The 56,327-nt window shown below is 67.2% G+C and carries 53 protein-coding genes (2 of these 53 cut by a window edge); 36 read left to right on the forward strand and 17 right to left on the reverse strand.

Annotated elements, in window-relative coordinates:
* The 21 genes from rplP to AC6CH2_RS11245 all read left to right on the forward strand — a co-directional run.
* Window positions 1-345: the 3' portion of a 50S ribosomal protein L16 gene (rplP, locus tag AC6CH2_RS11145; protein WP_031373829.1), read on the forward strand. The gene continues 69 nt to the left of window position 1, outside the view; only the last 345 of its 414 coding nucleotides appear in the window; its start codon lies beyond the left edge, outside the window; it ends in the stop codon at window positions 343-345.
* Window positions 345-530: a 50S ribosomal protein L29 gene (gene rpmC, locus AC6CH2_RS11150; RefSeq protein ID WP_435395120.1), complete on the forward strand. Its 186-nt coding sequence runs from the start codon at window positions 345-347 to the stop codon at window positions 528-530. Before rplP ends, rpmC begins: the two co-directional genes overlap by 1 nt.
* A 9-nt stretch (window positions 531-539) precedes the next feature.
* Window positions 540-809 (forward strand): 30S ribosomal protein S17, encoded by a 270-nt coding sequence (rpsQ, locus tag AC6CH2_RS11155; protein ID WP_031373827.1) that lies wholly within the window; start codon window positions 540-542, stop codon window positions 807-809.
* Between the two features lie 14 nt (window positions 810-823).
* On the forward strand, window positions 824-1,192 hold the full coding sequence (rplN, locus tag AC6CH2_RS11160) for a 50S ribosomal protein L14 (protein ID WP_031373826.1): 369 nt from the start codon (window positions 824-826) through the stop codon (window positions 1,190-1,192).
* 15 nt (window positions 1,193-1,207) lie between these two features.
* Window positions 1,208-1,522: a 50S ribosomal protein L24 gene (rplX, locus tag AC6CH2_RS11165; RefSeq protein WP_031373825.1), complete on the forward strand. Its 315-nt coding sequence runs from the start codon at window positions 1,208-1,210 to the stop codon at window positions 1,520-1,522.
* Window positions 1,523-1,533: 11 nt separating this feature from the next.
* Window positions 1,534-2,076 carry a 50S ribosomal protein L5 gene (gene rplE, locus AC6CH2_RS11170; RefSeq protein ID WP_031373824.1) on the forward strand — a complete coding sequence of 181 codons (543 nt, stop codon included), beginning with the start codon at window positions 1,534-1,536 and terminating at the stop codon, window positions 2,074-2,076.
* A gap of 17 nt (window positions 2,077-2,093) precedes the next feature.
* Complete coding sequence (gene rpsN, locus AC6CH2_RS11175) at window positions 2,094-2,399, forward strand: 30S ribosomal protein S14 (protein ID WP_435395119.1); 306 nt, start codon at window positions 2,094-2,096, stop codon at window positions 2,397-2,399.
* A 136-nt stretch (window positions 2,400-2,535) separates the two neighbouring features.
* Complete coding sequence (gene rpsH / locus AC6CH2_RS11180; protein ID WP_435395118.1) at window positions 2,536-2,934, forward strand: 30S ribosomal protein S8; 399 nt, start codon at window positions 2,536-2,538, stop codon at window positions 2,932-2,934.
* 14 nt (window positions 2,935-2,948) lie between these two features.
* Complete coding sequence (gene rplF, locus AC6CH2_RS11185) at window positions 2,949-3,476, forward strand: 50S ribosomal protein L6 (protein ID WP_031373821.1); 528 nt, start codon at window positions 2,949-2,951, stop codon at window positions 3,474-3,476.
* A 65-nt stretch (window positions 3,477-3,541) separates the two neighbouring features.
* Window positions 3,542-3,895: a 50S ribosomal protein L18 gene (rplR, locus tag AC6CH2_RS11190; protein ID WP_031373820.1), complete on the forward strand. Its 354-nt coding sequence runs from the start codon at window positions 3,542-3,544 to the stop codon at window positions 3,893-3,895.
* Window positions 3,896-4,085: 190 nt separating this feature from the next.
* Window positions 4,086-4,625, forward strand: a complete 540-nt coding sequence (rpsE, locus tag AC6CH2_RS11195) for a 30S ribosomal protein S5 (RefSeq protein ID WP_435395117.1) — start codon at window positions 4,086-4,088, stop codon at window positions 4,623-4,625.
* Window positions 4,618-4,824 carry a 50S ribosomal protein L30 gene (gene rpmD, locus AC6CH2_RS11200; protein ID WP_498269293.1) on the forward strand — a complete coding sequence of 69 codons (207 nt, stop codon included), beginning with the start codon at window positions 4,618-4,620 and terminating at the stop codon, window positions 4,822-4,824. The genes rpsE and rpmD overlap by 8 nt, the downstream gene beginning before the upstream one ends.
* A gap of 10 nt (window positions 4,825-4,834) precedes the next feature.
* Entirely contained in the window at window positions 4,835-5,272 is a 438-nt protein-coding gene (gene rplO, locus AC6CH2_RS11205; protein WP_031373817.1) for a 50S ribosomal protein L15, read from the forward strand.
* A gap of 7 nt (window positions 5,273-5,279) precedes the next feature.
* On the forward strand, window positions 5,280-6,653 hold the full coding sequence (gene secY, locus AC6CH2_RS11210; protein WP_031373816.1) for a preprotein translocase subunit SecY: 1,374 nt from the start codon (window positions 5,280-5,282) through the stop codon (window positions 6,651-6,653).
* Between the two features lie 232 nt (window positions 6,654-6,885).
* The gene (rpsM, locus tag AC6CH2_RS11215; RefSeq protein ID WP_031373815.1) at window positions 6,886-7,242 is read left to right on the forward strand and encodes a 30S ribosomal protein S13; all 357 of its coding nucleotides are present in this window, start codon (window positions 6,886-6,888) and stop codon (window positions 7,240-7,242) included.
* 12 nt (window positions 7,243-7,254) lie between these two features.
* A complete protein-coding gene (rpsK, locus tag AC6CH2_RS11220; RefSeq protein ID WP_031373814.1) occupies window positions 7,255-7,647 on the forward strand; it encodes a 30S ribosomal protein S11 in 393 nt (130 codons plus the stop codon).
* A gap of 14 nt (window positions 7,648-7,661) precedes the next feature.
* Window positions 7,662-8,291 carry a 30S ribosomal protein S4 gene (gene rpsD / locus AC6CH2_RS11225; protein ID WP_031373813.1) on the forward strand — a complete coding sequence of 210 codons (630 nt, stop codon included), beginning with the start codon at window positions 7,662-7,664 and terminating at the stop codon, window positions 8,289-8,291.
* 152 nt (window positions 8,292-8,443) lie between these two features.
* On the forward strand, window positions 8,444-9,442 hold the full coding sequence (locus AC6CH2_RS11230; protein ID WP_031373812.1) for a DNA-directed RNA polymerase subunit alpha: 999 nt from the start codon (window positions 8,444-8,446) through the stop codon (window positions 9,440-9,442).
* A gap of 273 nt (window positions 9,443-9,715) precedes the next feature.
* Window positions 9,716-10,090, forward strand: a complete 375-nt coding sequence (gene rplQ / locus AC6CH2_RS11235) for a 50S ribosomal protein L17 (protein WP_031373811.1) — start codon at window positions 9,716-9,718, stop codon at window positions 10,088-10,090.
* A gap of 322 nt (window positions 10,091-10,412) precedes the next feature.
* On the forward strand, window positions 10,413-10,913 hold the full coding sequence (locus AC6CH2_RS11240; RefSeq protein ID WP_435395116.1) for a disulfide bond formation protein B: 501 nt from the start codon (window positions 10,413-10,415) through the stop codon (window positions 10,911-10,913).
* Between the two features lie 78 nt (window positions 10,914-10,991).
* Window positions 10,992-12,380, forward strand: a complete 1,389-nt coding sequence (locus AC6CH2_RS11245; protein WP_435395115.1) for a class II 3-deoxy-7-phosphoheptulonate synthase — start codon at window positions 10,992-10,994, stop codon at window positions 12,378-12,380.
* A gap of 1,035 nt (window positions 12,381-13,415) precedes the next feature.
* Here AC6CH2_RS11245 and AC6CH2_RS11250 read toward each other — a convergent pair.
* The 8 genes from AC6CH2_RS11250 to typA form a co-directional block, all read right to left on the reverse strand.
* The gene (locus tag AC6CH2_RS11250; RefSeq protein ID WP_498269294.1) at window positions 13,416-15,050 is read right to left on the reverse strand and encodes an amidase; all 1,635 of its coding nucleotides are present in this window, start codon (window positions 15,048-15,050) and stop codon (window positions 13,416-13,418) included.
* 182 nt (window positions 15,051-15,232) lie between these two features.
* Window positions 15,233-16,381, reverse strand: a complete 1,149-nt coding sequence (pqqE, locus tag AC6CH2_RS11255; RefSeq protein ID WP_498269295.1) for a pyrroloquinoline quinone biosynthesis protein PqqE — start codon at window positions 16,379-16,381, stop codon at window positions 15,233-15,235.
* Window positions 16,378-16,674, reverse strand: coding sequence for a pyrroloquinoline quinone biosynthesis peptide chaperone PqqD (gene pqqD, locus AC6CH2_RS11260; protein ID WP_498269296.1), 297 nt, complete (start codon window positions 16,672-16,674; stop codon window positions 16,378-16,380). Before pqqD ends, pqqE begins: the two co-directional genes overlap by 4 nt.
* On the reverse strand, window positions 16,671-17,489 hold the full coding sequence (pqqC, locus tag AC6CH2_RS11265) for a pyrroloquinoline-quinone synthase PqqC (protein ID WP_498269531.1): 819 nt from the start codon (window positions 17,487-17,489) through the stop codon (window positions 16,671-16,673). Before pqqC ends, pqqD begins: the two co-directional genes overlap by 4 nt.
* Window positions 17,490-17,517: 28 nt before the next feature.
* Window positions 17,518-18,444, reverse strand: a complete 927-nt coding sequence (gene pqqB / locus AC6CH2_RS11270; protein WP_498269532.1) for a pyrroloquinoline quinone biosynthesis protein PqqB — start codon at window positions 18,442-18,444, stop codon at window positions 17,518-17,520.
* Window positions 18,445-18,509: 65 nt separating this feature from the next.
* Entirely contained in the window at window positions 18,510-18,593 is an 84-nt protein-coding gene (gene pqqA / locus AC6CH2_RS11275; RefSeq protein WP_036111709.1) for a pyrroloquinoline quinone precursor peptide PqqA, read from the reverse strand.
* 254 nt (window positions 18,594-18,847) lie between these two features.
* The gene (locus AC6CH2_RS11280) at window positions 18,848-19,321 is read right to left on the reverse strand and encodes a DUF2127 domain-containing protein (protein ID WP_498269533.1); all 474 of its coding nucleotides are present in this window, start codon (window positions 19,319-19,321) and stop codon (window positions 18,848-18,850) included.
* Window positions 19,322-19,690: 369 nt separating this feature from the next.
* The gene (gene typA, locus AC6CH2_RS11285; RefSeq protein WP_498269297.1) at window positions 19,691-21,520 is read right to left on the reverse strand and encodes a translational GTPase TypA; all 1,830 of its coding nucleotides are present in this window, start codon (window positions 21,518-21,520) and stop codon (window positions 19,691-19,693) included.
* A gap of 362 nt (window positions 21,521-21,882) precedes the next feature.
* Here typA and AC6CH2_RS11290 point away from each other — a divergent pair, with 362 nt between their 5' ends.
* The 5 genes from AC6CH2_RS11290 (at window position 21,883) to AC6CH2_RS11310 (ending at window position 26,354) form a co-directional block, all read left to right on the forward strand.
* Window positions 21,883-22,389: a peptidylprolyl isomerase gene (locus AC6CH2_RS11290; protein WP_031373212.1), complete on the forward strand. Its 507-nt coding sequence runs from the start codon at window positions 21,883-21,885 to the stop codon at window positions 22,387-22,389.
* Between the two features lie 394 nt (window positions 22,390-22,783).
* On the forward strand, window positions 22,784-23,989 hold the full coding sequence (locus tag AC6CH2_RS11295; protein WP_435394686.1) for a pyridoxal phosphate-dependent aminotransferase: 1,206 nt from the start codon (window positions 22,784-22,786) through the stop codon (window positions 23,987-23,989).
* A gap of 44 nt (window positions 23,990-24,033) precedes the next feature.
* Window positions 24,034-24,411: a glutaredoxin family protein gene (locus AC6CH2_RS11300; protein ID WP_441330716.1), complete on the forward strand. Its 378-nt coding sequence runs from the start codon at window positions 24,034-24,036 to the stop codon at window positions 24,409-24,411.
* A gap of 88 nt (window positions 24,412-24,499) precedes the next feature.
* A complete protein-coding gene (locus AC6CH2_RS11305; RefSeq protein WP_498269298.1) occupies window positions 24,500-25,486 on the forward strand; it encodes a malate dehydrogenase in 987 nt (328 codons plus the stop codon).
* A gap of 199 nt (window positions 25,487-25,685) precedes the next feature.
* A complete protein-coding gene (locus AC6CH2_RS11310; protein ID WP_498269299.1) occupies window positions 25,686-26,354 on the forward strand; it encodes a LuxR C-terminal-related transcriptional regulator in 669 nt (222 codons plus the stop codon).
* 145 nt (window positions 26,355-26,499) lie between these two features.
* Here the strand turns inward: AC6CH2_RS11310 and AC6CH2_RS11315 are convergent, their stop codons facing one another.
* The 4 genes from AC6CH2_RS11315 to AC6CH2_RS11330 form a co-directional block, all read right to left on the reverse strand.
* Entirely contained in the window at window positions 26,500-29,163 is a 2,664-nt protein-coding gene (locus tag AC6CH2_RS11315) for a hybrid sensor histidine kinase/response regulator (RefSeq protein WP_498269534.1), read from the reverse strand.
* Between the two features lie 197 nt (window positions 29,164-29,360).
* Window positions 29,361-30,563, reverse strand: a complete 1,203-nt coding sequence (locus AC6CH2_RS11320; RefSeq protein ID WP_498269300.1) for an OprO/OprP family phosphate-selective porin — start codon at window positions 30,561-30,563, stop codon at window positions 29,361-29,363.
* 116 nt (window positions 30,564-30,679) lie between these two features.
* Complete coding sequence (locus tag AC6CH2_RS11325) at window positions 30,680-32,002, reverse strand: dicarboxylate/amino acid:cation symporter (RefSeq protein WP_498269301.1); 1,323 nt, start codon at window positions 32,000-32,002, stop codon at window positions 30,680-30,682.
* A 59-nt stretch (window positions 32,003-32,061) separates the two neighbouring features.
* Complete coding sequence (locus AC6CH2_RS11330; RefSeq protein ID WP_498269302.1) at window positions 32,062-33,390, reverse strand: MFS transporter; 1,329 nt, start codon at window positions 33,388-33,390, stop codon at window positions 32,062-32,064.
* A 413-nt stretch (window positions 33,391-33,803) separates the two neighbouring features.
* On the opposite strand from AC6CH2_RS11330, the gene AC6CH2_RS11335 reads away from it, so the two are divergent.
* Complete coding sequence (locus AC6CH2_RS11335; protein ID WP_498269303.1) at window positions 33,804-36,167, forward strand: TonB-dependent receptor; 2,364 nt, start codon at window positions 33,804-33,806, stop codon at window positions 36,165-36,167.
* A gap of 380 nt (window positions 36,168-36,547) precedes the next feature.
* Here the strand turns inward: AC6CH2_RS11335 and AC6CH2_RS11340 are convergent, their stop codons facing one another.
* Entirely contained in the window at window positions 36,548-36,688 is a 141-nt protein-coding gene (locus AC6CH2_RS11340) for a hypothetical protein (protein WP_498269304.1), read from the reverse strand.
* A gap of 444 nt (window positions 36,689-37,132) precedes the next feature.
* Here AC6CH2_RS11340 and prpE point away from each other — a divergent pair, with 444 nt between their 5' ends.
* The 5 genes from prpE (at window position 37,133) to AC6CH2_RS11365 (ending at window position 43,323) form a co-directional block, all read left to right on the forward strand.
* The gene (prpE, locus tag AC6CH2_RS11345) at window positions 37,133-39,046 is read left to right on the forward strand and encodes a propionate--CoA ligase (protein WP_498269305.1); all 1,914 of its coding nucleotides are present in this window, start codon (window positions 37,133-37,135) and stop codon (window positions 39,044-39,046) included.
* A gap of 114 nt (window positions 39,047-39,160) precedes the next feature.
* Complete coding sequence (locus tag AC6CH2_RS11350) at window positions 39,161-40,207, forward strand: suppressor of fused domain protein (RefSeq protein ID WP_498269306.1); 1,047 nt, start codon at window positions 39,161-39,163, stop codon at window positions 40,205-40,207.
* Window positions 40,208-40,345: 138 nt separating this feature from the next.
* Entirely contained in the window at window positions 40,346-41,233 is an 888-nt protein-coding gene (prpB, locus tag AC6CH2_RS11355) for a methylisocitrate lyase (RefSeq protein WP_435394696.1), read from the forward strand.
* Between the two features lie 135 nt (window positions 41,234-41,368).
* On the forward strand, window positions 41,369-42,520 hold the full coding sequence (gene prpC, locus AC6CH2_RS11360; RefSeq protein WP_498269307.1) for a bifunctional 2-methylcitrate synthase/citrate synthase: 1,152 nt from the start codon (window positions 41,369-41,371) through the stop codon (window positions 42,518-42,520).
* A 290-nt stretch (window positions 42,521-42,810) separates the two neighbouring features.
* On the forward strand, window positions 42,811-43,323 hold the full coding sequence (locus AC6CH2_RS11365; RefSeq protein ID WP_498269308.1) for a hypothetical protein: 513 nt from the start codon (window positions 42,811-42,813) through the stop codon (window positions 43,321-43,323).
* 234 nt (window positions 43,324-43,557) lie between these two features.
* Here the strand turns inward: AC6CH2_RS11365 and AC6CH2_RS11370 are convergent, their stop codons facing one another.
* From AC6CH2_RS11370 to AC6CH2_RS11380, 3 genes are all read right to left on the reverse strand, one after another.
* Window positions 43,558-44,169 carry a glutathione S-transferase N-terminal domain-containing protein gene (locus tag AC6CH2_RS11370; protein WP_498269309.1) on the reverse strand — a complete coding sequence of 204 codons (612 nt, stop codon included), beginning with the start codon at window positions 44,167-44,169 and terminating at the stop codon, window positions 43,558-43,560.
* Window positions 44,170-44,331: 162 nt separating this feature from the next.
* A complete protein-coding gene (locus AC6CH2_RS11375; protein ID WP_498269310.1) occupies window positions 44,332-44,829 on the reverse strand; it encodes a cell wall hydrolase in 498 nt (165 codons plus the stop codon).
* Window positions 44,830-45,513: 684 nt separating this feature from the next.
* Window positions 45,514-47,562: an FAD-dependent oxidoreductase gene (locus AC6CH2_RS11380; protein WP_498269311.1), complete on the reverse strand. Its 2,049-nt coding sequence runs from the start codon at window positions 47,560-47,562 to the stop codon at window positions 45,514-45,516.
* A 171-nt stretch (window positions 47,563-47,733) separates the two neighbouring features.
* Between AC6CH2_RS11380 and AC6CH2_RS11385 the strand changes: the two genes are divergently transcribed.
* The 4 genes from AC6CH2_RS11385 (at window position 47,734) to fusA (ending at window position 55,768) form a co-directional block, all read left to right on the forward strand.
* On the forward strand, window positions 47,734-49,191 hold the full coding sequence (locus AC6CH2_RS11385; RefSeq protein WP_498269312.1) for a hypothetical protein: 1,458 nt from the start codon (window positions 47,734-47,736) through the stop codon (window positions 49,189-49,191).
* Window positions 49,188-50,159: a hypothetical protein gene (locus tag AC6CH2_RS11390; RefSeq protein WP_498269313.1), complete on the forward strand. Its 972-nt coding sequence runs from the start codon at window positions 49,188-49,190 to the stop codon at window positions 50,157-50,159. The genes AC6CH2_RS11385 and AC6CH2_RS11390 overlap by 4 nt, the downstream gene beginning before the upstream one ends.
* Complete coding sequence (locus AC6CH2_RS11395; RefSeq protein ID WP_498269314.1) at window positions 50,152-52,953, forward strand: AAA family ATPase; 2,802 nt, start codon at window positions 50,152-50,154, stop codon at window positions 52,951-52,953. The genes AC6CH2_RS11390 and AC6CH2_RS11395 overlap by 8 nt, the downstream gene beginning before the upstream one ends.
* Window positions 52,954-53,704: 751 nt before the next feature.
* Window positions 53,705-55,768 (forward strand): elongation factor G, encoded by a 2,064-nt coding sequence (gene fusA / locus AC6CH2_RS11400; RefSeq protein WP_498269315.1) that lies wholly within the window; start codon window positions 53,705-53,707, stop codon window positions 55,766-55,768.
* Window positions 55,769-56,057: 289 nt separating this feature from the next.
* On the opposite strand, the gene AC6CH2_RS11405 is transcribed toward fusA, so the two are convergent.
* On the reverse strand, window positions 56,058-56,327 hold the 3' portion of the coding sequence (locus AC6CH2_RS11405; protein WP_498269316.1) for a zinc-binding alcohol dehydrogenase family protein. Its footprint extends 747 nt past the window's final position; 270 of the gene's 1,017 nt are visible here — the last part of the coding sequence; its start codon lies off the right edge, out of view; the stop codon is at window positions 56,058-56,060.

Here is a 56,327-nt window from a genome sequence, read left to right on the forward strand (position 1 = left end):
GGCAACGCCGTCAGCTTCGGCGAGTACGGCCTCAAGGCCACTGCTCACGGCCAGCTCACTGCGCGTCAGATCGAAGCGGCCCGCCGCTCGATCAGCCGTTACGTCAAGCGTGGCGGCAAGATGTGGATCCGCGTGTTCCCGGACAAGCCGATCACCAAGAAGCCGATCGAGGTCCGCATGGGCTCCGGTAAGGGCAACGTCGAGTACTGGGTCGCTCAGATCCAGCCCGGTCGCATGATTTACGAGATCGAAGGCGTGGGCGAGGACGTGGCGCGCGAAGCGTTCCGTCTGGCCGCCGCCAAGCTCTCGGTGACCACCACTTTCGTTACCCGGACGGTGCGCTAATGGAACTCAAGCAACTGCGCGAGAAGTCGGCCGACCAACTGAAGGCCCACCTGGTGGAACTGCACAAGGAGAGCTTCTCTCTCCGCATGCAGAAGGCCACCGGCCAGCTCGCCAAGACTCATGAAGCCCGCCGTGTGAAGCGCGAGATTGCTCGCGTCAACATGCTGCTGGGTGAGAAGAAGTAAGGACCCGCCATGACCGACAACAATACAGACAAGGCGCTGCGCACGGTTGAAGGCCGGGTCGTCAGCAACAAGATGGACAAAACCGTCACCGTGCTGGTCGAGCGCCAGGTCAAGCACGCGCTGTACGGCAAGTACATCCGTCGCTCGTCCAAGCTCCACGCTCACGATGCCGAGAACGCCTGCAAAGAAGGCGATATCGTCCGCGTGAAGGAGATTGCTCCGATGTCCAAGACCAAGAACTGGAGCGTGGTTGAAATCGTCAGCCGCGCGGCCGAATAAGAGGAGGCTGAACCATGATCCAGATGCAAAGCTACCTCGGCGTGGCCGACAACTCCGGTGCTAAGGAAGTGATGTGCATCAAGGTGCTCGGCGGCTCCAAGCGCCGTTACGCGCACATTGGCGACATCATCAAGGTCACCGTGAAGGACGCGATCCCGCGCGGCAAGGTCAAGAAGGGCGACGTTTACGACGCCGTCGTGGTCCGCACCCGCAAGGGCGTGCGCCGTCCGGACGGCTCGCTGATCCGCTTCGATGGCAACGCTGCGGTGTTGCTCAACAATAAGCATGAGCCGATCGGCACCCGTATCTTCGGGCCCGTGACTCGCGAGCTTCGCTCCGAGAAGTTCATGAAGATCGTCTCGCTCGCGCCTGAAGTGCTCTGAGCGGAGGAACTAGACATGAACCGTATCAAGAAGGGCGATCAAGTCATCGTCACCGCCGGCAAGGACAAGGGCAAGAAGGGTGATGTGGTGCGCGTGCTCGGCGACAAGGTCGTCGTGGCGAACATCAACATCATCAAGCGCCACACCAAGCCGAATCCGCAGGCCAACCAGCCGGGCGGCGTGATCGAGCGCGAAGCGCCGATTCACATTTCCAACGTCATGCTGTTCAACCCGGCCACCGGCAAGGGCGAACGCATCGGTTTCAAGATGCTGGAGGATGGACGCAAACTGCGTGTGTTCCGCTCCAGTGGTGAGGCGGTTGACGCCTGAGGAATGCTGAAATGACCACCCGGCTCGAAGAGTTTTACAAGAAAGAAGTGGTTCCGGCGCTGACCGAAAAGTTCGGCTACAAGAACCCGATGGAAGTGCCGCGCCTCGTCAAGATCACGCTGAACATGGGCGTGGGCGAAGCCGCCACCAACAAGAAGATCCTGGAAAATGCCGTCGCCGACATGACCAAGATCGCCGGCCAGAAGCCGATCGTGACCAAGTCCCGCGTGTCGGTGGCTTCGTTCAAGATCCGCGACGGCTGGCCGATCGGCGCCAAGGTCACCCTGCGCCGCGCCAAGATGTACGAGTTCCTCGACCGCCTGGTCAACATCTCGTTGCCGCGCGTGCGCGACTTCCGTGGCGTGTCCGGCCGTTCGTTCGACGGCCGCGGCAACTACAACATGGGCGTCAAGGAACAGATCATCTTCCCGGAAATCGATTTCGACCAGGTCGACGCGCTGCGCGGCATGGACATCGCGATCACCACGACCGCGAAGACCGATGCCGAGGCCAAGGCCCTGCTCGAAGCCTTCCGCTTCCCGTTCCGCAACTGATACTTAAGGATTGAACAATGGCTAAGACTTCCATGGTCAACCGCGAGGTCAAGCGGGCCAAGCTGGCGAAGAAGTACGCCGGCAAGCGCGAAGAGCTGAAGAAGATCATCTCCAGCGACGCGTCCTCCTACGAGGACAAGGCCGAGGCGGTGATCAAGCTGTCCAAGCTGCCCCGCGACTCCTCGCCGAGCCGTCAGCGCAACCGTTGCGCCCTGACCGGCCGCTCGCGCGGCGTATACAGCAAGTTCGGCCTCGGCCGCAACAAGCTGCGCGAAGCCACCATGCGCGGCGACGTGCCTGGTCTTCGCAAGGCAAGCTGGTAAGATAGTCGGCTTTCCCGGATCCACCGCCGCGGCCCTCGGGTCGCGGCGGCGCTTCTGGGACCGTCGCAGCAAAGCGTTACTACAACTGAAATTCGCAATTCCGCGGATATCGGTGCTACTCATAAGGTGAATCTCAATGAGCATGACTGATCCCATCGCCGACATGCTGGTCCGCATCAAGAATGCGGCGGCTGTGCGCAAGCCGACGGTGAAAATGCCGTCGTCCAAGGTCAAGGTGGCCATCGCGGCCGTGTTGAAGGACGAGGGTTACATCCTGGATTCCCGCGTGACGGAAGTCGCCCCGGGCAAGTCCGAACTCGAAATTTCGCTGAAGTACTACGAAGGCAAGCCGGTGATCGAGCGCCTCCAGCGCTACTCCCGCTCGGGCCTGCGCCAGTACCGCGGCAAGGAAGAGCTGCCCAAGGTCCTCGGCGGCCTGGGCATCGCCATCATCTCCACCTCGAAAGGCATCATGACCGATGCGCAGGCGCGCCAGCAGGGCGTCGGCGGTGAAGTCCTGTGCTTCGTGGCCTAAGGGAGTAAACGACCATGTCCCGAGTTGCCAAGAAGCCGATCGCCCTGCCGAAGGGTGTTGAGCTGAACGTCCAGTCCGATTCGATCGTCGCCAAGGGCCCGAAGGGCTCGCTGTCGATCGCCAAGCCGGCCGCCATCAACCTGAAGATCGAGAACGGCGAAGCGCTGTTCGCGACCGAAGACGCGGCGCTGATCCCGCTGACCGGCACCCTGCGCGCCATCCTCGCCAACATGGTGAAGGGCGTGTCGGAAGGCTTCGAGCGCAAGCTCGAGCTGGTCGGCGTCGGTTACCGCGCCTCGATGGCCGGTTCCGACCTGAACCTGTCGCTGGGTTTCTCGCACCCGGTCCTGTTCAAGGCCCCGGAAGGCATCACCATCGCCACGCCGACCCAGACCGAGATCCTGGTCTCGGGTGCGGATAAGCAGCGCGTCGGCGAAGTCGCCGCCAAGATTCGCGGTTTCCGTCCGCCGGAGCCCTACAAGGGCAAGGGTGTGAAGTACGCCGGCGAAGTCATCATCCGTAAGGAAGCCAAGAAGGCCTAACGGGTAGGGCGCCGGTCCAGTACCGGCCCCAGAACACCAAGCTTTCAGCTTTCGGAGATCAGAACATGAACAAGAACATCGCTCGTCTGCGTCGCGCCAAGTCGACCCGTTCGCACATCCGCAACCTCGGCGTCGCCCGCCTGACCGTGCTCCGCACCGGCCAGCACCTGTACGCCCAGGTCTTCACCGCCGACGGCTCCAAGGTCCTGGCCACGGCTTCGACCGTCCAGGCCGACGTCAAGGAAGGCCTGAAGAACGGCAAGAACGCCGAAGCCGCCGTCAAGGTCGGCAAGATGATCGCCGAGCGCGCCAAGGCGGCCGGTATCGAGAAGGTCGCTTTCGACCGCTCGGGCTACCGCTACCACGGCCGCATCAAGGCGCTGGCCGATGCCGCGCGTGAAGGCGGTCTGCAGTTCTAAGCATCCGGGCCTTCGCAGGCTTGAAAGCGTGGAGATTCGTCTCCACGCCTGATGCAACGAATCGTTTCAACCCGCCGACGCGGGCTGCGTCGGGCGCGATGACGGGTTCCCGCCATCGCCGCAACACCCGAACCACTTCACAATCATAAGCGGCGACGCCGCAAATCCCTTCAATAAACGAGACATCGAAATGGCAGACGATAGAGCACCGCGGGGCCGCGACCGTGATCGCAACCGCGAAGAAATCGACGACGGCATGATCGAGAAGCTGATCGCGGTCAACCGCGTCAGCAAGACGGTCAAGGGCGGTCGCCAGTTCACCTTCACCGCTCTGACGGTGGTGGGCGACGGCAACGGCAAGGTCGGCTTCGGCTACGGCAAGGCGCGCGAAGTGCCGGTCGCGATCCAGAAGTCGATGGAATACGCCCGCAAGGCGATGAACAACGTGGACCTCAACGGCGGCACCTTGTGGCACGCGGTCAAGTCGGGCCACGGCGCGGCGCATGTGTACATGCAGCCGGCGTCGGAAGGTACCGGCGTGATCGCCGGCGGCGCGATGCGCGCCGTGCTCGAAGCGGTCGGCGTCAAGAACGTGTTGGCCAAGGCCACCGGTTCGCGTAACCCGATCAACCTGGTTCGCGCCACGCTGAAGGGTCTGACCGGCATGCACTCGCCGGCCAAGATCGCTGCCAAGCGCGGCAAGAAGGTGGAGGATCTGCACCATGGCTAAGGCCGAAAACAAGGCCGTCGAAGGCGGCACCGTCACCGTGCGCCTGGTCAAGGGCATGCGCGGTTGCCAGGCCCGTCACCGCCTGTCGGTGAGGGCGCTCGGCCTGAACAAGCTCAACGACGTGCGCGTGCTGAAAGACAGCCCGCAGGTTCGTGGTCTGATCAACACGGTCCACTACCTGGTTCAGGTCGAGGGCTAAGGAGAACATCATGCGTCTCAACACACTCAAGCCGGCTGACGGCGCCCGCGAAGACCGCAAGCGCGTCGGTCGCGGTATCGGTTCCGGCCTCGGCAAGACCGCCGGCCGCGGCCACAAGGGTTCGTTCGCCCGTTCGGGCAAGGGCAAGATCAAGGCCGGTTTCGAAGGCGGCCAGATGCCCATGCAGCGTCGCCTGCCGAAGATCGGCTTCCGCTCCAAGCTGAAGAACGACACGGCCGAAGTGCTGCTGTACCAGCTGGACAAGCTGGATGCCGGCGACGTCGATTTTGCCGCCCTCAAGGCCGCCAAGCTCGTTCCGAGCTCGGCCAAGCAGGCCAAGATCGTCAAGAAGGGCGAGCTGACCAAGAAGTTCGTACTCAAGGGCGTGCTGGCCACGGCCGGCGCCAAGGCCGCCGTCGAAGCGGCCGGCGGCAAGGTCGAGGAGTAAACGACGCATGGCGCGGAGCGGCAACGCGATGGCTGGCCTCGGTGGCGGGCTCGGTAAGTTCACCGAGCTCCGTCAGCGTTTGCTGTTCGTGATCGGCGCTTTGATCGTCTATCGCATCGGTAGCTACATCCCGGTGCCCGGCGTCAACCCGCAGGCGATGGTCGAGTTCATGTCGACCAAGCAGGGCACGATCGTGGACATGTTCAACATGTTCTCGGGCGGCGCCCTGCATCGTTTCAGCTTGTTCGCACTGAACGTGATGCCGTACATCTCGGCCTCGATCATCGTGCAGCTGCTGGTGCAGATCGTGCCCAGCCTGAAAGCCATCCAGAAGGAAGGCGAATCGGGCCGGCGCAAGATCAACCAGTGGTCGCGCATGGGTGCGATCCCGCTGGCGGTGTTCCAGGCCTGGGGCATCGCCGCCGGCCTGCAGTCGAGCATGGCGCCGAACGGCGTGCCGGTGGTGTACGCGCCGGGCATGGGCTTCATCCTGACCGCCGTGATCGCGTTGACCGCGGGCACGATGTTCCTGATGTGGCTCGGCGAGCAGATCACCGAACGCGGTATCGGCAACGGCGTCTCCCTGATCATCTTCGCCGGCATCGTCGCGGGCCTGCCCGCCGCGGTCCTGCAGATGTTCGAGCAGATCCGCAACGGCGACATGAGCGCCATCGCGGCGATCGCGATCATCGCCCTGGTCGTCGGCTTCACCTATCTGGTGGTGTTCGTCGAGCGCGGTCAGCGCCGGATCACGGTCAATTACGCCCGTCGCCAAGGCGGCCGTAACGCCTACATGAACCAGGCCTCGTTCCTGCCGCTGAAGCTCAACATGTCGGGCGTGATCCCGGCGATCTTCGCCTCGAGCATCGTGATGTTCCCGGCGACGGCAGCGACCTGGTTCGCCCAGAACAACAGCGGCAGCGGTTTCTCCGGCTTCCTGCAGCGCCTCAGCCAGTGGTTGAACCCGGGTGAACCGGTTCACATGATCCTGTATGCTGGCCTGATCATCGGCTTCGCGTTCTTCTACACGGCGCTGGTGTTCAATTCGCAGGAAACCGCCGACAACCTCAAGAAGTCGGGCGCGCTGATCCCGGGCATCCGTCCCGGCAAGGCCACCGCGGACTACGTTGACGGCGTGCTGACTCGCCTTACGGCGGCTGGCGCGATTTACCTGGTGATCGTCTGCCTCCTTCCGGAGGTCATGCGCACCCAACTGGGAACCTCGTTCTACTTCGGCGGCACCTCGTTGCTGATCGTCGTGGTCGTGGTGATGGATTTCATCGCTCAAATCCAGGCTCATCTGATGTCGCATCAGTACGAAAGCCTGTTGAAGAAAGCGAACTTGAAGGGCGGCTCGCGCGGCGGTCTCGCGCGCGGGTGAGTCGGGACCGTTCCGCGCGCCAGAGTAGCGCGCGGGGCTGGGGAGGCAGGTCATCGCCTTGTTCAGCCAGTTCAGATTCGTCGCCGGAGCATGGGCACACTCCCCATGCCGTGGTTCCGTGGCACCTTTGGTGCCGCGGGGCTTCCTATTAACCCGAGACCTAGATATAATTTCCAGTTCACTCCGCCAGGATTAATCCGTCCTGGCCGCCAAATCAGTTGGAGATCGCCTTATGGCGCGTATTGCGGGCGTTAATTTGCCTGCCCAGAAGCATGTCTGGGTTGGCCTGCAAAGCATTTTCGGCATCGGCCGTACCCGTTCGAAGCAAGTCTGCGAGTCCGCAGGCGTCACTTCGACGACCAAAATCCGTGACCTGTCCGAGCCGGAAGTCGAGCGCTTGCGCGCCGAAGTCGGCAAGTTCGTGGTCGAAGGCGACCTGCGTCGCGAGGTCGGTATTGCGATCAAGCGTTTGATGGACCTGGGCTGCTACCGCGGCCTGCGTCACCGCCGCGGCTTGCCGCTGCGTGGTCAGCGCACGCGTACCAATGCACGTACCCGCAAGGGTCCGCGCAAGGCCATCAAGAAGTAAGGGACCCATACCATGGCCAAGCCGGCAGCTGCCAAGACCAAGAAGAAGATCAAGCGAGTCGTCACCGACGGCATCGCCCACGTCCACGCTTCTTTCAACAACACCATCATCACGATCACCGACCGCCAGGGCAACGCGCTCTCGTGGGCGACCTCGGGCGGCGCGGGTTTCCGCGGTTCCCGCAAGTCGACCCCGTTCGCCGCCCAGGTGGCAGCCGAAAAGGCTGGCCGTGCTGCGCTCGACTACGGCGTCAAGTCGCTGGAAGTGCGCATCAAGGGCCCGGGTCCGGGTCGCGAGTCCGCCGTGCGTTCGCTGAACAACGTCGGATACAAGATCATCAACATCATCGACGTGACGCCCATCCCGCACAACGGGTGCCGTCCGCCGAAAAAGCGTCGCGTCTGAGGAGCTGAAGAAAAATGGCTCGTTATATTGGCCCCACCTGTAAGCTCGCTCGTCGCGAAGGCGCCGACCTTGGTCTGAAGTCGTCCGCCCGCGCGCTCGACTCGAAGTGCAAGCTCGAGCAAAAGCCCGGCCAGCATGGCCCCACCGCCCGCAAGGGCAAGCTGTCCGACTACGCCACCCAGCTTCGCGAGAAGCAGAAGGTCAAGCGTATCTACGGTCTGCTGGAGCGTCAGTTCCGCAACTACTACAAGAAGGCCTCGACCAAGAAGGGCAACACCGGCGAGAACCTGCTGCAGTTGCTGGAGACCCGTCTCGACAACGTCGTCTACCGCATGGGCTTCGCCGTGACCCGCCCGGCCGCCCGCCAGCTGGTTTCGCACCGTGGCGTCACGGTCAACGGCAAGTCGGTCAACCTCCCGTCGTACCAGGTCAAGGCCGGCGACGCGATCGCGTTGTCCGAGCGCGCCCAGAAGCAGCTTCGCGTGCAGGAATCCCTGACCGTGTCGTCGCAGATGGACCTGTCGCCGTCGTGGGTCGAGGTCGACAACAAGAAGTTCAGCGGCGTGTTCAAGGCGGTTCCGGATCGTGCGGACCTGCCGGCCGACATCAACGAAGCGCTGATCGTCGAGTTGTACAGCAAGTAATAGTGCAGGGCGCTGCCGATCCCCCGGGGCCGGCAATACCCGCAACCCAGGTCGATGCGCCAGGCGCATCGGCCGCTCCCTCGAACAGAGGGGGCTCCAAGAGCTAAAGCCTCCCGTCGCCCCCCGGCGGAGGTCATTGGAGACACCGAAACATGACGGTTACCGCCAACCAGGTACTGCGCCCGCGCGGTCCGCAGATCGAACGCCTCACTGGCAATCGCGCGAAAGTCGTGATCGAGCCGTTGGAGCGCGGTTACGGCCACACGCTGGGCAACGCGCTGCGTCGCGTGCTGCTGTCGTCGATCCCGGGTTTCGCCATCACCGAGGTCGAAATCGACGGCGTGTTGCATGAGTACACCACGGTCGAAGGTCTGGAAGAGGACGTGCTGGAGGTTCTGCTGAACCTCAAGGACGTCGCGATCCGCATGCACACCGGCGACGCTTCCACGCTGTCGCTGGCCAAGCAGGGTCCCGGCATCGTCACCGCCGGCGACATCAAGACCGACCATAACGTCGAAATCCTCAACACCGACCATGTGATCTGCCACCTGACCAAGGATACGGCACTCAACATGCGTCTGAAGATCGAGCGTGGCTTCGGCTACCAGCCGGCGGCTTCGCGCCGTCGTCCGGACGAAGAAACCCGTGCGATCGGCCGCCTGATGCTCGACGCCAGCTTCTCGCCGGTCCGTCGCGTCGCCTACGCGGTGGAAGCCGCGCGCGTCGAACAGCGCACCGATCTCGACAAGCTCGTGCTCGACATCGAAACCAACGGCACGATCGACGCCGAGGAAGCCGTGCGCACCGCCGCCGACATCCTCACCGATCAGCTGTCGGTGTTCGGCGACTTCACCCACCGCGATCGCGGTGCGCAGAAGCCGGCCACCAGCGGCATCGATCCGATCCTGCTGCGTCCGATCGACGACCTCGAACTGACCGTTCGTTCGGCCAACTGCCTCAAGGCCGAGAGCATCTACTACGTCGGCGATCTGATCCAGAAGACCGAAGTCGAACTGCTCAAGACCCCGAACCTCGGCAAGAAGTCGCTCACCGAGATCAAGGAAGTGCTGGCTCAGCGCGGCCTGTCCCTCGGCATGAAGCTGGAAAACTGGCCGCCCGCCGGCATCGCCTCGCACGGGATGATGGGCTAAGGCCCAGCCTGGCTCGCGCGGCATCGCCGCGCGGCTTGGGCGAAGGCCCTGCGCGCTGCGCAGGGCCGGGAACGAAAAGAAATCCACGCCGAAGCTCAGCCGAAGCGTGGATTTCTGATTAGAAGCAACACCGCAACACATGCCGACGGACCCAGAAGTCCGCGGCTCTCCGGTCAGGGAAGGCCGGTTCGGACCACCCGCAGTCCAATGCTCCAACGCCTGGATGGCGACAGCGATCTCCAACAGTTACGACATTCATCAGGAATCCCAACCATGCGCCACCAGAAATCCGGCCGTAAGTTCAGCCGCACCAGTGCTCACCGCGACGCCATGTTCACCAACATGGCCGCTTCGCTGATCAAGCACGGTCTCATCCGCACCACCCTGCCGAAGGCGAAGGAGCTGCGTCGCGTCGCCGAGCCGCTCATCACCCTCGCCAAGAAGGACGGCGTCGCCAACCGCCGCCTGGCCTTCTCGCGCCTGCGCGACAAGGAAGCCGTCGGCACCCTGTTCGTCGAACTCGGCCCGCGTTACGCCTCGCGTCCGGGCGGTTACCTGCGCATCCTCAAGTGCGGTTTCCGCGCTGGCGACAATGCGCCGATGGCCTACGTCGAGCTGGTCGATCGTCCGCAAGCCGCGGCCGAGTGATCGCCGGCGCCGGGCGACCGGCGCTGCGATGCGACAAGCAAGCCAACAGGCAGGCGACCGGCGACGGTCGCGTGCCCAGCTAGCGAAGCCCCGGCCCCGGCCGGGGTTTTTGCTTTTCGGCGACGGTTACGTCGGCAACGGTTACGGCGGTAATGATCAGGGCAGGCGGGCTGCGGAAGAGGGTTTCGGGCGGGCGACCGGTCTCGCGACGCAACTTTCCCGGCCCGGCGCAGTCGATGTTGCTGCGACGAAACGCCACGTTGCGTAGCGACATGCCTATCCGACATTGGCACGACCCGACCCAGACCCGTATGGTGTGAACATGAACCCCTTCAAAGCCTCTTTCCGGACCCAGTACCTGCTCGGCTTCCTGGCCTGCACCGGCCTGCTTGCGTACGCGTTCTACCTGCAGCTGTACCAGCATCTCGAACCCTGCCCGCTGTGCATCTTCCAGCGCGTGGCCTTCTTCGCGCTCGGCCTGGTGTTCCTGGCCGGTGCCGTGCATGGCCCGAAGAGCGCCGGCGGGCGCCGCACCTACGGCGTGCTGGCCCTGCTGGCCTCGCTCGGCGGCATCGCCGTCGCCGGCAATCACGTGCGCCTGCAGCACCTGCCGCCGGATCAGGTCCCGGCCTGCGGCCCGGGCCTGGATTACATGCTCGATGCGATGCCGATCGCCGGGGTGATCCGCAAGGTCATGACCGGTTCCGGCGAATGCGCCGCGGTCGACTGGAGCTTCCTCGGCCTGGCCATGCCGGCCTGGAGCCTGATCTGCTTCGTCGTGCTGGCGGTCTGGGCGGCCTATGCCGCGTTCCGCCGTCGTTGATTCAATAGAGTCCTGACTGGACAGAGCCATCCCGCCTCACTCGATCCCCACCGCAGCCCCCAACTGGAAACCAAGGAAATGAGCGCCTCCGATCGCAACCTGCGTGCCGTCAACCTTCCCGCCGACTGGACGCCCACGTCCTGGCGCGAGCGCACCGCATTGCAGTTGCCGAATTATCCGGACGCGGCCGAGCTGGAATCCGCGTTGCAGGAACTGCGTCATCTGCCGCCGCTGGTGACTTCGTGGGAGATCCTCTCGCTCAAGCAGCAGCTCGCCGAGGCGCAGGAAGGCAAGCGCTTCCTGCTGCAGGGCGGCGACTGCGCCGAGAGCTTCGACCAGTGTTCCTCGGACGTGATCTCCAACCGCCTCAAGGTGCTGCTGCAGATGAGCCTGGTGCTCGTCCACGGCATGCGCAAGCCGGTGGTGCGCGTCGGCCGTTTCGCCGGCCAGTACGCCAAGCCGCGTTCGGCCGACACCGAGACCATCGACGGGATCACCCTGCCGAGCTACCGCGGCGACATGGTCAACGCGCCGGCCTTCAACGAGGCCGCGCGCAAGCCCGACCCGCGCCGCATGATCAAGGCGCATGCGCGCTCGGCGATGACGATGAACTTCGTCCGCGCCCTGATCGACGGCGGTTTCGCCGACCTGCACCATCCCGAGTACTGGAACCTGAATTGGGTCGGCCATTCGCCGCTGGCCGACGAGTACCGGCGCATGGTCAACGCCATCGGCGATGCGGTGCGCTTCATGGAAACCTTGTCGGGTTCGGAAGTGCACAACCTCAACCGGGTCGACTTCTATACCTCGCACGAGGCCTTGCTGCTGCCGTACGAAGAGTCCTTGACCCGGCAGGTGCCGCGTCACTGGGGCTTCTTCAACCTCAGCACCCATTACCCGTGGATCGGCATGCGCACCGCCGCGGTCGACGGCGCCCATGCCGAGTATTTCCGTGGCATCCGCAACCCGATCGCGCTCAAGGTCGGCCCGACGGTGACGCCGGACCAACTGCTGCGCACCATCGACCTGCTCAACCCCGAGGACGAGCCCGGCCGCCTGACCTTCATCCACCGCATGGGCGCGAGCCACATCGCCGAGAAGCTGCCGCCGCTGCTCGACGCGATGCGTCGCGACGGCCGTCGCGTGCTGTGGGTCTGCGACCCGATGCACGGCAACACCGAGAGCACCAGCAACGGCTACAAGACCCGTCGCTTCCGCAACATCCGCGCCGAGATCGAGACTTCGTTCGAACTGCACGCGGCCGCCGGAACCCGCATGGGTGGCGTGCATCTGGAACTGACCGGCGAAGACGTGACCGAGTGCCTCGGCGGCGCACGCGAACTGACCGAGAGCGATCTCGACCGCGCCTACCGCTCCACCGTCGACCCGCGCCTGAACTACGAACAGGCGCTGGAAGTGGCGATGCTGATCGTGCGCAAGCAGGCGCAGATCGCCGCGCCGGCCTGAGGTTTCGCCCAGGCATCGGCCGACGTGCCCGCAAGACGAAAACCCGCCGCAAGGCGGGTTTTTGTTTTGTTGAGTGCGGCGGTGGTTGAAGACGCCGGCGACGTGGAGCGGACGGTCGCGGCTTGCGCCGCTCCTACCCACAGCAGCGTCGAAGTCGCCGGCTTGGTCCGTTGCTGTTGCTGCCGACGTTGCCGTTGCCGTTGCCGTTGCCGTAGCCGTTGCCCTAGCCGTTGCTTTGCGTCGCTTCGCCCTGGCGAAGGCAATCGAAGACCCGGAGGGCGGCCCGCACGGATGCGGGCCGTTTTTCATCGGGACAGGGAGGTCCCGTATGAAAAATCACCGCGGATGCACCGCTCGTGCGGGCCCGTGATTCAAAACAAAGCAACTTCTTTGGTTACCTTTCTTTTGTTGCTTTAGACAAAAGAAAGTAACCCGCCGCTTTAGTGGCGGAAGCTTTGGGTTTGATCTTGATCCTGATTTCGTTCGAGTGAGCGATGCGCCGTAAGACCGTCACAGCGATGTCGCGGCTTGCATCGCTCCTGCCCCTTGCGAACGCGCGCCGCTTCGACGGATGACGACGGCCTTGTTACTTCTGCGCGTCCTGCGGTCGCGACTCACGTCGCTCCTACAGAGAGACCCAACGGCGAAGCGAGACCGAGGCATGCCGGTCGCGGCTTGCGCCGCTCCTACCCCTGGCGAACGCGCGCCGCCTCGACGGATGACGACGGCCTTGTTACTTCTGCGCGTCCCGCGGTCGCGACTCACGTCGCTCCTACACGGGCGACCCTGCGAATCCATCCACTGTAGGAGCGGCGTGAGCCGCGACCACACGACGCGCAGCGCCGACAACGCCGACACCATTCGCCGAGACGGCGCTCCGTCGCAGGATAGGAGCGGCGTGAGCCGCGACCGCTACACCGCACGGCGCGACGCCACACCATCGCAGACTCCAACCCCAACCCCAACCCCAACCCCAACCCCAACCCCAACTCCAACTCCAACTCCAACTCCACCCAGCGCAACCGCGCCTCAACCTCAGGGATTCACGGTCGCCCGATACTTCGGCGCGGTGCGCGCACGGGTCAGTTGCTCGAACGCATAGCCCAGCGACAGCAGCTTCGCGTCGCTCCAGCGCCGCCCCATGAAGACCAGGCCGACCGGCAGGCCGGAGGCTTCGCCGAGCGGCACGGTCAGACTCGGGTATCCGGCCACCGCGGCGGCGCCCCAGCTCGCGCCGCCGAAGGGGTCCCCGTTGACGGCGTCGACCATGAAGGCCGGGGTCGTCGCGACCGCTATCAGCGCGTCGAGCTTGTGCCGCTTCATCACCGCGTCGATGCCTTGCGCGCCGGCCAGCTGGCGCGCGCGGGCCGCGGCCTTGCGATAGGCGGGGTCCTTGAGGCTGCCCTTCTGGTTGGCTTGTTCGAGCAGTTCCTGTTCGAAGTAGGGCATCTCGGTCGCGGCGTTGGCGCGGTTGAAGGCGATCAGCTCGGTCAGGGTCTTGACCGGTGCGTCGTGCTCGCGCAGGTAGCGCTCGACGCCGTCCTTGAACTCGTACAGCAGCACTTCGAACTCGGCCGCGTCCCACTGCCCGGCGGTCGGGATCCGCACCTCGACGATGGTGGCGCCGGCATCGCGCATGCCCGTGAAGCTGCGCTCAAGCACCGCGTCGATCGCCGCAGGCGTCTTGACCCCGGATTCGCGGATGAACCCGAGGCGGGCGCCGCGCAAGGACTCGGCATCGAGCGCGGCGACGTAGTCGTCGATGCGTTTGCCGGCGGCGGCCTGCGCGGCGCTATCGCCGCCGGCCTCGGCCGCGGCGAGCACGCTCAGCAGCTGCGCCGCGTCGGCGACGCTGCGCGCCATCGGGCCGGCACTGTCCTGACTGTGCGAGATCGGGATGATTCCGGCGCGACTGACCAGGCCGACGCTGGGCTTGAAGCCGACCAGGCCGTGCATCGCCGCCGGGCACAGGATGCTGCCGTCGGTCTCGGTGCCGACGCCGATCGTGGCCAGGCTGGCGGCGATCGCCGCGCCGGTGCCGCTGCTGGAACCGCAGGCGGTGCGGTCGAGCGCGTAGGGGTTGCGGGTCAGCCCGCCGCGGCCGCTCCAGCCGGAGATCGAGCGCGACGAGCGGAAGTTGGCCCACTCGCTGAGGTTGGTCTTGCCGAGGATCACCGCGCCGGCCTGGCGCAGCCCGGCGACCAGCGGCGCGTCCTGCGCCGGGCGATGCGCGGCCAAGGCCAGCGAGCCGGCCGAATTGACCATCGGGGTGGCGTCGATGTTGTCCTTGACCAATACCGCGATGCCGTGCAGCGGGCCGCGCAGCCGGCCGGCCTTGCGCTCTTCGTCGAGCGCGCGCGCCTCGGCCAGCGCGTTCGGATTGAGTTCGATCACCGCGTTGAGCCGCGGCCCGTCGTCGTCGAGCGCGGCGATGCGGTCGAGGTAGGCCTGGGTCAGCCGGACGCTGCTGACGTCGCCTGAGGCCATGCGCGCGGCCAGGGTCGCGCTGTCGGCTTCGGTGATTCGCAGTGGGTCGGCCGGCAGGAAACCGCGCGGCATGGCGCTCGGCGCGACCGGGCGGGTCGGGCGCGGCGCGCCGTTGCCCGCGCAGCCGGCGACGGCCAGGACGAGCGCGACGGCGCTCAGGCGCAGCGCGAGCGTGGCGGACATGGCGAATTCCTGCGGGGACTCGGGCGAGTATGCGCGCGCGCACGGGCCTGGGCGAGGCAGGTTCTTCTCCGCTGGCGCCGCGCAGACCGCCGTTCGGCCGGATGGAGGCCGCCCGACGCGAATACTGTCCCAACACCGCAGCGGACGCCGGCGCCTCGCCGATACCTGCGCGCAGGCGGGGCTCAGGGCGTGCCGCGGCCCGCGGGGCGGGTCTTGCGGTAGACGAACTCCGGCGCCGGCGCCTGCGATTCGCGCTCGGCCAGTTCGCGTACCGCGGCATGATCGGGCGAGCGATCGCAGACCGGGTCGAGGGTGTCGGCGCGTCCGCTCAAGGCCAGCGCCTGGCAGCGGCAACCGCCCCAGTCGATTTCGCGGCGGTCGCAGCCGCGGCAGGGTTCCGGCATCCAGTCGGTGCCGCGATAACGCTGGAAGGCGACCGACTCGCGCCAGATCTCGCCGAGGTTGCGTTCGCGCACCGAATCGAACTGCAGTTCGGCGATGGTCTCGGCGGCGTGGCAGGGCAGGACCTTGCCTTCCGGAGTGATGTTGACGAAGCGCTGCGCCCAGCCGCCCATGCAGGCCTTGGGGCGGCGCGCGTAGTAATCGGGGGTGACGTAGTCGATGGTCAGCGTGCCGCGCAGGCGTTGGCGCGCGTCCTCGACCACCGCGGTGACCGCATCGAGCTGCGCCCGGGTCGGCATCAGTGCGGCGCGGTTCTTCAGGCCCCAGCCGTAGTACTGGGTGTGCGCGACTTCGAGCCGGCCGGCACCGAGCTCGAGCGCGAGTTCGATCATCGCCGCGACGCGCTCGGCGTTATGGCGATGGACCACCGCGTTGAGGGTCAGCGGCAGGCCGAGTTCGCCGCACCAGCGCGCCAGGGCGAGCTTGCGCCGATGGCTGCCGGCATAACCGGCGATACGGTCGGCGCCGCGTTCCTCGCTGTCCTGGATGCTCAGCTGCAGATGGTCGAGGCCGGCCTGTTGCAGGCCGAGCAAGCGCTCGCGGTCGACGCCGACGCCGGAAGTGATCAGATTGCAGTACAGGCCCAGCGAACGCGCATGCCGCAGCAGCTCGGGCAAGTCCTTGCGCAGGGTCGGCTCGCCGCCGGAGAAATGCACCTGCAGCACGCCGAGCTCTGCGGCTTCGCCGAGCACGCGCAACCAGTCGGCGGTCGCCAGTTCTTCGCGCAGGCCGACCAGTTGCAACGGGTTGGAGCAGTACGGACAGGACAACGGGCAACGGTGAGTGAGTTCGAGCAGCACCGCGAGCGGCGGCGCCGGCACGCGTTCGGCGTGCGGCGACGGTACCGGCGGGGCGGCGACGGCGCTCATGAGGCCGGCGCGGCGACCGCGAGCATGCGCTTGTCGAGCAGACTGGCGAACAGTTCGAGCACGTCGTCGCGGACCTGGCCGGCGTCGGCGTCGTACTCGACCGCGAGCGCGGCGACGATGGTGTCGACGTCGGCGGCGCCGTCGACGCGGGCGAGCACGGCATGGGCGATCTCGTCGAGTTCGACCACGCGTTCGGGCGCGAGCAGCACCCATTGTTCGCGCGCGCGGTCGTGTTGCAGACGCACGCCGGCGGGGAAGCGCGGCACCGCGCGGGCATCGATCGTCGCGCTCATGCGCCGGGCTCCAATGTGGAGTGCGGGGCGGGCTCCGGCTCTGGGCGGAATGCGCCCGGCGGAATCAGGTCGACGCGGCCTTCGGGCGCGTGGGCGACATAGGCCAGGTAAAGCGCGTCGAGCATCGACCACAGCACCTCGCACTTGAAGCGCAGCGCCGCGCAGACCGCGTCCTGCTGCTCGCGGGTGCGCGCATGGCGTTTGACGTAGTCGAGGGCGAAGTGGGCGTCCTGCGGCGCCTGGTGCAGGCGCGAATCGAAGTAGGCCAGCGCCGGCTTCGAGACGAAATCGTAGTGGGCGAGCATGCCGGCGACGCGCTGGCCGATGATGTTCGGCGCGAACAACTCGGTCAGCGACGAGGCGATGGCTTCGAGCAGGCTGCGTTCGCGCACGAAGTGGATATAGGCCTGGACCGCGAAACGCGTCGCCGGCAACAGGCCGCGTCCGGACTCGACCAATGCGCGGTCGAGGCCGAGCGCTTCGGTCAGGTGCAGCCAGCGTGCGATGCCGCCGTCGCCGGCGCGTTCGCCGTCGTGGTCGACGATGCGCTGGCGCCAGATGCGGCGCAGGTCGGGGTCTTCGATGCGGGCGAGCAGAGCGGCGTCCTTGAGCGGGATGCAGCGCTGGTACTCGAAACGGTTGAGCGCCCAGGCCTGGACCTGGCCGCGGTTCAGACGGCCGCCGTGCAGCAGGGCGTGGAAGGGGTGCCGGTCGTGATACCGCTCGGCGCCGATCGCACGCAGCCGCGCCTCCAACTGCGCCGGCGTCAGCAGCGCGTCGCCGGCGCTGCGCGGCTCGGACGGATCGGTTTCGATGGCGTGCGCGTTCACAGCCCGATCTCCATCACAGTGTGATCTCCATGCCGTCCTCGGCGACTTCCCAGCCGTGCGCGGCGATGTGCGCGCGTTCCGGCGAGGCCTCGTCGAGCACCGGGTTGGTGGTGTTGAGGTGGATGAACAGCTTGCGCCGCACCTCAAGGTCGGCGAACGCGGCGAGGGTGTTGCCGCCGTCGTCGTCGCCGAGGATGTTCATATGGCCCATGCGCGCGCCGGTCTTGTGCCCGACCCCGGCGCGGATCAGTTCGTCGTCGCGCCACAGGGTGCCGTCGAAGAACACCAGGTCCGCGCCGCGCAGACGTTCGCGCAGGGCCGGGGTCATCGCCGCGCAGCCGGGAATGTAGAAGCAGCGTTGCGCGCCGTCGGAAATCTCCAGGCCGACGGTCTCCTCAGCCGAGCCGGTCAGGTCCCCGCCGCTGCGCGATTCCATGAACAAGGGCACTTTGCCGGGCACGCTGAACGGGGTCACGCGCAAGCCGAGCGGGGCGTCGAGTCCGGCCACCTCGAGCGGCGCGTCGAGGGTCAGCGCCTTGCGCGTCACGTACTGCGGGTCGAGCGCATCGAAGATCGGGTTGTCGCGCAGCAACTGCAACACGCGCGCGCTGGCCCACAGGTCGAAGCGCTGGCGTTCGCGCATCGACAGCAGGCCGGCGATGTGGTCGATCTCGCCGCTGGTCAGCAGCACCGCCTCGATCGGCGAATGGCGCAGGCCGCGCTGCGGCCACAGCCGCTCGATGGCCAGCACCTGCTGGCGGAAATCGGGCGAGGCGTTGATCAGCAGCCAGCGTTCGCCGTCGGCGCTGACCGCGATGCTGGCCTGGCTGCGGCGCTTGTGGCCGGGCTCCTGGCGCCAGGCGCGCCGGCTGCCGGGGGTGTTGCAATTCCACTGCGGATAACCGCCTCCGGCCGCCGCACCGAGCACGAGGATTTCCATCATCGCGGGGCCATCGGGCCGGCGTTACGACTCGCGCGCGTTGCGACGGCGGAAGCGGGCATGATTCAGAACAGGTCGCCGGAGGAGTACGAATTGATTTCGCAGCCGACCGAGATTTCGCGGATCTGAGGCTTGGACCAGGTCTTCATGTACGTTCCTCGCGTTGGGGAGTGGGGTCTTGCCGGGGCGGCGCAACCGCGGGCGATGGCTTGCGCGCATGGGCACCGCCGTGCATCGCGCAGGCCGGGCTGCGGAAGCCGCGGCTTGCGGCCGCGGCCGGAGCCGCGACCTCAAAACGATACACCCGCCCGGTGGGCGATGCCTGTGATTTCCAGCCCGATCGCGATGCGCGCGTTGCGGTGCCGGCGGCCTCGGCGCTGTCGCCGAAACGTGACGGCCGGGCTCAGCGGCGACGTTTGAACAGGTCGCGGGCGAGAACCCAAACCACGATCACGTTGATTATGAGAACTGCGATGGGCAGCCAGCCGGGATGTCGGTAAAGGGCATACAGGTCGATCGGCAGATACGCCGCCGCGCTCAGGCAACCGAGCCAGGAGGCCCAGGCCTTCGCCTTCCACAGGCCCCAGGCTTCGAGCAGATGCAGCAGGCCATAGCCGAGCACGGCGCCGGCAGCCAAGTGCACCGCATCGGGGTTGATCGCATGTGCGAGCCAGGCCAGCGAGCCGTGTTCGGGGTCGAGATGGAAGCGCCTGATGAGTTCTTCGATCCAGCGCTGCAACGGCGCCGGGCCGAGCAGCTCCAGTCCGCTCGCGGCGGACAGAGCGAGCAGGCCCTTGACCCCCTCGACCGCGGCGATCAGGTGCAGGCCCGGATGGGCCTTGGGGTCGCCGTCGTAGTGGGAGTCGGTCGGGGTCATCGGGGCGGGGCATCGTTCGGGCGGGGGCGGAACGCAGGTGAGGCGGGGCGGGGCGGGTCGATTCGAGGCGGGCCGGTGATCGCCGAACCGGCTGCGATCGAACTGGCGGAAGTCGAACTGGCGGAAGTCAAACTGGCGAAAACCGAACCGGTAAAGATCGGACATGACCGGATCGTGCATGGACATGCGCCGTTCGATCCCGGTTGCGCGTCAGGGTTCCCGCGCCGATGGGGCATTCGACGATCGGGCCGGTGCCGCAAAACGCGAAACGCGCGCCAGCGGCGCGCGTTTCGTGGCCCCGGCCTGTACCGCGCGAGCGGGACAGGCGTGTCGGGCGATATCGCCTCGATCGGGCGACGGCCGTGACGATCAGGCCGCGCGCGAGGCGCGCTTGCGATCGCTTTCGGTGAGGAACTTCTTGCGCAGGCGGATTTCCTTCGGGGTGACTTCGACCAGTTCGTCGTCCTCGATGAAGTCCAGCGCCTGCTCCAGCGTGTACTTGATCGCCGGGCTCAACTGGATCGCATCGTCCTTGCCCGATGCGCGCATGTTGGTCAGCGGCTTGGGCTTGATCGCGTTGACGGTCAGGTCGTTGTCCTTCGAGTGGATGCCGACCAGCTGGCCTTCGTACACCTGATCGCCCTCGGCGGCGAACAGGCGGCCGCGTTCCTGCAGCGGCCCAAGCGAGTAGGCCGGGGTGGTGCCTGCCGCATTGGCGATCATCACGCCGTTGATGCGCTTGGCGATCGGGCCGGTTTCCTTCGGGCCGTAATGGTCGAATACGTGGAACAGCAAGCCCGAACCCTGAGTGAGGGTGCGGAACTCGTTCTGGAAACCGATCAGGCCGCGCGCCGGGATCATGTAGTCCAGGCGTACGCGTCCCTTGCCGTCGGATTCCATGTTCTTCAGCTGCGCCTTGCGGGTGCCCAGCTTCTCCATGACGCCGCCCTGGTGCTGCTCTTCGATGTCGACCACCAACTGCTCGATCGGCTCCATCAGCTTGCCGTCGATTTCCTTGATGATGACTTCCGGACGCGATACGGCCAGCTCGAAACCTTCGCGGCGCATGTTCTCGATCAGCACCGACAGGTGCAGCTCGCCGCGGCCGGAGACCAGGAACTTGTCCGGGTCGGAACCTTCCTCGACCTTCAGCGCGACGTTATGCAGCGTCTCGCGCTCCAGGCGCTCGCGCAGCTGGCGGCTGGTCAGGAACTTGCCGCCGCTGAGCTCTTTGTTGCCGGCGAACGGCGAGTTGTTGACCTGGAAGGTCATGCTGATGGTGGGCTCGTCCACGGTCAGCGCGGGCAGCGCCTCCGGGGTGTCGAGCGCGCACACGGTGTCGGAGATCGACAGCTCGGCGACGCCGGAGATGGCGACGATGTCGCCGGCCTCGGCTTCCTCGGTTTCCAGGCGCTCCAGGCCCATGAAGCCGAGCACCTGCAGGACCTTGCCCTGGCGCTTCTTGCCTTCGCGGTCGACTACGCTGACCGGCATGTTGCGGCGGACCTTGCCGCGCTGGATGCGGCCGATGCCGATCAGGCCGACGAAGTTGCTGTAGTCCAGCTGGCTGATGCGCATCTGGAACGGGCCGTCGGGATCGACCTGCGGCGGCGGCACGTGCTTCATGATCGCTTCGTACAGCGGGGTCATGTCGCCCGAGCGCGCGGCGTCGTCGAGGCTGGCGTAGCCGTGCAGCGCCGAGGCGTAGACGATCGGGAAGTCGAGCTGCTCGTTGGTGGCGCCGAGCTTGTCGAACAGGTCGAACACCTGGTCGATGACCCAGTCCGGACGCGCGCCGGGACGGTCGATCTTGTTGACCACCACGATCGGCTTGAAGCCCATCGCGAAGGCCTTCTGGGTGACGAAGCGGGTCTGCGGCATCGGGCCGTCCATCGCGTCGACCAGGATCAGCACCGAGTCGACCATCGACAGCACGCGCTCGACCTCGCCGCCGAAGTCGGCGTGGCCCGGGGTGTCGACGATGTTGATGCGGTTGCCCTGCCAGGTGATGGCGGTGTTCTTGGCCAGGATCGTGATGCCGCGTTCCTTTTCCTGGTCGTTGCTGTCCATCGCGCGCTCGGCCAGCACCGTGCGTTCGGACAGGGTGCCCGACTGCTTGAGCAGACAGTCGACGAGGGTGGTCTTGCCGTGGTCGACGTGGGCGACGATGGCGATATTGCGCAGGCGTTCGATGGACATGCGATTGGACGCCGGAAGGCGCTATAGCTGAGGAAGTAAGCCGATCATTATAGCGGGCAAACATGGCAAATGCCGGCGGGGCGAGGATTTATTCGCCTCGGGGCCAGTTTTATGAACAGGGGCGGCGGCCTGGGCCGGCCGCCCGCGCGTCCAGGGCGCCCGGGCGGGGCCGACATGGGGCGGCGGGGCGCCCCGAGCCGAATCCGGCATCCTGCGCGGCCCGCCGGCGTGGTTGCGGCCGGCTCGCCGCGAACCGGCCGATTTCGCCCATCGGTTACCCTTGTGGATGGTCCCGGGCGCCGCCATGTCGGCTGCCGAATGCCCGTAGTCCCCATTCCCTCGCATCATCTGGAGTCCGCTGTATGAGCCTGATCGCCACTTTCGACACCGACCGCGGCCCGATCCGCGTCGAACTCGCCGCCGACAAGGCGCCGCTGACCGTCGCCAACTTCGTCAATCTGGCCCAGCGCGGCTTCTACGACGGCCTGAACTTCCACCGCGTGATCCCGAACTTCATGATCCAGGGCGGCTGCCCGCAGGGCACCGGCACCGGCGGCCCGGGCTACCGTTTCGAGGACGAAACCCGTAACGGCCTGGGCCACCAGCGCGGCGTGCTGTCGATGGCGAACGCCGGCCCCGGCACCAACGGCAGCCAGTTCTTCATCACCCACATCGTCTGCGACTGGCTCGACGGCAAGCACACCGTGTTCGGCAAGGTCCTCGAAGGCCTGGACGTGGTCGATGCGGTCAAGCAGGGCGACAAGATCAAGTCGGTCAAGATCGAAGGCGACGTCGCCGGCGCCCTGGCCGCCAAGGCCGAGCGCGTTGCCGACTGGAACAAGGTGCTCGACGAGAACGCCCGCGCCTGAGGCCCGGTGGGCTGCTTGCAGCCTCGCCACCACGTGCGGGACAGGAAAGACGGCCGCAAGGCCGTCTTTTCGTTTTCGGGGCCGCGCTGCCCAAGCCACGGCGATGTCGCGCCGGTCTACGCCGAAACGGCCGCCCGGGCAAAGCGGCGCGGCCGATCGGGTACCGCGAACGGCGGCGAAGACACCGCTGCGGGCCGGTAAACGGGCCGGCGCGAAGCCGGCGGCGCGGCGACGCTGTGCTACCATTTTGCGGCTCGAACCAGTGGTTCCGGCAGGCGTTTCCGGAGCATCGTTCTTCCGCTGCCGGGCACGCCGACGTGCCGCCACTGCCGTCCCGCGCACGCTCCTCTCCCGCACCAGCTCCGTCGCACACCATCCCACGAGGTTCAAGACGATGCCCCAGCTCGCCCGGCGCATCGGTCGCGCCAAGCCCAGCGCGATCATGCAGGTTGCCGAAAAGGCCAAGCGGCTCAAAGCCGAAGGCCGCGACATCATCAGCTTTTCGATCGGCGTTCCCAACTTCCTGCCCGGCGACCATGTCTACGCCGCCGTGCGCGACGCGCTGGCCAAAGACAGCGGCCAGTACGGCAGCAACCGCGGCGCCGACGCACTGCTGGACGCCTTCATCGAGCACATGGGCAAGATCGGCCTGACCGGCTACGGCCGCGTCAACGTGGCCACCGGCATCGGCGCCAAGCACGTGATCTACAACATCGCCGAAGCGCTGCTCGACGAAGGCGACACGATCGCGTTCCCGACCCCGTACTGGACCAGCTATCTCGACATCGCCGAGATCGTCAACGCCAAGATCGACCTGTTGCCGTGCCCGGCTTCGCAGGACTACAAGCTCACCCCCGCGCAGCTCGACGCCGCCCTGGCGAAGAAGCCGAAAGTGTTCTTGTTCAACAACCCGTCCAACCCGACCGGCATGGTCTACGGGAAGGAAGAAATCGACGCGCTGGCCGAGGTCGTGGCGAAGTATCCGGACACCTGGATCATCACCGACGACATCTACAACCGCATGGTGTTCGACGGCCTGGGCTACCACAACTTCGTGCATGCCCGCCCGGAACTGCGCGACCGGGTGATCTTCATCGACTCGCTGTCCAAGACCTACGGCATGCCGGGCTGGCGCGTGGGCTTCATGGCCGGGCCGGAATCGGTCGCCCAGGCCGTGACCACGATGAACTCCAACCACATCACCAACGTGCCCGAAGTGGTCACCGCCGCCGCGGTCGCCGCGCTGTCGGGCCCGCAGGACGTGCCGACCCAGAAATGCGCCGAGTTCCAGGCCAAGCGCGATCAGGTCATGGCGGTGATGAACGCGATTCCGGGCGTGGTCTGCCCGCGTCCGCAGGGCGCGTTCTACGTGTTCCCGGACATCAGCGTCGCCTTCGGCAAGACCCATGCGCCGAGCGGCCTGAAGATCGGCAACGACATGGATTTCTGCAGCGCGCTGCTGGAAACCAAGGGCGTGGCCTGCGTGCCGGGTTCGGCGTTCGGCGAGCCGCGCGCGCTGCGCATCAGCTACACCTGCCCGACGCCGCAGCTCGCGCCGGGCCTGCAGCGGTTCCAGGAATTCTTCGCCGAGCTCGTCTGAGCCCGGCGCGGTCCCATCACTGACGTAGCCAAGGAAAGCCCCGCATGCGCGTTCTTACCGTCCTGCTGATCCTCGGCCTGGCCGGCGGCGCGTATGCGCTGGCCTACAAGGGCGACACCGCCTGGTTCGCCACCCGCCAGGCGGAACTCAAACCCGACGACCCGCGTCACCAGACCGGCGACAAGCGCATCGTGATGCTCGCCGCCGACTGGTGCGGCTATTGCGAAAAGCTGCGCAAGGATTTCGAACTCGCCGACGTGCGCTACAGCATCATCGACATCGACACGCCCGCCGGCCAGCGCGCCATGAGCGCGGTCGGCGCGCGCGGCGTGCCGGTGACGATCGTCGGCCAGGAGATCGTCTACGGCTACGACATGGACGAGATCAAGGACCGGCTGAAACCGCTGGGCTACCGGCTCTGACGCGCCCTGCGCTTGCCACTCTCATTCACGATCACCTTGGCGGGCCCCGCGTCCGCACCATCGATCAACTAGCGAAGGAAACACCCCGATGAAGACCCCCGTCCGCGTTGCCGTCACCGGTGCTGCCGGCCAGATCGGCTACTCGCTGCTGTTCCGCATCGCCTCCGGCGAAATGCTCGGCAAGGACCAGCCCGTCATCCTGCAGTTGCTCGAACTGCCGCTCGAAAAGGCCCAGGCCGCGCTGAAGGGCGTGATCATGGAGCTCGAGGACTGCGCGTTCCCGCTGCTGGCCGGCGTGGTCGGCACCGACGATGCCGAAGTCGCGTTCAAGGACGCCGACGTGGCCCTGCTGGTCGGCGCGCGTCCGCGCGGCCCGGGCATGGAGCGCAAGGACCTGCTGCTGGAAAACGCCAAGATCTTCACCGCCCAGGGCGCGGCGCTGAACAAGGTCGCCTCGCGCGACGTCAAGGTGCTGGTGGTCGGCAATCCGGCCAACACCAACGCCTACATCGCGATGAAGTCGGCGCCGGACCTGCCGGCCAAGAACTTCACCGCCATGCTGCGCCTGGACCACAACCGTGCGCTGAGCCAGCTCGCCGCCAAGGCCGGCGTCGCCGTGGGCGACATCGACAGCCTGATCGTGTGGGGCAACCACAGCCCGACCATGTACCCGGACTACCGCTTCGCCAAGGCCGGCGGCGTGTCGCTGAAGGACAAGATCGACGACGCCGCCTGGAACGCCGACAACTTCATCCCGACCGTCGGCAAGCGCGGTGCGGCGATCATCGAAGCGCGCGGCCTGTCCTCGGCGGCCTCGGCGGCCAACGCCGCGATCGACCACATCCGCGACTGGGTGCTCGGCAGCAACGGCAAGTGGGTGACCATGGGCGTGCCGTCCGACGGCAGCTACGGCATCCCGGAAGGCGTGATGTACGGCGTGCCGGTGATCACCGCGAACGGCGAGTACACCCGTGTCGAAGGCCTCGAAATCGATGCCTTCAGCCGCGAGCGCATGGACAAGACCCTGGCCGAACTCGAAGAAGAGCGCGCCGGCGTGGCCCACCTGCTGGGCTGATCGCAGCGCGATCGCGATGCATGAACGGGGCGGCCTTGGCCGCCCCGTTCCGTTTGGCCCTCCGGGCGAGGCGCCGATCGTTTCGGGATCTTCTCGCGCTTGCGCGGCAAGCCCGCCCGCCGGGCCGGACGAGCGCGCGGGAAGCGCCCCCGAGCGTGTAGCATCGGTCCCGCTGCAAACTTCGAGGGGACCCCGTCCGATGAGCGAAACCCTGCGCCTGCTGATAGCCGACGACCACCCGATGTTCCGGGCGGCGCTGCGTTATGCGCTCGGCGAGATCGCCCCCGGCGCGAGCGTCGTCGAGGTGTCGAACCAGAGCGCGCTCGAGGCGGCCATCGGCAGCGGCGAGGAATTCGACCTGGCCATGCTCGACCTGATGATGCCCGGCGCGATGGGTTTCTCCTCGCTGGTGTACGCGCGCGGCGAGCGGCCCGAGTTGCCGGTGGTGATCATCTCCTCCAACGAGCACCCGCGCACGATCCGCCGCGCCCAGCAGTTCGGCGCCGCCGCGTTCGTGCCCAAGTCGGCGCCGACCGCCGTGCTCGGCGAGGCGGTCAAGGCGGTGCTGGCCGGCGACGTCTGGTTTCCGGCGCAGAAGGCCGAACGCGACGAACACGACGCGCAGCTCGCCGACCGCCTCGCGCTGCTGACGCCGCAGCAACTGCGCGTGTTGATGCGCCTGGCCGACGGCCTGCTCAACAAACAGATCGCCTACGAACTGTCGCTGGCCGAGAACACGGTGAAGATCCACGTCACCGCGATCCTGCGCAAACTCGGCTGCCATTCGCGCACTCAGGCGGCGGTGCTGGTCAAAGGCCTGTCTCTGGAAGACGAAGGCGCGGACTTGCACGGCTCGTCGGTGCAGTAGCGGCACGGAACCGAGGCGGCCGACGCAACGACGCGGCGACAACCGACAACGCGAAAGCGGCCGCGCAGTTTCCCTCTTCGGATAAGGGCAGGGGTTGGTTTTGGCTTCGCGATAAGCGCCAAGGCATCCCGCGCCACCGAGTCTCCTACCTGTCCCCCGCGCCGCGCCCCAGCAAGCGCATCGTCAACGCGCGCAGCGCGGCGGGTTTCAGCGGTTTGGGCAGGAAGCTCCAGCCGCGCTCGGTCGCGCGCGGCCGCAGGCTCGGGTCGGCGTCGGCCGACATCAGCACCACCGGCGGCATGCGCTCCCATTCGGCTTCCAACTGCACGGCCAATTCGAAGCCGGTGCTCTCGCCGAGCCGGTAGTCGAGCAATAGCAATTCGGGCATGGCGAGCGATGCGGCCATGTGCAGGGCGCTGGCGGCGTCGGCGGCGGTGTCGACGCGGCAGCCCCAGTCGCCGAGCAGCCGTTGCGCGGCCTGGCGCGAATGCAGGTCGTCGTCGATCACCCAGACGCGACGGCCGCGCAGTAGCGGGTCGAGGTCGGATGCGGCATCGCCGTCGACCGAGCCGGAAGACGCGGCCGCGGATGGTTCGGCTTGCGCGGCCGCGTAGGGGACTTCCACCGAGAACACGCTGCCGCGGCCCGGCCACGAGCGCACCGCGATGCGGTGGTCGAGCAACTGGGCGACGCGGCGCACGATCGCCAGGCCGAGCCCGGCGCCGCGCGGCGGCGCCTCGACCCCCAGGTCGAGGCGCTGGAATTCCTCGAAGATCAGCTCGAGCTTGTTGGCCGGGATGCCGGGGCCGGTGTCCCAGACCTCGATCCGCAGGCCGTCGCGCAGGCGCCGCGCGCCGAGCACGATGCGGCCGTCGCGCGGGGTGAACTGCAAGGCGTTGGACAGGAAGTTCTGCACGATCCGGCGCAGCAGTATCTCGTCGCTGTCGACCACTGCGGTGGAAGCGATGCAATGCAGGCGCAAGCCGCGCGACTCGGCCAGGATGCGGAACTGGCTGTCGATGGTCGCGAACACGCGCGCCAACGGCAGGGCGGCGCGGCGCACTTCGAGCGCGCCCGATTCCAGCCGCGAGATGTCGAGCAGGCTCGACAGGATGTCGTCCTGCGCAGCCAGCGCGGCCTCGATGTGGTCGGTGAGTTCGCGGCCGTCGGCATCGACGCGCCGGCGCAGCGACGACAGATACATGCGCGCGGCGTTCAAGGGCTGCAACAGGTCGTGCACCGCCGCGGCGACGAAGCGGGTCTTGGAGCGGTTGGCGCGCTCGGCCTCGCCCTTGGCGGTCTGCAGGTCGCTGGTGCGCTGTTCGATGCCGCGTTCGAGGCTGTCGGCGAGCGTGCGCAGGTCGCGCGCGGCCTGCTTGTAGGCGGTGATGTCGGCGTAGCTGGTGACGAAGCCGCCGTCGGGCATCGGGTTGCCGCGGATCTCGATCACGGTGCCGTCGGGGCGCTCGCGTTCGTGCAGATACGGCTGGCCGCGCTGCAGATGGTCGAGGCGACGGCGGATCGCCTCCTCGGGATCGCTGCCGAGCAGGCCGCGGCGGGCGTTGTAGCGGATCAGGTCTTCGATCGGCCGGCCGACCTGCAGCAACTCGGGCGGGTAGCGGAACAGTTCGGCGTAGCGCTGGTTCCAGGCGACCAGGCGCAACTGCGAGTCGACCACGCTGACGCCTTGCGGCAGATGCTCCAGGCTGTGGCCCTCGCCGAGGCTGGCCTGGCGTGCGGCCTGGACCACGCCGTCCTGCGCCGTGCGCAAGGCTTCGGCATGGTGCTCGACCATCTTTTCCAGTTCCTGCCGGCTGCGCAGGCGCAGGGTCGCGATGCGGTGGCGCTGCAGGATCAGCAGGGCCAGCGAGACCAACAGCAGCCAGCCGCCGGCGGCGACCGCGCGCGCGATCCACGCGGTGCGCAGGCTCGGCGTGGTGTCGCGCAGAAGATGCAGGGTCCAGTTCTCGCGCGGCAGGTGCAGCGACTGCCACAGCATCGGCTCGCGCATGGCCGGGTCGCGCAGGCGCACCACGCGCGCGCCGCCGCCGATGTCGCGCTCGAGCCGGATCGAGGCCTGGCGCAGGGATTGCCCCTGGTATTGGCGGGTCGACTGCAACTCGCGGCGTTGCGCCGGAGTCGGCGGCTCCAGCATGCGGTAGCGCCACTGCGGTTTCGCGCTGAGGAACACCACGCCGTTGGCGTCGCTCAGCAACACCAGGTCGCCGCGCTCGCTCCAGTCCGAGCGGATGTCTTCGAGTTCGACCTTGACCGCGACCGCGCCGACCGCGCCGCCGCGTTCGTCGTGGATCGCGCGGGCGATGAAATGGCCGGGGACGTGGGTGGTCACGCCGATCGCGTAGAACTCGCCGGTGCCTTCGGTCATCGCCCGCTGGAAGTAGGGGCGGAAAGCGTAGGAGTGGCCGACGTTGCTGTTGGCGCCGGCCCAGTTGCTCGCGGCGATGCCGATGCCGTTGCCGTCGATCAGGGTCAGGGTGCTGGTGCGGTTGGCGAAGTTGAGCTGGACCAGGCGCTCGTTGGCGCGCTGGCGTTGCGACTGGTCGCCGGGGTTGGCGAGAGTGGCGCGCAGTTGCGGATCGAGCGACAGCACCGCCGGCATGATCCGGTAACGGTCGATGTGTTGTTCGATGACCTGGGCGCGCTGGTCGAGCAGGGCGCGCGCCTCGGTGGCCTGGCGCTGCAGCGCCTGGGCATAGGCGATGCGCCCGGCGACCAACATCGCCAGCAACAGCACGGCCAGGATCGCGGCGATCCAGAGCGCGGTCTTGAGCTGGCGGGGGCGGGGGATCACGGTGGCGGGGCTCGCTGGGGCCTCGGGGCAAGACTAACCGGTTTGGGTCGCGGACCGGGGGCGCCGGTCGCCGCGGTTCGTGGTCGCGGCTTGGGCCGCTCCTACGCGGAAGCTGCGTAGCAAAGGCCAGGAACGGCGCAAGCCGCGAGCGCGTCACTGCGACGACGATGCGACGGTCCGTCAGCTGCGTACCGTCAGAAATGCACCTGCGCCCGCAGCTCCAGCACGTCGGGGTCCGCCGACAACACGCCCTTGTCGGCCGACACGCGCACGTAGTTGGCCTGGAACTTGAAATGCGTGGTCAGGTACCAGTTCACCCCGAGGGTCAGGTCGCGCTGGCGGCCGCCGGCGATGCCGCTGTCATCGAGGTCGAGCTCGCCGTAGCGCGCCAGCAGTTCCACCGCGCCATAACCGTGCGCCGGCTTGATGTTGGCGACGTTGTTGTTGCTGTAAGGCCGGGTCTCGCCGGTCACCACCCAACTGCCGGTGACGTAGTAGCCGTCGGCGGTGAAATCGCGAGCGCCGTCCTCGCGTTCGGCGCGCGCACGCAAGTATTCCGCCTGCAGCGACCAGGGGCCGTCGATCCACAGCGCTTCCAGGCCGTTGCGCACGATCCGGTCGGTATTGCGCAGGCTGCCCGAGTCGACCAGGCGCACCGGCGTCAGCCCGTTGCCGGGGCGCGCGCGAAAGCGCGCCGAGGGTCCGAAATAGGCGCCGCGGCCGTCGCGGAACCCGTGCGGGTTCTCGACCGAACCGGTCAGGCCCAGGTGCACGACACGGTTCTTGTCCTTGACCGGCGTCCACACCGCGCGCGCCGCGGCGGTGGTGCCCGGGTTGTCGCCCTGCAGGTCGTGGCCGAAGAAATACGCGGTGCCGACGGCGTAGCGCGGCCGTTCCAGCGACCACTCCACGCCGGTGCGGCGGCCCTGGAACATCGCCTGCGAAGCCGCCGACAGTTCCATCATGCTGCCCGTGCGCGAGGCCGCGACGCTTTCCATGCTGACCGGGGTCTTGAAGTAGCCGACCCGCAGCTTGCCGTAGTCGGCGCCGAACCAAGCCTTGGTTTCCAGGCGCAGGGCGACGTCGAGCCAGAGCTTGGACTCGAAGTCCATCACCGCGATGAAATCGTAGACGTCCTTCTTCTTCAGGCCGACGCCGAACTCGCGGCGCCGGTAGTGACCGTCGTCGCGTAGCGCGGTCGCGGCGGTGCCGTAGCCGCGGTCGCCGGAAAAATCGACCACGTCGTAAGCGACATTGGCGGTCGCCGACAATTCGGTGCCGTCGTCGAAGCTGTATTTGGTCGGCCAGTCGTCGAGGCCGGCGGCCTGGGCGAGGCAGGAAACCGACGACAGCAACACGGTGGACAGGGCGAGGGCGGGGCGGTCGGGACGCGGCATCGGGACGGGCTCCAGGGTCGTGCGGCAGCCGTCCTGGCAGCAGCGTGCCGTGCCGGACGCGGGGCGTCCGGCTGCGGCGGTGGCTAGGGGAAGGGGTGGTTAAAGAACCGGAACGATCAGGCGGTCTTGTCGGCCAGCGGCGCGTGGGTGTCCGAGGGCAGGGCGGTGTCGAGTTCGGTCGCGCTCGGCGGGTTGAGCAGCTCGTGGTTGAGCTTGTCGCGGTCGAGTTCGTTCTCCCAGCGCGCGACCACGATGGTGGCGACGCCGTTGCCGATGAAGTTGGTCAGCGCGCGCGCTTCGCTCATGAAACGGTCGATGCCGAGGATCAGCGCCAGACCCGCGACCGGCACCGCCGGCACCACGGTCAGGGTCGCGGCCAGGGTGATGAAGCCGGCGCCGGTGACGCCGGAGGCGCCCTTGGAGGTCAGCATCGCCACCGCGAGCAGGGTCAGCTCCTGGGTCAGGGTCAGCTCGACGTTGAGCGCCTGGGCGATGAAAATCGTCGCCATGGTCAGGTAGATATTGGTGCCGTCGAGGTTGAACGAATAACCGCTCGGCACCACCAGGCCGACCACCGGCTTGGAACAGCCCAGGCGTTCGAGCTTGCGCATCAGCGGCACCAGCGCCGACTCCGACGAGGACGTGCCGAGCACCAGCAGCAACTCGTCGCGAATGTAGCGGATGAAGCGCAGGATGCTGAAGCCGGTGAAGTGGGCGATGGTGCCGAGCACCACCAGGATGAACACCGCGCAGGTCAGGTAGAAGCTGCCCATCAGGCGCGCCAGCGGGCCGAGCGAGTCCACGCCGTACTTGCCGATGGTGAAGGCCATCGCCGCGCCGGCGCCGATCGGGGCCAGCTTCATGATCATGCTCATCATGCCGAAGAACACCTTCGACACCGACTCGAACAGGTCGATGATCTTCTCGCCGGTCTTGCCGATGTGCAGCAGGGCGAAGCCGAACAGCACCGCGAGCAGCAACACCTGCAACAGGTCGCCGCTGCCGGTGAAGGCGTCGGTGAAGGTCTTGGGAATGATGTGCAGGAGGAATTCGACCGTGCTCTGGTCCTTGGCCGCGGCGGCGTACTTTTCGACCGCGCTCGCATCCAGCGTGGCCGGGTCGGCGTTGAAGCCGGTGCCGGGCTTGAGCGTGTTGACCACGACCAGGCCGATCACCAGGGCGATGGTCGAGACAACCTCGAAATACAGGATGGCCTTCACTCCGACGCGGCCGACTTTCTTGACGTCGGACACGCCGGCGATGCCGAGCACCACGGTCAGGAAGATGATCGGCGCGATCAGCATCTTGATCAGCGAGATGAAGCCGTCGCCGAGCGGTTTGAGCTTGACCGCGAAGTCCGGGAAGAAGTGGCCGACCACGCCGCCCAGGAGGATGGCGCCGAGCACCCAGAGGTAGAAACGCGAGCCGGACTTTTTCATGGCGGGTACTCAGGCGGGAGCGAGTAGAGAGGAGCGAGCAACGAGTGCGGCGGCAGGGGTCAGTCGCGGTCGATGTGCGAATGCTTGCGGGTGTCGGGCATCAGGGTGTAGACCAGCAGCGAGCAGGCGATGCAGGCGCTGACGTACCAGAAGAAGCCGGTCTCCATGCCGATCTGCTTGAACCACAGCGCCACCGGCTCGGCGGTGCCGCCGAACAGGGCGACGGTGAGCGCATACGGCAGGCCGACGCCGAGCGCGCGGATCTCGACCGGGAACAGTTCGGCTTTCACCACCGCGTTGATCGCGGTGTAGCCGCTGACCGCGCTGAGCAAAATCATGATCAGCCAGAACGCCTGCATCGGCGTCTGCGCATCCCGGATCAGGTGCATCACCGGCACCGTCAGCACCGTGCCGAGCACGCCGAAGGCGATCAGCAGCGGGCGCCGGCCGATCCGGTCGGACAGGGCGCCGACCAGCGGCTGCATCAGCATGTAGACGAACAAGGTGCCGGCATTGATCAAGGATGCGGTTTCCTTGTCGAAGCCGGTGCTGATGGTGAGGAACTTCAGCATGTAGTTGGTGTAGGTGTAGAACGCCAAGGTACCGCCCATGGTCAGGCCGACCACGGTCAACACCGCGCGGGGGTGCTGCATCAGCGTGCGCAGCGAACCTTCCTTGCGCGAAGGCGTGTCGCTGGCCTTGAGCTTGGTGAACGATTCGGTTTCCTGCATGTTGCGGCGCAGGTACAGGGCGATCACCGCGGCCAGGGCGCCGATCGCGAACGGGATGCGCCAGCCCCAGGATTTGAGCTGCGCGTCGTCGAGCACGAACTGTTGCAGCACGATCAGCACCGTCAGCGCGAGCAACTGGCCCATGATCAGGGTCACGTAGAGGAAGCTCGACCAGAAGCCGCGGTTTTCGCGCGAGGACATCTCGCTGAGGTAAGTCGCCGAGCTGCCGTATTCGCCGCCGACGCTGAGCCCCTGCAGCAGGCGCGCGAACACCAGCAGGATCGGCGCGAAGATGCCGAGGGTTTCGTAGCCGGGGGTGAAGGTGATGATCAGCGAGCCGGTGCACATCATCAGCACCGACAGCATCAGCGCCGCCTTGCGGCCGCGCCGGTCGGCGTAGCGGCCGAACACCCAGCCGCCGAGCGGGCGCATCAGGAAGCCGACGGCGAAGATCGCCGCGGCATTGAGCGCCTGCGAGATGCTGTCGCCCTTGGGGAAGAACACGTGGGCGAAATACAGCGAGAACGCGCTGTAGACGTACCAGTCGTAGTACTCGACCAGGTTGCCGATCGACCCGGAGAAGATCGACTTCAGGCGCTGGCTGGGGCTCATGGCCGGTGCGCTGGCGAGGAGGGTGTCGGCGGTGGTGGCGCTCACGGCGGCTCCTGATGACGGTAGGGACGGCGCCGGATCGTTCGATGAGGGAGACATCGCGGAACGGCCATGGCACGACAGCGGCACGTCCCTGCGCCCGTTGCCGATGGTGGGCGTGCGGCCGGCCGCGACCAATAGCACCTTAGGGTTAGGGCCGGCTGCGGCGCCGCGGGAGCCTCGAAATGCAGGCGATCCGGCGCGTCCGGCCGATGCACGATGACGGGGTCGAAGGGGGCGGTGCCGTGACCGCGGTCGATGAATCCGCCGGCCGCGCCGCCGGCGAGCGTTGTCGCGGCGGGGCTGCGCTCGGGCCTCCCACCTGAGCGCGGCGGCGCGAGCCCGGCCTCGCCATCTGCGCGTCATCTGCGACCGCCATCCTTGCCGGCCGTGATCGATGGCCCTTTGGAGATGTGCGAATGAAACGAGCCCACGCAACGCCGACCCTGGTGCTGGCGATCTGGTCGGCACTGGCGATGCTGCCGGCCCAGGCCGCCGAGCTCTATACGGGCGCCCCCGAAACGGGCGCCCTCGACGCCGCGGCCGATGCCGGCGGCAGCGACGCGACCACGCTCGATGCGGTGTCGGTGATCGGCATGGGCGAGACCCGCCAGGTCCAGCGCATCAAGCGCGCCGACCTGGAACTGCCGGCGCCGGGCACCAGCGCACAGAAGATCCTCAACAAGCTGCCCGGCATCTCGGTGCAGTCCAACGACGTCTACGGCGCCAACGAGGAATCCCAGACCATCAGCCTGCGCGGCTTCAACCAGCGCCTGTTGGGCTACACCCTCGACGGCATCCCGCTCGGCGACAACAGCTACGGCAACTACAACGGCCTGGGCATCAGCCGCGCGCTGATCGGCGAGAACCTCGCCGGCGCCGAGCTCGCCGCCGGCGTCGGTTCGCTCGGCACCGCCTCGACCAGCAACCTCGGCGGGACCCTGCAGTATTTTTCCTCCGACCCGGAAGCCGGGTTCGGCCTGCGCCTGGCCCAGACTTTCGGCAGCGACAAGACCCGCCGCACCTATGCGCGCCTGGACACCGGCGAACACGGCGGCTTCTCGATGTATCTGTCCGGTTCGCTGCTCAGCGCCGACATGTGGTCGGCGCCGGGCGACAACCAGGACCAGAACCAGGTCAACCTCAAGGCCGTCTACAACTTCGGCGACGGCCACCGCGTCAGCGCCTACCTGGCCAGCGCCGAGACCAGCCAGGCCAACTTCGCCTATCTGTCCAAGGGCCTGCTCGCGCGCGGCGCCGGCTGGGACTGGAACCTGTACAAGCCCGATTGGCAGCGCGCCCTGGCCGCGGCCTATTGCGCGCCGCGGCCGTGGCCGGCGCGCCAGCACCTGCCCGGCGACCCGCGCTGCGCCTTCAGCGGCCCGGCCAACAGCATCGACGACGCCTACTACGCCAGCCGCGCGCTGCGCACCGACCATCTCGCCGCGCTCGCCGGCGAGTTCAATCTCGCCGAAGGGGTGCAGCTGAAGTCGCAGGCCTACTACCACGACAACCGCGGCCAGGGCCATTGGTGGTCGCCGGGCAACTACTCCTACCCGAACACCGCCAAGGCGATCCCGATCTCGATCCGCAGCACCAACTACGGCATCAACCGCTACGGCGCGATGGCTTCGTTGAACTGGGAGCTCGGCAACCACCGCATCGAAGGCGGCTTCTGGTACGAGAGCAACCATCACGACGTGCAGCGCAACTTCTACTTTATCGAAGGGCCGGTCAACGACGACCGCTACCTGCGCGACCCGGACCGCCGCCTGTTCTTCCAGAAGTACCGCATCAACACGCGCCAGGCTTATCTGCAGGACACCATCAGCCTGCTCGACGGGCGCATGACCCTCGACATCGGCGCCAAGAGCACCCAGGTCGACATGCGCGCGCGCCAGGTGGCGCCGTCGACCATGGAAGTGCCCAACGCGACCGGCAGCCTCAAGACCGACAAGAGCTTTCTGCCGCAGCTCGGCATCGGCTACAGACTCGGAGAAGGCCAGGAACTGTTTGCGGCCTATACGCGTAACGTCGCCGCGTTCGTCGGCGGCGGCGCCGGCGGCCCGCTGGCGATCAACCAGGCCGCGTTCGACGCGCAGAAAGACAGCCTGGACCCAGAGGAGTCGCGCACCATCGAAGCCGGCTACCGCCGCGTCGGAGAGACCTACCAGGCCTCGTTGAGCCTGTACGCGGTGCGCTTCGACAACCGGCTGCTGTCGCTGAACCCGTGCTCGAGCATCGAGGCCGGCACCCGTCCCGAGTGCATCACCAAGTTCTTCAACGTCGGCTCGGTCGACAGCCTCGGCAGCGAGTTGGTCTTCATCTGGAAGCCGAGCGAACAGTTCCAGTGGTACAACGCCTTGTCGTGGAACAAGTCGACGTACCAGGACAACTACATCGACGCCGGCCGCGAGATCCAGACCCGCGACAAGCGCGTGGTCGACGTGCCCGACAAGATGCTGTCGAGCGAGCTCAGCTACCGCAGGGGCCCCTGGCTGCTGAGCCTGAGCGGCAAGTACACCGGCAAGCGCTACTACACCTACACCAACGACAACGGCTTCGGCGGTTCGACCACCTTCGACGCCTCGGCCCGCTACACCTTCGGCGCGATGGGCCCGTTTCGCCAGTGGTCGGTCGCGCTCAACGGCAGCAACCTCACCGACAAGCGCACCGCGAGCAACCTGACCGCCTTCAGCGCCTCCGACCCGCAGGGCAAGACCTTCGCCTTCCACGCCAACGCACCGCGGCAGGTGTTTTTGACCATCGACGCCCGATTCTGATCCGTTCTGGTTTTAGCTCGACTCGACTTGGCCCGGCCCGGCCCGGCCCGGCCCGGTCCGGCCCGGCTTGGCTCTGGCTCTGGCCGTGCGCAGCCTAAGTCTCGCGAAGGCAAAGGACACCCGGAGGGCGGCGCGCATGGATGCGCGCCGTGCAACACCGGGACAAGGACGTCCCGTGTGTTGCATGCCTGCGTCAGCTTCGCGTGTGCGGGCTTTTGATTCAAAGAAAGGCATTTTTCTTTGGTTACCTTTCTTTTGTTGCTTATGACAAAAGAAAGTAACTCGCCCGCTTGCGGGCGAAAGCTTTGCACTTGCTTGAAGAAAGGAGCACCGCGAACCAAACCCCCTGTAGGCGCGGCGTGGTCCGCGACCGTGACCTCTCAATATCGCGCCGATGCCAGCCGCAGCCCTTCAGGGTAGAAGCGGCGCGAGCCGCGACCGCGCTGCGGCGGTCTTGCGGCGCACGGCCCAAGAAAGATCAGGATCAAAAAGATCAGGATCAAAAAGATCAAAAAGATCAAGATCAAACCCAAAGCTTCCGCCACTAAAGCGGCGGGTTACTTTCTTTTGTCTAAAGCAACAAAAGAAAGGTAACCAAAGAAGTTGCTTTTTTCTTGAATCCCAGGCCCGCACGAGCGATGCCGACGCAGCGATCTACATACGGGACCTCCCTGTCCCGATGAAAAACGGCCCGCATCCCTGCGGGCCGCCCTTCGGGTCTTCTATTGCCTTCGCGAGACTTAGGCTGCGCACAGCCAAGGCCATGCCAAGGCCATACCAAGGCCGAGCCAAAGCGAGGCAGGGACAGGGACCGCAGCGACTGCTGGGGTGAGCCCCCCGACTGGATCGCCAAGGCCCCCCGTTCACACCCACCCACACCCCTCTAGACCATCGTCGTAACGCCACCCGCCCGCCCCTTGGTCTAGCCTGCGAGCGGTAGCCCCCAGGTCGTACGAGGCAGCCGCATGCGTGACGAGGCCGAGTCTTATCAAGCGTTCCACCGCCGCTCGATCGAGCAGCCCGAAGCGTTCTGGGCCGAGCAGGCGCAGGCGATCCACTGGCACAAGCCGCCGCAACAGATCCTCGATTATTCGCGGCCGCCGTTCCGGCGCTGGTTCGCCGGCGGCGAAACCAACCTGTGCTACAACGCGGTCGACCGCCATCTCGAAGCGCGCGGCGATCAGGCCGCGCTGATCGCGATCTCCAGCGAAACCGGGTCGACCCGCGAGGTCAGCTACGCCGAACTGCATCGCGAAGTGAATACCTTCGCCGCGATCCTGAAGTCGCTCGGCGTCGGCCGCGGCGACCGCGTGGTGATCTACATGCCGAACATGGCCGAGGCGGTGTTCGCCATGCTCGCCTGCGCGCGCATCGGCGCGGTGCATTCGGTGGTGTTCGGCGGTTTCGCCGCGCACAACCTGGCGCTGCGCATCGACGACGCCACCCCGAAGCTGTTGGTCTGCGCCGATGCCGGCATCCGCGGCGGCAAGGTCATTCCCTACAAGCCCCTGGTCGATGCGGCCTGCGCCGAAGCGCAGTCGCCGCCGCCGCGGGTGTTGATCGTCAGCCGCGGTCTCGACCCGGCGCCGAGCCTGGTCGCCGGGCGCGACGTGGATTACGCCGCGTTGCGCGCCGAACACGACGGCGCCCGGGTCGAGGTCGAATGGCTCGAGTCCAACGAGCCCAGCTATCTGCTCTACACCTCCGGCACCACCGGCAAGCCCAAGGGCGTGCAGCGCGACGTCGGCGGCTACGCGGTCGCGCTGGCCCTGTCGATGTGGTCGATTTACGACATCCGCGCCGGGCAGGTGATGTTCTCGACCTCCGACGTCGGCTGGGCGGTCGGCCATTCCTACAACGTCTATGGCCCGCTGATCGCCGGCGCGACCTCGGTACTGTACGAGGGGTTGCCGACGAATCCCGACCCGGGAATCTGGTGGCGCATCTGCGAGCGGTACGGCGTGCGCACCATGTTCTCCTCGCCGACCGGCATCCGCGTGCTGAAGAAGCAGGACGCCGCCTGGCTGAAGAAGCACGACCTGTCGAAACTGCAGTGGCTGTTCCTCGCCGGCGAGCCGCTCGACGAACCGACCGCGCACTGGATCACCGAAGGCATCGGCAAGACCATCGTCGATAACTACTGGCAGACCGAAACCGGCTGGCCGGTGTTGTCCCTGATGCCCGGCCTGGATCTGCAGCCGGTCAAGTTCGGTTCGCCGGGCTTGCCGACGCCGGGCTATCACCTGCGGGTGATCGACGAAGCCACCGGCGCCGACGTCGGCCCGCGCGAGAAGGGCGTGCTGGTGATCGTGCCGCCGTTGCCGCCGGGCTGCATGACCACGGTCTGGAACGACGACGCGCGTTTCCTGTCGAGCTACTTCGGCCATTTCAAGGAATTGCTGTACAGCTCGCTGGACTGGGCGATCCGCGACGAGGACGGCTACACCTTCATCCTCGGGCGCACCGACGACGTGATCAACGTCGCCGGTCATCGCCTCGGCACGCGCGAGATCGAGGAGTCCGTCGCCAGCCACGCCAGCGTCGCCGAAGCCGCGGTCATCGGCGTGCACGACGAGCTCAAGGGACAGGTGCCGGTGGTGTTCGCCACCCTCAAGCAAGCCGTCGACCAGCAGGACCCGGCCAGCGCCGCGGCCGGCATGCAGCGCTGCGTGGTCGAGCAGCTCGGCGCGGTCGCGCGGCCGGCGCGGGTGTACGTGGTGAACGCCTTGCCCAAGACGCGCTCGGGCAAATTGCTGCGGCGTTCGATCCAGGCCCTGGCCGAAGACCGCGACCCCGGCGATCTGTCCACCCTCGACGATCCCGCCGCTCTCGACGAGGTCCGTCGCGCCCTGGCGCGCGGGGCCGACGCCGGCGGCTGAGGGGCGGGCGGAGGCATTGGCTTTCTTGACACGACCTTTTCCGCAATCGCGTTAGCATCGGCGGCAACTGCGGGTATGTCCGCTCTCATCGCCAAAAGCGAGGCAGAACGCGTAATGGAAGCAGAACAGGACAGCGCGCCGGGCTGGGAGGCGATCGACCGGGCCCTGAGCCGGTTGTATCTGCGTCAGGAGCCCAAGCACTACGGCCCCCACGGCAACGGCGGCAATGACCCCTTGGCGGCCATTCGCGCCTATAAGCGCATCATCCCGGTGCCGCACTGGCATTTCGTCACCTACGGTTTGAGCGAACTGCACGGCAAGACCTCAGACGATCCGCAGCGCAGCGGTTTCGGTTTCGAGTTGACCTTCCGCCTGTCCAACCCGGACGACAGCGAAGAGCCGCCTGCCTGGGTGCCGGATTTCCTGCAGAACCTCGCCCGCTACGTGTTCGAAAGCGGCAACGTGTTCAACGCCGGGCATTACCTCAATGCCAACGGCCCGATTGCGGCCGATACCGCGACCCGGATCCAGGCGGTCGCATTCGCGCCCGATCCGGAACTGCCGGCGATCGACACCGAGAACGGACGGGTCGAGTTCCTGCAGGCGGTCGGCATCACCAACGAGGAGGAATTCGCGCTCAAGCGTTGGTCGACTTTGCGGGTGCTGGACGTATTCCTCGATTACCTGCCGCTGTGGGTGACCGAACTCGATCGCGAGTCCCTGGTCGACGACCCGGAGGTTGCCGAGCGTCTGCATCAGGGTTCCGCGCAGGAAGGCTCCAGTTCGGCGATGGTCTATACCGAGCAGTTGGAGTGGCGCCAGCACAAGCGCCTGCTGCGCCAGCCGATCACCGAGATCGTGCTGGACTCGCGCCAGGTCGGCGAACTGCTCGCCCTGTTGCCGCTGCGCCTGCCGTTCGGCAAGCCCTTCAGCCTGATCGGCCCGTCGGCGCGGATCGTGTTCGAGCCGGCGGCGCGCACCGGCGCGCACGCCGACGGCGAGGCCCTGCATCTGCGCCTGAACGAGGCGACTTTGCGCAATCTGGTGGCCTGTTTGCGCACCCAGGAAGGGCGCTACAAGGTCGAGGGGCTGGATGCGGTGGAAGTGGTGGTCCGCAAGAGCGAAGGCCAACCGCGCCAGGACGCCCGCCAGCACGGCTGAGCCGGCCGGGCCGAACCGCCAGTTGCGCCGGCGCGCCGGGATGCGCCCTGGCGCGGCCTGTACGGGGTCGGCATCGGCGAGCGGGGCAGGCGGGTTAAAATGCCGGATCGCCCCGCCCGGGCCCTCCGGAGTTCCAAGATGACCTTATTGTCCGCAGGCGCGAAGTTCCGCGCCGCGCTCGCCGAAGAATCGCCGTTGCAGGTCATCGGCGCGATCAACGCCAATCACGCGCTGCTCGCCAAGCGCGCCGGGTATCGCGCGATCTATCTGTCCGGCGGCGGCGTCGCCGCGGGGTCCCTGGGCCTGCCGGACCTGGGCATCAACACCCTCGAAGACGTACTGATCGACGTGCGCCGCATCACCGACGTGTGCGATCTGCCGTTGCTGGTCGATATCGACACCGGCTTCGGCCCGAGTGCGTTCAATATCGAGCGCACGGTCAAGTCGCTGATCAAGGCCGGCGCGGCCGGATGCCACATCGAGGACCAGGTCGGCGCCAAGCGTTGCGGTCATCGCCCGGGCAAGGAGATCGTCCCGGCCGACGAAATGGTCGACCGGGTCAAGGCCGCAGCCGACGCCAAGACCGATCCCGGGTTCTTCCTGATCGCGCGCACCGACGCGATTGCGGTCGACGGCGTCGATGCCGCGATCGAACGCGCGATCGCCTGCGTGGAAGCCGGCGCCGACGGCATCTTCGCCGAGGCCGCCTACGACCTGCCGACCTACCGCCGCTTCGTCGATGCGGTCAAGGTGCCGGTGCTGGCCAACATCACCGAATTCGGCCAGACCCCGTTGTTCACCCGCGACGAACTGGCCTCGGCCGGGGTCGCCATCCAGCTGTATCCGCTGTCGGCGTTCCGGGCCATGAACAAGGCCGCCGAGAACGTCTATCAGGCGATCCGCCGCGACGGCCACCAGAAGAACGTGGTCGACACGATGCAGACCCGCGAAGAGCTGTACGACCGCATCGGCTACCACGCCTTCGAAGGCAAGCTCGACGCGCTGTTCGCCAAGAAGAACGGTTGAGCCGATTCTCCCTGCTCCCGACGCGGGAGGGGTATTCGATTTTTCTTCTCCGGCAAGCGGGATAGATGTTTGGTTCTCTTCCCGCGAGCGGGACAGGGAACATGGAACAACAGAAAACTTCATCGAGGACGGACCATGAGCGATACGCAACAGACCCTGCCCAAGCCCAAGAAATCCGTGGCCCTCAGCGGCACCGCCGCGGGCAATACCGCCCTGTGCACCGTCGGCCGCAGCGGCAACGATCTGCATTACCGCGGCTACGACATCCACGACCTGGCGACCCAGTCGACCTTCGAGGAGGTCTCGCACCTGCTGGTGCACGGGGCGCTGCCGACGGCTTCGCAGCTCAAGGCCTACAAGACCAAGCTCAAGCGCCTGCGCGGGCTGCCGGCGATCGTCACCGATGCGCTCGAACTGGTGCCGGCCAACGCGCATCCGATGGACGTGCTGCGCACCGGCTGTTCGGTGCTCGGCACCGTGCTGCCCGAGCGCGAAGGCCACGTCGCCTCCGAAGCGCGCGACATCGCCGACCGCCTGATCGCCAGCTTCGGTTCGATGCTGCTGTACTGGTGGCATTTCACCCGCAACGGCCGCCGCATCGACTGCGAGACCGACGACGACAGCGTCGCCGCGCACTTCCTGCACCTGCTGCACGGCGAGCCGCCGAGCGCGCTGCACGCCGACGCGCTCGACAAGTCGCTGATCCTGTACGCCGAGCACGAGTTCAACGCCTCGACGTTCACCGCGCGCGTCATCGCCGGCACCGGGTCGGACCTGCATTCGTGCATCACCGGCGCGATCGGCGCCCTGCGCGGGCCCAAGCACGGCGGTGCCAACGAAGTCGCGATGGACATCATCTCGCGCTACGGCGACGCCGATGCCGCCGAGGCCGACATCCGCGCCCGCGTGGAGCGCAAGGAAATCGTGATCGGCTTCGGCCATCCGGTCTATACGGTCGGCGATCCGCGCAACCCGATCATCAAGGAACTCTCGCGCAACCTGTGCAAGGAAGGCGGCAACCAGACCCTGTTCGAGGTCAGCGAGCGCATCGAGAACCTGATGTGGGACCTGAAGAAGATGTTCCCGAACCTGGATTGGTACTCGGCCTCGGCTTATCACATGATGGGCATCCCGACGCCGATGTTCACTCCGCTGTTCGTGATCGCCCGCACCACCGGTTGGAGCGCGCACGTGATCGAGCAGCGCGAGGACGGCAAGATCATCCGCCCGAGCGCGAACTACACCGGGCCGGAAGACCGCGCCTACGCGCCTATCGAGCAGCGCTGAACGCCGGCCGCCGGCTTCGCGCCGGCGGCTTAAACGCAGGACGGCCACGCAAAAGGCCAGGCTTCGAGCCTGGCCTTTTCGTTTGCGCGCGCGGCGTCCAGCGTAGCGATCGCCGTATACGACTAACGTCGAATACGACACAGAAACGTCATGGTGCGACATGGCATAGTCCCGGACCAGCCGGGAGGACGACGGCGTGGCCGCGCGCATGCGCATGGCCTGGGGAATACACGCCGCGCCCTCCGGCCTCGGACCTCCGTCGTGCGACGGGATTCAACACGGGGAATACCATGCGCGACAGCGATATGCCGGTTAAGACCAACGACGGTCGGGACGAAATCCAGAACCGCTCGCGCAAGTTGCCGCCGGTCTTGCGTTCGATCCTGCTGATCGTCGACGGCGACCGCAGCGTGCGCCATCTGCGCGACCTGATCGGCAGTCTGCACGGGCCGACCGATGCCCTCGAACAGTTGGAAGCGATGGGCCTGATCGCCTCGTCGGCAGCCGTGGCCGCGACCATGACCGCGCATGCGCCGACCCCCGGCATCGCCTTCGCCGCCGCACCGCCGCCGCTATCGGCGGCGGACGCCGCGCAGCGTTACCAGACGCTGTACACGCTGATGAGCGAGACCGTGCGCGAGCATCTCGGTCTGCGCGGTTATTTCCTGCAGTTGAAGATCGAGCGTTGCGGCAACAGCGAAGAGCTCGCCGAGTTGCTGCCCGAGCTCAGCGCCGCCCTGGCCAAGGTGCGCAAGGACAACATCGCCGCCGAGATCGAAGACCGCTTCGCCGCCGGGGTTTGATCGTAAGACGGTTTGTGTCGCCTATTTCCTGGAGCGATGATCTAAAGGGTAGGAGCGGCGCAAGCCGCGACCGCGATCTTTCGATCGATGGCGATATCGTTTCGTGCGTGCGGCCGCAGACGTGGACGCTGATGCCTCGTTCCCGCGCGTTGCCTATCGCATTGCGGCCGCGCCGCTTCGCCTGTCGCGGCTCGCGCCGCTCCTACCCCAAAGCGGTGCGACCGCTCCTGCCTCTTACAGCAGGCCTTCGGCCTTCAATGCCGCCTGCACGCCGGCGTCGGCTTCCATGCGGCGCTTGAATGCCGCCAGATGCTCGTAGCCGGACAGGTCGACCTTGACCGAATCGGCCCAGCGCAGGGTGATGTAAAGATAGGGATCGGCGTAGCTGCGGAAGCCGGCGATCCACTCGCGATCGGCCAGGCGCTGGTCGGCCGTGGCATACAGGCCGCGCAGGCGTTCGCGTGCGTGTTGGCGCAGGGTGTCGGCTTGCGTCGGATCGGGATGGAACTTGCCCGGCGCGAAGATCGGCAGGAACGCGGGATGCAGGTCGGAGTTGACGAAGGCCAGCCAACGCGCGGCTTCGGCGTGGTGCTGCGCGCTGCCGTCGCCGGTGAGCTGCGCCTGCGGAAAATTGTCGGCGATGTAGCCCATGATCGCGGCGTTCTGGGTCAGCACGAAGTCGCCGTCGACCACCACCGGCACCGCGCCGGCCGGATTGATGGCGAGGAAGGCGGGCGCCTTCATCGAGTCCTTGTCCATCACTTCGACTTCGAACGCGCCGCCGGTCCACTGCAGGGCGATATGGTCGGCGGTCGAACACGCGCCGGGCTTGCTGTAGAGCTTCATGCTTAACGCCTCCATGAAAGAAAAAAAGCAGGTCGGCGACTATCACCGACCTGCTTCGTATCCTCAAGGAGGAGACTGCAACGGAGCGTTACGACACCGGCGCCATGGGCCGGTCGCGAACGCGGCCCCGGCCTTCGCCGGCGCTTTCGATCTTCAGCGGCATCAGCCCTTGCTGACGCCTTTGGGCAACTCGGCCTCGGCGACGACGCGGCGCGGCTTGAGCTTCTGCACCTTGTAGAAGGTGTGGTCGCCGATGGTCGCGACCTGGTAGGCGTTGCGCCAGGACGGGCTGGCGATCGCCAGGGCGGCGAAGTGGCTCGCGCCCGGCACGATTTCCTTGCGTTGACCGGCCGGCAGGGCCCAGTTGCGTTCGGCGGCCAGGGCGACGTTGACCGACTCGGTCCAGGCCTCGCTGTTGCTCAGACGGGTGCCCGGCGAGACCAGGCTCGGGGCGAACTGCTTGTTGGCGGTGACCACTTGGCAGACCGTGGAGCCCCACAGGCCGCTGTCGCGACGGCGCAGGGCGACCTCGGCGACGGCTTGCTGGCCGCGCAGGGACTGATCGCGGGCTTCCAGGTACACGGTGGTGCTCAAACACAGCGAATCGGCGGTTTGTGGCGGCAATACCGAGGCCAACCACAGGATCCAGGCCAGTTTCATCGTTGACTCCTTGCTCCGTTGCGCTGGCCGCACTTCGTCTTCCATCTCCATGGAACGGGAGATGGCGACAGCGGTGAGGCCGCATGGCGTACTGGGGAGGGCGGCGGCTCTACGGCGCGCTTTGCCCCGTCACCGGGAACCGTGTCGTGTCCGACGCGGGCGGTGTGGGATGCCACCTCTGCAGGGGCGGCGGAAAAGTTGGCGCAAGGTAGCGACGGCTTGCCAAACAAACCCTGAATGACAATTTCTAAGTTTCTAAATTAGTTGGAGTTTTTATTCTGAATAGGCCTTAGGCCCTTGGTTTCATTGGGCTTCAGCCCGGCACGAACCGTGCCCGGGTCGTCTCATCTGTTCATGATCCCGTCTGGGAGGGGCGGCTCGCAGCGTCGATTTGGCGTCTCCGGCCCCGGGTGGACTCGGCAATCGGCTGGATTCGGCCTTTGTCCGGCCGCTTCGAACCCCAGGGGTAGGAGCGGCGCAAGCCGCGACCACGACCCCTGGGGTGGCGGCGTTGCGATCCCGGCAAGCGTTCCTGGTCTGCTGATCGCGACGCCGCAGACATATATATGTATCGCCGCAGGGGAGCGGCGACTCGGCGCTTCGATGTCTGGCAATAACGCAGCCGCAAGCCGGCTGCTGCGATTCTCTTAGAAGGTAGCCGCAAGACGGCTGCCGCGTATCGTTCTACAAGGCAGCCGCCAAGCGGCTGCCTTGGTCGATCGCCCGCTTGGCGTCGAGTTCGGCGGCCACGTCGGCGCCGCCGATCACGTGCACCGGCTTGCCGCTGTCGGCGAGCGCCGCGGCCAGCGGCTTGAACGGTTCCTGGCCGGCGCAGATCACTACCTGGTCGACCGGCAGCAGCTGCTCGCTGCCGTCGACGCGGATGCGCAAGCCTGCGTCGTCGACGCCGACGTATTCGACCCCGCCGATCATCCGCACCTGCTTGGCCTTGAGGGTGGCGCGATGGATCCAGCCGGTGGTCTTGCCGAGCTTCGCCCCGGGCTTGCCGGGACTGCGCTGCAGCAGCCAGACCTCGCGCGCCGGCGGCTCCGGCCGCGGTGCGACCAGGCCGCCGCGGTTGTCGCCGTAGCCCAGGTCGACGCCCCATTCGGCGCGCCAGCGGGCCGGGTCCAGGCTGACCGAAGCGCCTTCGTGGACCAGGTACTCGGCGACATCGAAGCCGATGCCGCCGGCACCGATGATCGCCACCCGCTTGCCCGGCACCACCTGGCCCTTGAGCACGTCGAGATAGGAACAGACCTTGGGATGGTCGGCGCCAGGAAAATTCACCTGGCGCGGGGCGATGCCGGTCGCCAGCACCACCTCGTCGAAGCCGGCCAGCGCAGCCGCGTCGGCGCGCGTGCGCAGGCGCAACTCGACCCCGGTCTGCTCGAGCTTGCCGCCGAAGTAGCGCAGGGTTTCGTAGAACTCTTCCTTGCCGGGGATCTTCTTGGCGAGGTTGAATTGGCCGCCGATCTCGTCGGCGGCGTCGAACAGGGTCACGCGATGGCCGCGCTCGGCCGCGACCGTCGCGCAGGCCAGGCCGGCCGGGCCGGCGCCGACCACGGCGATGCGCTTGGGCGCGCGGGTCGGCAGGTAGTTCAGCTCGGTCTCGGCGCAGGCGCGCGGATTGACCAGGCAGCTGGCGTGCTTGTTCTGGAACACGTGGTCGAGGCAGGCCTGGTTGCAGCCGATGCAGGTGTTGATGTCGGCGCTGCGCTGCGCGCGCGCCTTGGCCACCCACTGCGAATCGGCCAGCAGCGGCCGCGCCATCGACACCATGTCCGCCTCGCCCGCGGCGAGGATGCGCTCGGCCACATCGGGCATGTTGATGCGGTTGGTGGTGATCAGCGGCAGATCGACTTCGGGCTTGAGTCGCGCGGTGATGCCGGTGAAGGCGCCGCGCGGCACCGAGGTGGCGATGGTCGGCACCCGCGCTTCGTGCCAGCCGATGCCGGTGTTGATCAGGGTCGCGCCGGCGGCTTCGATGGCCTTGGCCTGCACGACCACGTCGGCCCAGCTCGAGCCTTCCTCGACCAGGTCGATCATCGACAGGCGGTAGATGATGATGAAGTCCGGCCCACAGGCTTCGCGGATGCGGCGCACGATCTCGACGCAGAAGCGGATGCGATGGGCGGTGTCGCCGCCCCAGGCGTCCTTGCGCTTGTTGGTGCGCGGCACGGTGAACTGGTTGAGCAGATAGCCTTCCGAACCCATCACCTCGACGCCGTCGTAGCCGGCCTCGCGGGCGAGCCGGGCGGTGCGCACGAAGGCCTTGATCTGGCGCTCGACCCCGCCGGCCGACAGCGCCCGCGGAGTGAACGGGTTGATCGGCGCCTTGAGCTTGCTCGGCGCGACCTGCAGCGGGTGATAGCCGTAGCGCCCGGCGTGCAGGATCTGCATGCAGATGCGCCCGCCGTGCGCGTGCACGGCCTTCGTCACCTGGCGGTGCTTCGCGGTTTCCCAGGGCCAGCTGAGCTTGCCGCCGAAGGGCTTGAGCCAGCCGACGACGTTCGGGGCGAAGCCGCCGGTGACGATCAGGCCGACCCCGCCGGCGGCGCGCTCGCCGAAATAGGCCGCCAGCTTGGGAAAGTCGGCGGCCTTGTCTTCCAGGCCGGTGTGCATCGAGCCCATCAGCACGCGGTTGGGCAGGGTGCAGAAGCCCAGGTCCAGCGGTGCGAACAGCTGCGGATAGAGCGGATGCGGGGCGGGGTTGCTGGCGGCCGTGGACATGCTGGCTGGATACGCTGGCGTATGGATTGTGCACGATGCCGGGAAAGCCGTGCCAATTCAAGGTCCGCGTCAAAGCGGCGAGAGGACAGGCACCGAACGCGGCGGATTGCAACGGTTGTCACGGACCGGACCCATCGCCGAACATGCCCGACCTCTTGCAGTCCCGAATCCATGGACGCCGCCCCGGAACCCAGCCTCCAGGACTATCTGCGCGCCGACATCGTCGCCGCCGACCTGCCCGACCTGCAGCCGCTGCTGGGCGCGCGCGATCTGCTGCGCGCGTTCTCGACCCTGTTCCACGGCGGCGAGGAGTCGGTGATGGTGCGGCTGCTGGTGCTGCGCGCCATCGGCGAACGCGGCCAGGCGCCGGACTGGTCGCCGCAGGAACTGCGCGAACACTTCGGCTACCTCGACCCGGTCAAGTTCGACACCGTCATCGGCCGCCTGCGCGAGAACGACCTGTTGCTGTGGGACGGCGAAACCCAGCGTTACCGGATCAGCCCGGTCGGGCGCCAGGCGCTGGCCTCGATCGGGCTGCTGCTGCAGTTCAACCGCGAAGGCGACGAGCTGGCCTACGTCACCGCGCAGATCGCCGCCGGCCAGGCGGTCGGCCGGGTGCGTTCGGACGATCTGCAGCACCTGCTGTCGCGCCTCAACGAGTTGCGCGAGGACTTCGACCAGGCGGTGCTGAGCGGTTCCGAACACCGCATCCAGCGCGCCGCCGGCACCTTGCAGTCGGCCTGGCGCTGGATCGAGAAGGGCACCGAGATCGTCGAGGAGATTTCCTCGGACGCCGAGCTCGACAGCCACACCCACCGCGTCGCCCAGCAGATCGGCCGCGCCCAGAGCGCGATGCTGCGCCAGGCCTCGGTGTTCCAGCGCGCGCTGAGCCAGCTCGACCGCCATCGCGTGCACCTCGGCGCGAGCGGCCTGTCGTCTTCGGACGTCAACCGCTATTTGCGCGGACTCGACATCGAGGCGCTCGCCGCGCATGCCGACGACGTGCTCGCGCGTTCGGCGATCCCGGCCTTCATGCTGGCGCCGATCGCGCTCGACGTGGCCGAGTACGAACTGGTCGAACGCGAACGCGAAGCGCGCGAAGACCAGTCCCTGCCGCCCGCGCAGGCCGCGCCCGATACCGACGCTTCGCCGGCCGCGGCCACCGACTTCCAGTTCGCCGAACGCTGGCTGGACGAATTGACCGCGCTGAGCGGCGATGCCGCCGCGCTGATCGACGTGGTGCCGCAGGACAGCTTCTCGCTCAGCGCCTATCGCCTGTCCTTGCTCGGCCTGATCGGCGACCCCGGCGCCGAGAACCGCAACGGCGTCAGCGCCTCGATGGCGCGGCTGCCGCTGGCGTGGCGGGTCGAACCCGAATTCGAGCCCGTCGACCGCGCCGGCGTGGCCTACATGAGCCGCGGCCGGCTCGAGGCGATCACCGAGGAAATGCGCCTGGCCGCGCGCGCGCCGCGCAAGCGCACGACGAAACACGAAACCCCCGACGGCGGCGAAGCGTCCACGGACGAACGCCAGGCCGCGGCCAAACCCAAGAAGACCGCCTCCGGGCGCGGCGCTGCGCCTGCGGGCAAACGCGCCAAAGCGACCAAGGACACCGCAGACACCCGATGAACGACCCTATCGCCTCTCTGATCGCGCGGCTGATCGCCGAGCGTTGGCTGCCGCGCGATGACGTGGCGGTCCGCGAACTGCTGACCGACGCCGAACAGCGCAACGACCTCGACCGCCGCCTCGCCGCGTCGGGCCTGCGCCTGCTCGAACACCCCTACGCCGCCAACATCGCGGTCGGCATCGCCCGCCCGCAGGAATCGGCGGTGTTCGGCAGCGCTAAGGCCTGGTCCTCGACCAACCTGCAACTCGACCGCGACGCGATCGCGCTGTTGGTGGTGCTGTGGGCGCTGTTGGTGCTGCCCAAGCGCCAGCGCCAGATCGCGCGCCAGCAGGCCGACCGCGACCAGGACCAGGAGCAGATGTTCGCCGAGCTCAAGCCGATCCCGGTCGGCGCCGAAGTGGTCGAACCGATCAACGAGCGCACCTTGCTCGCCGACTTCGGCGAGAAGCTCGGCGGCAAGACCCGGATCCAGTTCAACCTGGGTTCGCTGGCGCGGCAGGGCTTCATCGTCCGCCGCAAGGAGCGGATCCACGAGGGACCGTTGCTGGACCTGGCGCTGGATTACGAACGCATCGCCGGCCGGGTGATGAACGGCGCGCTGTCCTTCGTCGTCGCCGAGGCGCGCCACTATCGCGGCGACCCGGCGGAGCCCGAAGGCGAGAGCGCGGCCGAAGCCGAAGCCGATGCGGCGCTGCTGGCCGACATCGAAGCCGGCATCTATTCCGACCTCGACACCTATGCCGAGGCGAACGCCGAATACGACTCCACGGCTTCGAACGAGGGCGGCGCCGAGCCGGCGCCGCAGATCGCGTCCGGCGAAGCCGATGCGATCGACGACCATGATGCCGACGCCGATGCCGAAGTGGATCTCGAAATCGAAACGGTCGCTGCGGACGCCGGCAATGATGACGAAGTAACCGTGTCGACCCGACCGAAGCACGACGAGGAGGCCGCGGCCGATGTTTGAATTCCGCTCGCTGGAACTCGTGCACTGGGATTATTGGCAGCGCTTCCAACTGCCGCTGGACGCTTCGATCGTTACCGTGGTCGGCCCGAACGGTTCGGGCAAGACCACCTTGCTCGATGCGCTGCGCACCCTGCTGGCGATCGAGGATCGCGACACCGCGCGCGACTACAAGACCTATCTGCGCCACAACGGCAAACCCTATGCCTGGTTGCGCGCGGTGGTCAGCAACCGCCCCGACCGGCGCGGCGGCCGGCCGTTCTTCCCGATCAAGGACGACGTGGTCACCCTGGCCTGCCGCATCCGCAAGCGCGGCGGCGACTGGAGCCGCGACTACCAGATCGTGGCCGGCGACACCCCGGTGGAGACTCTGGAGCAGGGCGGCGAATGGCTCGGCGTGCGCGACTATCGCGTGCGCCTGGCCGGTGCCGGCCTGACCCGCGCGATCTGCCGCGTGCTGACCCTGGAACAGGGAGCGACCGACAAGCTCTGCCAATATTCTCCGCGGGACCTGCTGCAGCTGATCTTCGACGTGTTCGAAGACAAGGCCGTGCTCGACGACTACCAGCGCGCCCGCACCGAGCAGTTCGACGTCGAGAAGGAGTTGCAGCAACTCGGCCAGGACCTGGCCGGTCTGCATCTGCGCCTGGAGTCGGCCAAGGCCGACGTGCGTTCGTTCGAGGAAGGCAATGCGCTGCGCAATCAGCGCCAGCGCCTGGAAAGCGAGATCGCGCCCAAGGTCGAGCTGGCCGACCAGCGTGCGGTGATCGACGGCGCCAAGCCGCGCCTGACCGGCCTACGCCGCGCTTTGCGCGAACGCGAGCGGGTGCTGGAAGAGATGCGCGCGCAGGACGCCATCGCCGCGACCGCCCGCGACGTGTTGCAGGAAGCCATGCGCGAAGCGCGCCGGCAGGTGACCGCCAGCGAACAGGCTTTCACCCAGGCGCGCGACGCCGCGCGCGACGCCGAGATGCTGGTCAAGCGCCGCGACGAGCTGGCCAAGCTGCAGGCGCAGCGCGGCGCCATCGACGTCGAGGCGCTCAGCGCCAGCGTCGAGAACGGCCGTCGCCGCCAGGCCGAGCTCAAGCTCGAAGCCGAACGCGACCGCAAGCGCAGCGGCGAGATTTCCGCGCAGATCGCCGCCCTCAGCGGCGGCGGCCGCATCGTCGAGCCGTTCGAGCGCGATTTCCGCGCCGGGCTCGACCGGGCCGGCATCAAGCACCACGTGCTGACCGAACTGGTCGAGATCACCGACCCGCAATGGTCGGTCGCGGTCGAAGCGGTGCTCGCGCCGTACCGGCATCTGCTCGTGCTGGAGAACCCCAAGGACGCGCGCGTCGCCTGGAAGCTCGGCGAGAGCCAGCAGTACCGCCACTTCATCGTCGCCGAACGCGCGCCGGTGCCGAAAGCCGGCGCCGGCACGCTGCTCGAAGTGGTGCGCTTCTCGGCCGATCCACCGGCGTGGTTGCCGCGCCAGCTCGACCGCATCCGCCGGGTCACCGACATCGAGCACGGCTCGCGCCTGCCGGCCGGGCAGGACTGGATCACCCAGAAGGGCTATCTGCGCGAAAGCCGCGGCGGCCGCCATATCGGCGGCACCCAGCACCACTTCGGTACCGGTGCGCGCCAATCGCACCTGGCCGAGTTACGGGCCGAACTCGCGACGATCGCCCAGCGCAGTCAGTCGCGCGAAGCCGAGCTGCAGGAACTGAGCCAGCGCGTCGACGCCGAACAATCGCGCCTGATGGGGCTCGATGCGGCGCAGGAACTGGTCACCCGCGCGGCCGAATTCGCCGATGCCCAGGCGCGGCTGCCCGGCCTGGCCGAAGCCGCCGCCGAAGCCGCCGCGGCGCTGGCGCAGGCGCGCGCCAGGATCGACGAGGCCGCCGAACAGGACAAGGCCGAAGGCATCGCCGCGGCCAAGCGCCAGGGCCAGATCGACGCGCTCGCCCGCGAACTGCGCGAACGCGCCCAGCAGATCAACGGCGAACGCCAGAGCCTGATCCAGCGCATCCTCGACTACCGCCGCAAGCGCGCGATGATGCCGGAGGCTTGGCGCAGCGCCGCCGCGCTCGCCGCCGCTCGCGAGGAATACGAGAGCGCCTCGGCGGTGCGTCGCGAGATCGAGCGCATGGACGACCGCCTGGCCCGCGGCGGTTTCGTCGAGGACGAATCCTGCATCCCGCTGCGCGACAAGATCGCAGCCGACCACGGCGAACTGGAGAACTCCATCGGCCGTCGCGAATCGCACCTGGAGCGCGCCAAGCGCCTGACCCAGGAAGCGCGCGGCGCCTACATCAACGTGTTGCGGGCCACGGTGCGCCGTTACAAGAAGAACCTCGCCGCGCTCGGCGAACTCGCCGGCATCGGCGTCGACGCCGACATGCCCGAATTGGCCAACGACGACGTCGCCCTGGCCCAGGCCGGCCTGTCGGTGCGTTTCGACTTCGACCGCAAGGGCTGGATCGGCCTCGACGACGGCGAAGCCTCGGGCGGACAGCAGGTAATGAAGTCCCTGTTGCTGCTGGTGGCCTTGTTGCGCGACGAGGATCAGCCCGGCGGCTTCGTCTTCATCGACGAACCCTTCGCCCACCTGGACGTGTTCAACATCGAGAAGGTCGGCCGCTTCCTGCGCGCCACCGATGCGCAGTACATCCTGACCACGCCGATCACCCACAACCTCAACGTGTTCGAACCCTCGGACCTGGTGTTGGCGACCAGCAAGCGCCGCGGCGGCAGCCCCTGGGCCGAAGCCGTGGCCGTGCTCAAGCGCAAACTCGAAGACAAGGCGGCGTAATCGGGAGGCGGCGCTGCCGCCTCGTTTTTGTCGTCCCAGCCATTCCGGTGGCTTCTGCTGTTCCCTGGGCAAAGGGACAGCAGTTCGCCGGCTCGCTGCCTCTGCTGTTGCTGTTCCTCCCTTTGAAAAAGAGGGCAGGGGAGCTGCTTTTGTTCTTCCACGCGACAAAGCAGCCGCCTTGCGCCGCGAACTTCGCTCAGCAGCGAAGCTCACGCCGTCGCCGCCGCCCTGCAAAGGGGCAACGGCTCGCGCACCGGAATCGCTCGCGCCCACGAGTACACGGCGACCGCTGCCGTGCTGCGCCTGCGTGCATCAGGTGGAACGATAAATCCCACCGATCCGGGGCCTGGACCAATTGACTCCTGCCGCGCCGGCCTTACTCTATGCACACCCGAAACCGCAGCCGCACCGCGCCCATGAAGTCGTTCCCGCTACTGATATCGCTGCAAGCCCAGCGCGAGAGCGCGGGCCGGGTGCGCCTGCCTTCTGTGATCTTCGGTCCCGGGTCGATGTAATCGACCGGTCGAAGCCACACCAGAACAGAGCACCCGCAAGGGTGCTTTTTTATTGCCCGCGGTTTATCGCCGACCCGGACCGAACCGGTCTTCGCGTCGGCCTGCCTCCATCGCAATGCCCGGAAAACCAAGGAGAACGTGCCATGAATTCCACGGCCGAAACCCAAACCTAGCCGCGCGCCCCGTCGCCAACAGGGACGCGCGGCCTCCCGTGTTGGCAACCAGGCATTCATCTCATGAACACCACGCTCCGTAAGGTTTCGACCCCCTCCCGCTGGCGCAACCTCGGCATCATCGCCCACGTCGACGCCGGCAAGACCACGCTGACCGAACGCCTGCTGTGGAAAACCGGCGCCATCCATCGCGTCGGCGAAGTCCACGACGGCGCCGCGACCACCGACTACACCGAGATCGAACAACGCCGCGGCATCACCATCGGCGCGGCCGCGGTGCAGACGTTCTGGACGCCGCAAGACCAAGCCGAACACCGGTTGACCATCATCGACACCCCGGGCCATATCGATTTCGCGATCGAAGTGGAACGCTCCCTGCGCGTGCTCGACGGCGCGGTCGCCGTGTTCAGTGCGGTCGACGGCGTGCAGCCGCAATCGGAAACCGTGTGGCGCCAGGCGCGCCGCCATGGCGTGCCGCTGATCGCGTTCGTCAACAAGATGGACCGCGTCGGCGCCTCGTTCGATCTCGTGCTCGCGCAGATGCGCGACAAACTCGATGCGACGCCGTGGCCGATCGGTTGGCCGCTCGGCGCGGAAAGCGAGTTGCGCGGCTGGGTCGATCTGGTCGATCGCAGCGTGGTGCTGTGGGACGACGCCGGCACGAGCCTGCGGCGCGCCTGGAGCGACGAAGAGGCCGACGAGTACACGCCGCTGCGCAGCCGCCTGATCGAACAGGTGGCCGACCACGACGACGAACTCGCCGATGCCTTCCTCGATGCGCGCGTCGTCGATGCCGCCTTGCTCAAGGCGGCGCTGCGCCGCGCCACCTTGAAAGGCGCGGGCACGCCGGTGCTGGCCGGTTCGGCGTTCAAGAACAAGGGCGTGGAAACGCTGTTGGACGCGATCGTCGCTTACCTGCCGTCGCCGCTGGATCGCCCCGCGGTCCGGGCCGAAAGCGATGCCGGCGAAGTGACGCTCGCTGCCGACGCGGGCGGGCTCTTGAGCGGTCTGTTGTTCAAGATCGTGCATCAGGAGCACGGCGCGCTGTCGTTCATCCGGCTGTACTCCGGCACCTTGCGGGTCGGCGACACGGTATGGGCTTCGGGTCGCGGGCGTGCGCAACGCGTCGGCCGCTTGCAGGTCGTGCAGGCCAACCGCGGCCAGGACGTCGAGGTGGCCTATGCCGGCGAGATCGTCGCGGTGGCGGGCTGGAAGGACGCGGTCAGCGGCGAGAGCCTCAGCGGCGTCGAGCGCAAGCTGGTGCTGGACACGATCCAGGCCCAACCGGCGGTGTTGTCCTGGCGTCTGACGGCCGGCAAGGCCAGCGATCTGATCCGTCTCGGACAGGGCCTGGCGAGCCTGGCCCAGGAGGACCCGTCGTTCCGTGTCGGCACGGATGCCGAGACCGGCGAAACGCTGGTGTGGGGCATGGGCGAGTTGCATCTCGACGTCATGGTCGAACGCCTGCGGCAGGAGTGGAACGTCGAGGTGCGCACCGGTTCGCCGCGCGTGGCCTATCAGGAAACGCCGAGCAGGCCGGCGACGGGCGTCGAGGGCAAGCTGTCCAAGCAGAACGGCGGTTCCGGCCAGTTCGCGCGCGTGGTGATCGATGTGGCGCCGCGCAGCGACGGCCAGTTCGAGTTCGTCGACCGCACCAGCGGCGGCGTGATGCCGAGAAACTTCGTCGCCGCGACCGAGAAGGGCCTGCGTGCGGCGCTGGCGGAAGGCCCGCGCGGTTACCCGGTGATCGGCCTCAGCGTGAGCCTCGTCGACGGCGAGACGCATGCGGTGGATTCGTCGGAACTGGCGTTCCAGCGCGCCGCTGCGGATGCGCTGAAGACCGCGTTGGCCTCGGCCGGCACGACCTTGCTCGAACCGGTGATGGCGCTGGTCGTCGACACGCCCGCGGGCAACGTCGGCGACGTGGTCGGCGACCTGCAACGGCGTGCCGGCCGGGTGTTGGCGATCGAGGACAAGGGCAGCCGGACCGATGTCACCGCACGCGCGCCGCTGGCGCAGTTGTCGGGCTATACGACGACCCTGCGTTCGTTGACCCAGGGCCGGGCCTCGGCCTCGATGGCGTTCGACCGCTACGAGCAGGCGCGCTCGGCGCCGCAGGCGGCTTGAGGCCGATGCGGAAGAGGAAAGAGTAAACAGGAGCGAGAAGGGGGCCGGCATGCCGGCCCCCTGAGTTCTCGGAGACAGGAGAATTCGCAGTCAAGAGTTTTCAGGGGGCTGCCGCGGTGAAGCCCTGGGTATTCCGCTCCGCCGAAGCAAAGCGGAGCCGGTCTTCGCGGGAACGGCGGCAGGAGGATTGCGCAGCACCACTTCCGGCACTCGCCCCCGCGAAACGCCAGGGCGCCATGCGACCTAGCCGGGTCCCGGTGACTTCAGAGTCGTGCCGACTCCCAACATCTCACCATCCCGCCAACACCAGTTTCCCGATGGTCGTCCCCGATTCCAGGCGGCGATGCGCTTCGCGCAAGGTCTGCGCGTCGATCTTGCCGAGGGTTTCGGTGTGCGTGCCCTTGAGCTCGCCGGCGTCGATCAGTTCGGCGACGCGGTCGAGCAGGCGGCCTTGTTCGATCATGTCGGCGGTGCCGAAGCGCGGGCGCGCGAACATCATTTCCCAGTGGATGCCGATGCACTTGGCCTTGTAGGGGTCGCCGATCTTCACCGCGCCGCT

The sequence above is a fragment of the Lysobacter sp. GQ73 genome, from assembly GCF_059758755.1.

Excerpts from the sequence above, each read along its gene's own strand:
- rpsD (WP_031373813.1), top strand. The coding sequence starts at position 7,662 with ATGGCTCGTTATATTGGCCCCACCTGTAAGCTCGCTCGTCGCGAAGGC.
- AC6CH2_RS11395 (WP_498269314.1), top strand. The coding sequence starts at position 50,152 with ATGTTTGAATTCCGCTCGCTGGAACTCGTGCACTGGGATTATTGGCAG.
- rpmD (WP_498269293.1), top strand. The coding sequence starts at position 4,618 with ATGGCTAAGGCCGAAAACAAGGCCGTCGAAGGCGGCACCGTCACCGTG.
- typA (WP_498269297.1), bottom strand. The coding sequence starts at position 21,520 with ATGTCCATCGAACGCCTGCGCAATATCGCCATCGTCGCCCACGTCGAC.
- AC6CH2_RS11305 (WP_498269298.1), top strand. The coding sequence starts at position 24,500 with ATGAAGACCCCCGTCCGCGTTGCCGTCACCGGTGCTGCCGGCCAGATC.
- AC6CH2_RS11280 (WP_498269533.1), bottom strand. The coding sequence starts at position 19,321 with ATGACCCCGACCGACTCCCACTACGACGGCGACCCCAAGGCCCATCCG.
- AC6CH2_RS11370 (WP_498269309.1), bottom strand. The coding sequence starts at position 44,169 with ATGAAGCTCTACAGCAAGCCCGGCGCGTGTTCGACCGCCGACCATATC.
- rpsN (WP_435395119.1), top strand. The coding sequence starts at position 2,094 with ATGGCTAAGACTTCCATGGTCAACCGCGAGGTCAAGCGGGCCAAGCTG.
- rpsK (WP_031373814.1), top strand. The coding sequence starts at position 7,255 with ATGGCCAAGCCGGCAGCTGCCAAGACCAAGAAGAAGATCAAGCGAGTC.
- rpmC (WP_435395120.1), top strand. The coding sequence starts at position 345 with ATGGAACTCAAGCAACTGCGCGAGAAGTCGGCCGACCAACTGAAGGCC.
- fusA (WP_498269315.1), top strand. The coding sequence starts at position 53,705 with ATGAACACCACGCTCCGTAAGGTTTCGACCCCCTCCCGCTGGCGCAAC.
- rplN (WP_031373826.1), top strand. The coding sequence starts at position 824 with ATGATCCAGATGCAAAGCTACCTCGGCGTGGCCGACAACTCCGGTGCT.
- AC6CH2_RS11385 (WP_498269312.1), top strand. The coding sequence starts at position 47,734 with ATGGACGCCGCCCCGGAACCCAGCCTCCAGGACTATCTGCGCGCCGAC.
- AC6CH2_RS11230 (WP_031373812.1), top strand. The coding sequence starts at position 8,444 with ATGACGGTTACCGCCAACCAGGTACTGCGCCCGCGCGGTCCGCAGATC.
- rplO (WP_031373817.1), top strand. The coding sequence starts at position 4,835 with ATGCGTCTCAACACACTCAAGCCGGCTGACGGCGCCCGCGAAGACCGC.
- AC6CH2_RS11365 (WP_498269308.1), top strand. The coding sequence starts at position 42,811 with ATGCGCGACAGCGATATGCCGGTTAAGACCAACGACGGTCGGGACGAA.
- AC6CH2_RS11325 (WP_498269301.1), bottom strand. The coding sequence starts at position 32,002 with ATGAAAAAGTCCGGCTCGCGTTTCTACCTCTGGGTGCTCGGCGCCATC.
- prpC (WP_498269307.1), top strand. The coding sequence starts at position 41,369 with ATGAGCGATACGCAACAGACCCTGCCCAAGCCCAAGAAATCCGTGGCC.
- rplX (WP_031373825.1), top strand. The coding sequence starts at position 1,208 with ATGAACCGTATCAAGAAGGGCGATCAAGTCATCGTCACCGCCGGCAAG.
- rplF (WP_031373821.1), top strand. The coding sequence starts at position 2,949 with ATGTCCCGAGTTGCCAAGAAGCCGATCGCCCTGCCGAAGGGTGTTGAG.
- rpsQ (WP_031373827.1), top strand. The coding sequence starts at position 540 with ATGACCGACAACAATACAGACAAGGCGCTGCGCACGGTTGAAGGCCGG.
- prpB (WP_435394696.1), top strand. The coding sequence starts at position 40,346 with ATGACCTTATTGTCCGCAGGCGCGAAGTTCCGCGCCGCGCTCGCCGAA.
- AC6CH2_RS11290 (WP_031373212.1), top strand. The coding sequence starts at position 21,883 with ATGAGCCTGATCGCCACTTTCGACACCGACCGCGGCCCGATCCGCGTC.
- AC6CH2_RS11320 (WP_498269300.1), bottom strand. The coding sequence starts at position 30,563 with ATGCCGCGTCCCGACCGCCCCGCCCTCGCCCTGTCCACCGTGTTGCTG.
- rpsM (WP_031373815.1), top strand. The coding sequence starts at position 6,886 with ATGGCGCGTATTGCGGGCGTTAATTTGCCTGCCCAGAAGCATGTCTGG.
- rpsE (WP_435395117.1), top strand. The coding sequence starts at position 4,086 with ATGGCAGACGATAGAGCACCGCGGGGCCGCGACCGTGATCGCAACCGC.
- rplQ (WP_031373811.1), top strand. The coding sequence starts at position 9,716 with ATGCGCCACCAGAAATCCGGCCGTAAGTTCAGCCGCACCAGTGCTCAC.
- pqqB (WP_498269532.1), bottom strand. The coding sequence starts at position 18,444 with ATGGAAATCCTCGTGCTCGGTGCGGCGGCCGGAGGCGGTTATCCGCAG.
- AC6CH2_RS11295 (WP_435394686.1), top strand. The coding sequence starts at position 22,784 with ATGCCCCAGCTCGCCCGGCGCATCGGTCGCGCCAAGCCCAGCGCGATC.
- secY (WP_031373816.1), top strand. The coding sequence starts at position 5,280 with ATGGCGCGGAGCGGCAACGCGATGGCTGGCCTCGGTGGCGGGCTCGGT.
- pqqE (WP_498269295.1), bottom strand. The coding sequence starts at position 16,381 with ATGAGCGCCGTCGCCGCCCCGCCGGTACCGTCGCCGCACGCCGAACGC.
- AC6CH2_RS11380 (WP_498269311.1), bottom strand. The coding sequence starts at position 47,562 with ATGTCCACGGCCGCCAGCAACCCCGCCCCGCATCCGCTCTATCCGCAG.
- pqqD (WP_498269296.1), bottom strand. The coding sequence starts at position 16,674 with ATGAGCGCGACGATCGATGCCCGCGCGGTGCCGCGCTTCCCCGCCGGC.
- AC6CH2_RS11375 (WP_498269310.1), bottom strand. The coding sequence starts at position 44,829 with ATGAAACTGGCCTGGATCCTGTGGTTGGCCTCGGTATTGCCGCCACAA.
- AC6CH2_RS11310 (WP_498269299.1), top strand. The coding sequence starts at position 25,686 with ATGAGCGAAACCCTGCGCCTGCTGATAGCCGACGACCACCCGATGTTC.
- AC6CH2_RS11300 (WP_441330716.1), top strand. The coding sequence starts at position 24,034 with ATGCGCGTTCTTACCGTCCTGCTGATCCTCGGCCTGGCCGGCGGCGCG.
- rplE (WP_031373824.1), top strand. The coding sequence starts at position 1,534 with ATGACCACCCGGCTCGAAGAGTTTTACAAGAAAGAAGTGGTTCCGGCG.
- rplR (WP_031373820.1), top strand. The coding sequence starts at position 3,542 with ATGAACAAGAACATCGCTCGTCTGCGTCGCGCCAAGTCGACCCGTTCG.
- rpsH (WP_435395118.1), top strand. The coding sequence starts at position 2,536 with ATGAGCATGACTGATCCCATCGCCGACATGCTGGTCCGCATCAAGAAT.
- AC6CH2_RS11240 (WP_435395116.1), top strand. The coding sequence starts at position 10,413 with ATGAACCCCTTCAAAGCCTCTTTCCGGACCCAGTACCTGCTCGGCTTC.
- AC6CH2_RS11350 (WP_498269306.1), top strand. The coding sequence starts at position 39,161 with ATGGAAGCAGAACAGGACAGCGCGCCGGGCTGGGAGGCGATCGACCGG.
- pqqA (WP_036111709.1), bottom strand. The coding sequence starts at position 18,593 with ATGAAGACCTGGTCCAAGCCTCAGATCCGCGAAATCTCGGTCGGCTGC.
- AC6CH2_RS11390 (WP_498269313.1), top strand. The coding sequence starts at position 49,188 with ATGAACGACCCTATCGCCTCTCTGATCGCGCGGCTGATCGCCGAGCGT.
- AC6CH2_RS11250 (WP_498269294.1), bottom strand. The coding sequence starts at position 15,050 with ATGTCCGCCACGCTCGCGCTGCGCCTGAGCGCCGTCGCGCTCGTCCTG.
- AC6CH2_RS11335 (WP_498269303.1), top strand. The coding sequence starts at position 33,804 with ATGAAACGAGCCCACGCAACGCCGACCCTGGTGCTGGCGATCTGGTCG.
- prpE (WP_498269305.1), top strand. The coding sequence starts at position 37,133 with ATGCGTGACGAGGCCGAGTCTTATCAAGCGTTCCACCGCCGCTCGATC.
- AC6CH2_RS11245 (WP_435395115.1), top strand. The coding sequence starts at position 10,992 with ATGAGCGCCTCCGATCGCAACCTGCGTGCCGTCAACCTTCCCGCCGAC.